Source organism: Pseudomonas sp. CFBP 13711 (assembly GCF_014842265.1).
Lineage (GTDB): Bacteria > Pseudomonadota > Gammaproteobacteria > Pseudomonadales > Pseudomonadaceae > Aquipseudomonas.
Map to the genome: position 1 here is coordinate 1 of NZ_JACYVI010000017.1, position 55602 is coordinate 55602.

At 59.8% G+C, this 55602-nt stretch carries 57 protein-coding genes (1 of these 57 only partly in view); 26 read left to right on the forward strand and 31 right to left on the reverse strand.

The window, feature by feature from the left end; genetic code table 11:
* Positions 1–823 precede the first annotated feature (823 nt).
* The 3 genes from IFT47_RS24250 (at position 824) to IFT47_RS24260 (ending at position 3907) form a co-directional block, all read left to right on the forward strand.
* The gene (locus tag IFT47_RS24250) at positions 824–2071 is read left to right on the forward strand and encodes a ribonucleotide-diphosphate reductase subunit beta (protein WP_037012114.1); all 1248 of its coding nucleotides are present in this window, start codon (positions 824–826) and stop codon (positions 2069–2071) included.
* A gap of 248 nt (positions 2072–2319) precedes the next feature.
* Positions 2320–2853, forward strand: a complete 534-nt coding sequence (locus IFT47_RS24255) for an REP-associated tyrosine transposase (RefSeq protein ID WP_192171489.1) — start codon at positions 2320–2322, stop codon at positions 2851–2853.
* A gap of 139 nt (positions 2854–2992) precedes the next feature.
* A complete protein-coding gene (locus tag IFT47_RS24260) occupies positions 2993–3907 on the forward strand; it encodes an HNH endonuclease (protein WP_192171490.1) in 915 nt (304 codons plus the stop codon).
* Between the two features lie 65 nt (positions 3908–3972).
* Here the strand turns inward: IFT47_RS24260 and IFT47_RS24265 are convergent, their stop codons facing one another.
* Positions 3973–4263 (reverse strand): hypothetical protein, encoded by a 291-nt coding sequence (locus IFT47_RS24265; RefSeq protein ID WP_192171491.1) that lies wholly within the window; start codon positions 4261–4263, stop codon positions 3973–3975.
* A gap of 363 nt (positions 4264–4626) precedes the next feature.
* On the opposite strand from IFT47_RS24265, the gene IFT47_RS24270 reads away from it, so the two are divergent.
* Positions 4627–5595 (forward strand): restriction endonuclease, encoded by a 969-nt coding sequence (locus IFT47_RS24270; RefSeq protein ID WP_192171492.1) that lies wholly within the window; start codon positions 4627–4629, stop codon positions 5593–5595.
* 389 nt (positions 5596–5984) lie between these two features.
* Here the strand turns inward: IFT47_RS24270 and IFT47_RS24275 are convergent, their stop codons facing one another.
* Both IFT47_RS24275 and IFT47_RS24280 read right to left on the reverse strand, forming a co-directional pair.
* On the reverse strand, positions 5985–7238 hold the full coding sequence (locus IFT47_RS24275) for a glycine hydroxymethyltransferase (RefSeq protein ID WP_192171493.1): 1254 nt from the start codon (positions 7236–7238) through the stop codon (positions 5985–5987).
* 25 nt (positions 7239–7263) lie between these two features.
* A complete protein-coding gene (locus IFT47_RS24280) occupies positions 7264–7989 on the reverse strand; it encodes a GntR family transcriptional regulator (protein ID WP_192171494.1) in 726 nt (241 codons plus the stop codon).
* A 164-nt stretch (positions 7990–8153) separates the two neighbouring features.
* Between IFT47_RS24280 and IFT47_RS24285 the strand changes: the two genes are divergently transcribed.
* The 3 genes from IFT47_RS24285 (at position 8154) to IFT47_RS24295 (ending at position 11622) form a co-directional block, all read left to right on the forward strand.
* Positions 8154–9365, forward strand: a complete 1212-nt coding sequence (locus tag IFT47_RS24285; protein ID WP_192171495.1) for a pyridoxal-phosphate-dependent aminotransferase family protein — start codon at positions 8154–8156, stop codon at positions 9363–9365.
* A 101-nt stretch (positions 9366–9466) separates the two neighbouring features.
* Positions 9467–10765, forward strand: coding sequence for an MFS transporter (locus IFT47_RS24290; protein WP_192171496.1), 1299 nt, complete (start codon positions 9467–9469; stop codon positions 10763–10765).
* 92 nt (positions 10766–10857) lie between these two features.
* Positions 10858–11622, forward strand: coding sequence for a 2-keto-4-pentenoate hydratase (locus tag IFT47_RS24295; protein WP_192171497.1), 765 nt, complete (start codon positions 10858–10860; stop codon positions 11620–11622).
* Between the two features lie 62 nt (positions 11623–11684).
* On the opposite strand, the gene IFT47_RS24300 is transcribed toward IFT47_RS24295, so the two are convergent.
* The gene (locus IFT47_RS24300; protein ID WP_192171498.1) at positions 11685–13361 is read right to left on the reverse strand and encodes an NAD-dependent malic enzyme; all 1677 of its coding nucleotides are present in this window, start codon (positions 13359–13361) and stop codon (positions 11685–11687) included.
* Positions 13362–13755: 394 nt separating this feature from the next.
* Here IFT47_RS24300 and IFT47_RS24305 point away from each other — a divergent pair, with 394 nt between their 5' ends.
* Positions 13756–14340, forward strand: a complete 585-nt coding sequence (locus IFT47_RS24305) for a polyribonucleotide nucleotidyltransferase (RefSeq protein WP_192171499.1) — start codon at positions 13756–13758, stop codon at positions 14338–14340.
* A gap of 78 nt (positions 14341–14418) precedes the next feature.
* Here the strand turns inward: IFT47_RS24305 and IFT47_RS24310 are convergent, their stop codons facing one another.
* Both IFT47_RS24310 and IFT47_RS24315 read right to left on the reverse strand, forming a co-directional pair.
* Positions 14419–15588 (reverse strand): RsiV family protein, encoded by a 1170-nt coding sequence (locus tag IFT47_RS24310; RefSeq protein ID WP_192171500.1) that lies wholly within the window; start codon positions 15586–15588, stop codon positions 14419–14421.
* 105 nt (positions 15589–15693) lie between these two features.
* The gene (locus IFT47_RS24315; protein ID WP_192171501.1) at positions 15694–16329 is read right to left on the reverse strand and encodes a LysE family translocator; all 636 of its coding nucleotides are present in this window, start codon (positions 16327–16329) and stop codon (positions 15694–15696) included.
* A 305-nt stretch (positions 16330–16634) separates the two neighbouring features.
* On the opposite strand from IFT47_RS24315, the gene IFT47_RS24320 reads away from it, so the two are divergent.
* Entirely contained in the window at positions 16635–17726 is a 1092-nt protein-coding gene (locus IFT47_RS24320; RefSeq protein ID WP_192171502.1) for a diguanylate cyclase, read from the forward strand.
* A gap of 19 nt (positions 17727–17745) precedes the next feature.
* Here the strand turns inward: IFT47_RS24320 and IFT47_RS24325 are convergent, their stop codons facing one another.
* From IFT47_RS24325 to IFT47_RS24350, 6 genes are all read right to left on the reverse strand, one after another.
* The gene (locus tag IFT47_RS24325; RefSeq protein ID WP_192171503.1) at positions 17746–18465 is read right to left on the reverse strand and encodes a hypothetical protein; all 720 of its coding nucleotides are present in this window, start codon (positions 18463–18465) and stop codon (positions 17746–17748) included.
* Positions 18466–18654: 189 nt separating this feature from the next.
* Positions 18655–18927, reverse strand: a complete 273-nt coding sequence (locus IFT47_RS24330; RefSeq protein ID WP_192171504.1) for a LuxR C-terminal-related transcriptional regulator — start codon at positions 18925–18927, stop codon at positions 18655–18657.
* Positions 18928–19320: 393 nt separating this feature from the next.
* Positions 19321–20640, reverse strand: coding sequence for an MFS transporter (locus tag IFT47_RS24335; RefSeq protein ID WP_192171505.1), 1320 nt, complete (start codon positions 20638–20640; stop codon positions 19321–19323).
* 115 nt (positions 20641–20755) lie between these two features.
* A complete protein-coding gene (locus IFT47_RS24340; RefSeq protein ID WP_192171506.1) occupies positions 20756–22927 on the reverse strand; it encodes a TonB-dependent siderophore receptor in 2172 nt (723 codons plus the stop codon).
* 538 nt (positions 22928–23465) lie between these two features.
* Positions 23466–24632, reverse strand: coding sequence for a PQQ-dependent sugar dehydrogenase (locus tag IFT47_RS24345; protein WP_192171507.1), 1167 nt, complete (start codon positions 24630–24632; stop codon positions 23466–23468).
* 40 nt (positions 24633–24672) lie between these two features.
* Positions 24673–25014 carry a hypothetical protein gene (locus IFT47_RS24350; RefSeq protein WP_192171882.1) on the reverse strand — a complete coding sequence of 114 codons (342 nt, stop codon included), beginning with the start codon at positions 25012–25014 and terminating at the stop codon, positions 24673–24675.
* A 260-nt stretch (positions 25015–25274) separates the two neighbouring features.
* Between IFT47_RS24350 and IFT47_RS24355 the strand changes: the two genes are divergently transcribed.
* From IFT47_RS24355 to IFT47_RS24365, 3 genes are all read left to right on the forward strand, one after another.
* A complete protein-coding gene (locus tag IFT47_RS24355) occupies positions 25275–26111 on the forward strand; it encodes an AraC family transcriptional regulator (RefSeq protein ID WP_192171508.1) in 837 nt (278 codons plus the stop codon).
* Positions 26112–26165: 54 nt separating this feature from the next.
* Positions 26166–26768, forward strand: coding sequence for a LysE family translocator (locus IFT47_RS24360; protein WP_192171509.1), 603 nt, complete (start codon positions 26166–26168; stop codon positions 26766–26768).
* 66 nt (positions 26769–26834) lie between these two features.
* Complete coding sequence (locus IFT47_RS24365) at positions 26835–27836, forward strand: diaminopimelate epimerase (RefSeq protein WP_192171510.1); 1002 nt, start codon at positions 26835–26837, stop codon at positions 27834–27836.
* Positions 27837–27842: 6 nt separating this feature from the next.
* Here IFT47_RS24365 and IFT47_RS24370 read toward each other — a convergent pair whose 3' ends face one another.
* The 7 genes from IFT47_RS24370 to IFT47_RS24400 form a co-directional block, all read right to left on the reverse strand.
* Positions 27843–28280, reverse strand: coding sequence for a nucleoside deaminase (locus IFT47_RS24370; protein ID WP_192171511.1), 438 nt, complete (start codon positions 28278–28280; stop codon positions 27843–27845).
* A gap of 61 nt (positions 28281–28341) precedes the next feature.
* Positions 28342–28836 carry a hypothetical protein gene (locus IFT47_RS24375; RefSeq protein ID WP_192171512.1) on the reverse strand — a complete coding sequence of 165 codons (495 nt, stop codon included), beginning with the start codon at positions 28834–28836 and terminating at the stop codon, positions 28342–28344.
* A gap of 288 nt (positions 28837–29124) precedes the next feature.
* On the reverse strand, positions 29125–29676 hold the full coding sequence (locus tag IFT47_RS24380; RefSeq protein ID WP_192171513.1) for a GNAT family N-acetyltransferase: 552 nt from the start codon (positions 29674–29676) through the stop codon (positions 29125–29127).
* Between the two features lie 80 nt (positions 29677–29756).
* Positions 29757–30770, reverse strand: a complete 1014-nt coding sequence (locus IFT47_RS24385; protein ID WP_192171514.1) for an ABC transporter substrate-binding protein — start codon at positions 30768–30770, stop codon at positions 29757–29759.
* Between the two features lie 73 nt (positions 30771–30843).
* Entirely contained in the window at positions 30844–31353 is a 510-nt protein-coding gene (locus IFT47_RS24390; RefSeq protein ID WP_192171515.1) for a sigma-70 family RNA polymerase sigma factor, read from the reverse strand.
* Positions 31354–31470: 117 nt separating this feature from the next.
* Positions 31471–32250 (reverse strand): phosphate/phosphite/phosphonate ABC transporter substrate-binding protein, encoded by a 780-nt coding sequence (locus IFT47_RS24395; RefSeq protein WP_192171516.1) that lies wholly within the window; start codon positions 32248–32250, stop codon positions 31471–31473.
* A gap of 15 nt (positions 32251–32265) precedes the next feature.
* Positions 32266–33207: a fatty acid desaturase gene (locus tag IFT47_RS24400; protein ID WP_192171517.1), complete on the reverse strand. Its 942-nt coding sequence runs from the start codon at positions 33205–33207 to the stop codon at positions 32266–32268.
* A gap of 122 nt (positions 33208–33329) precedes the next feature.
* Between IFT47_RS24400 and IFT47_RS24405 the strand changes: the two genes are divergently transcribed.
* Complete coding sequence (locus tag IFT47_RS24405; protein WP_192171518.1) at positions 33330–33746, forward strand: GNAT family N-acetyltransferase; 417 nt, start codon at positions 33330–33332, stop codon at positions 33744–33746.
* A gap of 111 nt (positions 33747–33857) precedes the next feature.
* Complete coding sequence (locus IFT47_RS24410) at positions 33858–34688, forward strand: class I SAM-dependent methyltransferase (protein WP_192171519.1); 831 nt, start codon at positions 33858–33860, stop codon at positions 34686–34688.
* A 230-nt stretch (positions 34689–34918) separates the two neighbouring features.
* On the opposite strand, the gene def is transcribed toward IFT47_RS24410, so the two are convergent.
* The 3 genes from def to IFT47_RS24425 all read right to left on the reverse strand — a co-directional run bounded on the left by def (position 34919) and on the right by IFT47_RS24425 (position 36976).
* On the reverse strand, positions 34919–35458 hold the full coding sequence (gene def / locus IFT47_RS24415) for a peptide deformylase (RefSeq protein WP_192171520.1): 540 nt from the start codon (positions 35456–35458) through the stop codon (positions 34919–34921).
* 60 nt (positions 35459–35518) lie between these two features.
* Entirely contained in the window at positions 35519–36517 is a 999-nt protein-coding gene (locus tag IFT47_RS24420; protein ID WP_192171521.1) for a YihY/virulence factor BrkB family protein, read from the reverse strand.
* Between the two features lie 267 nt (positions 36518–36784).
* Positions 36785–36976 carry a CsbD family protein gene (locus IFT47_RS24425; RefSeq protein WP_192171522.1) on the reverse strand — a complete coding sequence of 64 codons (192 nt, stop codon included), beginning with the start codon at positions 36974–36976 and terminating at the stop codon, positions 36785–36787.
* A gap of 477 nt (positions 36977–37453) precedes the next feature.
* On the opposite strand from IFT47_RS24425, the gene IFT47_RS24430 reads away from it, so the two are divergent.
* The gene (locus tag IFT47_RS24430; RefSeq protein WP_192171523.1) at positions 37454–37834 is read left to right on the forward strand and encodes a hypothetical protein; all 381 of its coding nucleotides are present in this window, start codon (positions 37454–37456) and stop codon (positions 37832–37834) included.
* Positions 37835–37896: 62 nt separating this feature from the next.
* Here the strand turns inward: IFT47_RS24430 and IFT47_RS24435 are convergent, their stop codons facing one another.
* Together IFT47_RS24435 and IFT47_RS24440 are read right to left on the reverse strand one after the other, a co-directional pair.
* Complete coding sequence (locus IFT47_RS24435; RefSeq protein WP_192171524.1) at positions 37897–38733, reverse strand: CvfB family protein; 837 nt, start codon at positions 38731–38733, stop codon at positions 37897–37899.
* A 105-nt stretch (positions 38734–38838) separates the two neighbouring features.
* Positions 38839–38976: a hypothetical protein gene (locus IFT47_RS24440; RefSeq protein WP_192171525.1), complete on the reverse strand. Its 138-nt coding sequence runs from the start codon at positions 38974–38976 to the stop codon at positions 38839–38841.
* Positions 38977–39116: 140 nt separating this feature from the next.
* On the opposite strand from IFT47_RS24440, the gene IFT47_RS24445 reads away from it, so the two are divergent.
* The 4 genes from IFT47_RS24445 to IFT47_RS24460 all read left to right on the forward strand — a co-directional run bounded on the left by IFT47_RS24445 (position 39117) and on the right by IFT47_RS24460 (position 41809).
* Positions 39117–39296 carry a hypothetical protein gene (locus IFT47_RS24445; protein ID WP_037012170.1) on the forward strand — a complete coding sequence of 60 codons (180 nt, stop codon included), beginning with the start codon at positions 39117–39119 and terminating at the stop codon, positions 39294–39296.
* A 186-nt stretch (positions 39297–39482) separates the two neighbouring features.
* Positions 39483–39968 (forward strand): hypothetical protein, encoded by a 486-nt coding sequence (locus IFT47_RS24450; RefSeq protein WP_192171526.1) that lies wholly within the window; start codon positions 39483–39485, stop codon positions 39966–39968.
* Between the two features lie 161 nt (positions 39969–40129).
* A complete protein-coding gene (locus tag IFT47_RS24455) occupies positions 40130–40873 on the forward strand; it encodes a TorF family putative porin (protein WP_192171527.1) in 744 nt (247 codons plus the stop codon).
* 63 nt (positions 40874–40936) lie between these two features.
* On the forward strand, positions 40937–41809 hold the full coding sequence (locus tag IFT47_RS24460; protein ID WP_192171528.1) for a DUF6279 family lipoprotein: 873 nt from the start codon (positions 40937–40939) through the stop codon (positions 41807–41809).
* 17 nt (positions 41810–41826) lie between these two features.
* On the opposite strand, the gene IFT47_RS24465 is transcribed toward IFT47_RS24460, so the two are convergent.
* Entirely contained in the window at positions 41827–42150 is a 324-nt protein-coding gene (locus IFT47_RS24465) for a transcriptional regulator (protein ID WP_192171529.1), read from the reverse strand.
* 125 nt (positions 42151–42275) lie between these two features.
* On the reverse strand, positions 42276–43628 hold the full coding sequence (locus tag IFT47_RS24470; protein ID WP_074891698.1) for a DEAD/DEAH box helicase: 1353 nt from the start codon (positions 43626–43628) through the stop codon (positions 42276–42278).
* Between the two features lie 180 nt (positions 43629–43808).
* Here IFT47_RS24470 and IFT47_RS24475 point away from each other — a divergent pair, with 180 nt between their 5' ends.
* Entirely contained in the window at positions 43809–45098 is a 1290-nt protein-coding gene (locus IFT47_RS24475) for a mechanosensitive ion channel family protein (protein ID WP_192171530.1), read from the forward strand.
* Positions 45099–45111: 13 nt separating this feature from the next.
* On the opposite strand, the gene IFT47_RS24480 is transcribed toward IFT47_RS24475, so the two are convergent.
* Complete coding sequence (locus IFT47_RS24480; protein ID WP_192171531.1) at positions 45112–45825, reverse strand: ArsR/SmtB family transcription factor; 714 nt, start codon at positions 45823–45825, stop codon at positions 45112–45114.
* Positions 45826–45900: 75 nt separating this feature from the next.
* Between IFT47_RS24480 and IFT47_RS24485 the strand changes: the two genes are divergently transcribed.
* Positions 45901–47058 carry a cytochrome P450 gene (locus IFT47_RS24485; RefSeq protein ID WP_192171532.1) on the forward strand — a complete coding sequence of 386 codons (1158 nt, stop codon included), beginning with the start codon at positions 45901–45903 and terminating at the stop codon, positions 47056–47058.
* The gene (locus IFT47_RS24490) at positions 47055–47399 is read left to right on the forward strand and encodes an antibiotic biosynthesis monooxygenase family protein (RefSeq protein WP_192171533.1); all 345 of its coding nucleotides are present in this window, start codon (positions 47055–47057) and stop codon (positions 47397–47399) included. The genes IFT47_RS24485 and IFT47_RS24490 overlap by 4 nt, the downstream gene beginning before the upstream one ends.
* A 71-nt stretch (positions 47400–47470) precedes the next feature.
* Here IFT47_RS24490 and IFT47_RS24495 read toward each other — a convergent pair whose 3' ends face one another.
* The 3 genes from IFT47_RS24495 to IFT47_RS24505 form a co-directional block, all read right to left on the reverse strand.
* Positions 47471–47707, reverse strand: coding sequence for a hypothetical protein (locus IFT47_RS24495; protein WP_192171534.1), 237 nt, complete (start codon positions 47705–47707; stop codon positions 47471–47473).
* A gap of 152 nt (positions 47708–47859) precedes the next feature.
* Positions 47860–48726 carry a carboxylate/amino acid/amine transporter gene (locus tag IFT47_RS24500; RefSeq protein ID WP_192171535.1) on the reverse strand — a complete coding sequence of 289 codons (867 nt, stop codon included), beginning with the start codon at positions 48724–48726 and terminating at the stop codon, positions 47860–47862.
* Positions 48727–49113: 387 nt separating this feature from the next.
* Complete coding sequence (locus tag IFT47_RS24505) at positions 49114–49428, reverse strand: 3-phosphoglycerate kinase (RefSeq protein WP_192171536.1); 315 nt, start codon at positions 49426–49428, stop codon at positions 49114–49116.
* Positions 49429–49478: 50 nt separating this feature from the next.
* Between IFT47_RS24505 and IFT47_RS24510 the strand changes: the two genes are divergently transcribed.
* The 3 genes from IFT47_RS24510 to IFT47_RS24520 all read left to right on the forward strand — a co-directional run bounded on the left by IFT47_RS24510 (position 49479) and on the right by IFT47_RS24520 (position 53218).
* A complete protein-coding gene (locus IFT47_RS24510; RefSeq protein WP_192171537.1) occupies positions 49479–50405 on the forward strand; it encodes a LysR family transcriptional regulator in 927 nt (308 codons plus the stop codon).
* A 234-nt stretch (positions 50406–50639) separates the two neighbouring features.
* Positions 50640–51197 carry a peptidylprolyl isomerase gene (locus tag IFT47_RS24515; protein WP_192171538.1) on the forward strand — a complete coding sequence of 186 codons (558 nt, stop codon included), beginning with the start codon at positions 50640–50642 and terminating at the stop codon, positions 51195–51197.
* A 188-nt stretch (positions 51198–51385) separates the two neighbouring features.
* Entirely contained in the window at positions 51386–53218 is a 1833-nt protein-coding gene (locus tag IFT47_RS24520; protein ID WP_192171539.1) for an ABC transporter ATP-binding protein, read from the forward strand.
* A 159-nt stretch (positions 53219–53377) separates the two neighbouring features.
* On the opposite strand, the gene IFT47_RS24525 is transcribed toward IFT47_RS24520, so the two are convergent.
* Complete coding sequence (locus tag IFT47_RS24525) at positions 53378–54502, reverse strand: GNAT family N-acetyltransferase (protein ID WP_192171540.1); 1125 nt, start codon at positions 54500–54502, stop codon at positions 53378–53380.
* A 292-nt stretch (positions 54503–54794) separates the two neighbouring features.
* Between IFT47_RS24525 and IFT47_RS24530 the strand changes: the two genes are divergently transcribed.
* Positions 54795–55602, forward strand: partial view of a putative porin gene (locus IFT47_RS24530; protein WP_192171541.1) — the 5' portion only. Its footprint extends 512 nt past the window's final position; the window shows 808 of its 1320 coding nt (coding positions 1–808); its start codon is at positions 54795–54797; its stop codon lies beyond the right edge, outside the window.

Here is a 55602-nt window from a genome sequence, read left to right on the forward strand (position 1 = left end):
CAACATGACGCCCAATCAGTACGAGCGGCAAGCGGTCTGACAATCACCGATTGAGGTGTCCGGAAAAAGTTGACCACTTCAAATGGATACGGGCGAATGTGGATGCGGTGGGGTGTGATTATGAGGGGATGGTGCGGGTGTTTGAGCGGTGTGTTGGGGGGACGATTGGCGCTTCGCCTGAATAAGCATCCCCCGTCTGCGGGGCGCAGATGCCGACACCATTTGTCAGGTCGGCGATGACTCCATTGAGCGCCTTATCGGAGGGTCTTCGGCCGAAGCTCACGTATCACGGGGCTCTCCAAGGTTGAGGTCGTTTGTCGCACACTGACCTGCGTCACGAACGCGCTCACATGTCGAAATACTCATTCCCTCCAATACCATATCGTGTGTATTCTTACGCCACAGACCACTAGATAGGCGATTCAGAAGCATCGAATCGTTGACAGGTCAAGAACAATCCAGCACTGATTCGCCAATCCGAACAGTCGCTGAAATGACAGACAAAAGGGTCGCAGCAAAGACGTACGGAGCAAATTTCCGTATACTCGCGCCCCCCAATCAAGGACAACGCCATGACCACCTGCGCACCCAAAGCCGACCGGATTCCTATGGTCACCGTGCGTTTGCCGCGTCAGCGTTTTGCTCCTCTCCCGGGTGACAGGCCTAGCGCCTGACAACGTCAACCGGAACACCGAATACCTAGATTTTCAGAGAGCCCTCTCTCGACCGCTGTATGGCGTGACCCGTGTCACAACGGCAGCAAACCGATTACTCAAATCCACAGGCCGCGTAAAACCGGTCCTCTAGCAGGAGCCTCCTCACCATGCTGAGCTGGGACGAATTCGACAAAGAAGACGCCGCTGAACCCGCCAAAGGCGCCAACGCCGGCCACGCTTCCGAAGCCGCGATGGACAAACTCGACAGCGCCGGTGGTGCTGCTGCGCTTGAAGCCCGTGCCGTCAGCGCAAACGACTCCGACGCCATTGCCCGCGCCAAAGCCGCGCTGGACAAACTGGACGTCGCTGAAGGTCTTGCCGAACTCGAAGGCTCCGCCGCCCGCGTCGCGGTCGACGAAAAACGCATGATCAACTGCCGCGCAGACCTCAACCAGCTCGTGCCCTTCAAGTACGACTGGGCCTGGCAGAAATACCTCGACGGCTGCGCCAACCACTGGATGCCGCAAGAGGTCAACATGACCACGGACATCGCCCTCTGGAAAGACCCGGAAGGCCTGACCGACGACGAGCGCCGCATCGTCCTGCGCAACCTGGGCTTCTTCTCCACCGCCGACTCCCTGGTTGCCAACAACCTCGTGCTGGCCGTGTATCGCCTCATCACCAACCCTGAATGCCGCCAGTACATCCTGCGCCAGGCCTTCGAGGAAGCGATCCACACCCACGCCTACCAGTACTGCATCGAATCGCTGGGCATGGACGAAGGCGAGATCTTCAACATGTACCACGAGATCCCGTCGGTCGCCAAAAAGGCAGCCTGGGGCCTCAAATACACCCGCTCGATCTCCGATCCGAAGTTTGAAACCGGCACCGTCGAAACCGACAAAGAACTGTTGCGCAACCTGATCGCCTACTACTGCGTTCTGGAAGGCATCTTCTTCTACTGCGGCTTCACCCAGATCCTCTCCATGGGTCGCCGCAACAAAATGACCGGCGTCGCAGAACAGTTCCAGTACATCCTGCGTGACGAGTCCATGCACCTGAACTTCGGCATCGACGTGATCAACCAGATCAAAATCGAAAACCCACACCTGTGGGACGCCGAAATGAAGGAAGAAGCAACCCAGATGATCCTGCAAGGGACCCAACTGGAAATCGAATACGCCCGCGACACCATGCCCCGCGGCGTACTCGGCATGAACGCAGCGATGATGGAGGACTACCTCAAGTTCATCGCGAACCGTCGTCTGTCGCAAATTGGTCTGAAGGAAGAGTATCCAGGGACCACGAACCCGTTCCCATGGATGAGCGAGATCATGGACTTGAAGAAAGAGAAGAACTTCTTTGAGACGCGGGTTATTGAGTATCAGACGGGTGGGGCTTTGAGCTGGGATTGATTTGATCTCGACTCAGTGAGCTGCACACGAAAGGGCTGCCAGAAATGGTGGCCCTTTTTATTGCGCTGCTGACTGCCTGATCGTTCCCACGCTCCGCGTGGGAATGCAGCCCTCGACGCTCCGCGTCCATCGCGCCGGAGCTAACTAACCAATCTGAAGCACCCAGCAACACCAACCCGGTTCTACCAACCGCTCGCCTCCACTAGCCTCCAACGCTCCGCCCCCATTTCAGGTTAAAGGATGAATCCATGGGCCGAAGCCGCTACACGATTACTGAAATCGACAAACCTCACTTCCTGACCTGCACAATCGTTGAATGGCTACCGCTCTTCACCCGCCCGGCCTTGGTCGATATCGTGCTCAACACGTGGCGCTTTCAACAAGCGAATCAAGGTCTACAGCTCTATGGGTATGTCGTTTTAGAAAATCACCTTCACTATCTCGCTCAGTCTCCAGACCTCGCAAAATCCGTGGCTGGCTTCAAGTCCTACACGGCGCGAAACATCATCGACTACCTCCAACTCGCGCATGCTGAAAGCACTCTTCAGCGACTTCGATTCGCTAAGCGCGCGCATAAGGTCGACCGTGTTTATCAGGTCTGGCAGGAAGGCGTTCATGCGGAAATGGTCTACAGCGAGAGTGTCATGCAGCAAAAGCTCGACTACATACATCAGAACCCGGTGAAGCGAGGGTATGTGGACTTGGGGGAGCAATGGCGATATTCGAGTGCGCGGGATTACCAAGGGGAGAAAGGGCTGATCGACGTGCAGCGTTGGTACTGATGGACGCGGAGCGTCCCGGGCTGCATTACCACGCGGAGCGTGGGAACGATCATGTTCACACTCGCTGGTAATTCCAGATGGTGTAAACCAGTTGTAACAAGACCCTTCATTGCCGCAACATTCCTTTCCTACAAAGGGCATGGAAAAGGACTACGTTGTGGCAAGAAAAAAACCGGCTGCGGTCTCCACCGGCGTCTATGCCTCGGAGCTTCTCCAAGAGGGGCACGTCTACACGCGAAATGACTTGCGAGACCTCTTCTCCATAACTGCCTCTAGTATCAACAACGGGATCTTCAAGCCTTCAGCGTTCGATTCAGTTTGGCTTTTCGTCACCGAGCAAAAAACGGCAGACCGTACTCAATATGATGATCTTCTTACTGGCGACATACTGCACATGGAAGGGCAGACGCAGGGAGGCACCGACCATCTTTTGGAAGAGCACGTCGAACGAGGGCTAGAACTACTCCTTTTTTATCGCAAGAATAAATTCGAGCACCCGGGTGCCGGCTTCACTTATAAAGGCAAATTTCTTTACCAAAGCCGGTCAGGGTCACTCCCTACGAGCTTCACCCTCATTCAAGCGAGCAGCCCAACGCTGACCAGCTCGTTTATCGAAGCGAAGTTACAAACGGCAGGCGAATTCAACCCTAAAAACATCGTCGATGCCCGTACGAAAGTGCTTGCATCCATAGTTCGTCGCAAAGGACAGAGTAAATTTCGATCAACTTTGCTCAGAGCTTACAACTACAGATGCGCAGTGACGGGGTGCGAAATAGAGGCCCTGCTGGAAGCTGCTCATATCGTCCCTTATCAGGGAGCTGACACGAACGTCGTCAGCAATGGCCTGCTACTCCGCGCTGACATTCACACCCTATTTGATCTTGGCTTGTGTTGGGTAGATCCGACCAAGCTGGTCGTCAAGCTAGCCGAAGGTTTAGAGGGCAGCGAGTACGAGGCATTGCGAGATCAGCCGATCAGTCTTCCTGAAGACGTATTCGACCGGCCCAATGCGGATGCGCTAAGGTGGCATTTCAACGCTCTAAAATCATATTGAGCGGGGTTTCAGGAAGTGACAAACAGCATTGAGAACATCCAGCTCAAGCTGCATTAACTAGCAATTCAACCCTTCATCCGCTGCCGATACTCCTGAACCATGCCCTTTGTTACATCTTCTTTGAAGCACAAAGGCGCATACCCTCCTGCACGGTTATAGGCGCTGCGTTTGCCGCAGCGGCTGCCGTTGCTAGCCGAGTTATAAGGGCATGGACAATTTTTGGGATAGGAAGAGATTGAGTCCTCAATGAGGATCTGCGCTATCGCGTCATCGGTGAGTCGGATTTCTTTGGCGGAGACGGTAAAAGCGGAGAGGAGCGCGAGCGCTGCAATGAAGCTGAGTCCTACATTTCTCATGGCCATTCCTTAGCTGTACGGACGAAGATTCCGTGCAGCCTTGTACCATGACATCATTGAGCCATCACAATGAGTTTTCTCTATGGATTTTCTGACTTTTCCGTAAACCGTTTACGGTAAGTTTCATAGACGACTTGCTTCATTCCGGTAGCCTCCTCCTGGGTGCATTTGCGAAACGCGAAGGGTGTGTGTGGAGCGCTCCAGATGTGAGGGATAGGCAAAAGGACCTAAGCCCTATTGCAACGAATCAACTCGCCGATACGCTGACATCTGCCACGCCGCATCGCGAGCAAGCTCACTCCTACAGGTTCAGCAGCGCTCACCAAACTTCCACCACAACGGACTCAAGAAAAGACCACGGATATGGCCAAGAAAACCTCCAATCTAGAAGCCCTCATTTTTCTCGCCAGCAAGCTCCCTTGGTGGATCAGTGCTGTTCTCGCCGTGGCGTCGGCAATGTGGCTGCACTCGGTGGCCATTGCTCCGCTCCCTACAAACCTAGATCCGCGCCATTTCGACAAGATGGTTTCCGCGTCGGCCTTTCGGGGCATGGCCACTTTCGGGCAATTCTTTGTTCCCCTGATACTCACCGCCGGCGCCATCGCCTCAATCATCGGCCGTCGCAAACGCCGCAATCTCCTCGAATCCGCCGCCACCGCCAAAGGCAACCCACTACTGAGCACCACCTGGCACGAGTTCGAATTACTGGTAGGTGAAGCCTTACGCCGGCGCGGCTACTCAGTACGAGAAACAGGCAAAAACGGACCAGACGGCGGCATTGATCTGATCGCGCGGAAGGACGGCGAGACGTACGTGGTGCAGTGCAAGCAATGGCGATCAGTGCAGGTCGGTGTGCCGGTGGTGCGGGAGTTGTATGGCGCGATGGCGGCTGAAGGCGCTGTCGGCGGTTTCGTGGTCACCAGCGGGACGTTCACCAAACCGGCGAGGGATTTTGCGGCGGGGCGCAATGTGCAACTGGTCGATGGATCGGTGTTGAAGCAGTGGATCGCCGAGGCGAAGAAGCCTGGTCCAGGGCCAACCGTCGAGGTGGTGGCTGAGCGTGTCGAGCCAGCAATCGTTGAGCCGGAGGTGGTGGTTACTCCAAGTCCCGCTCCAGCTCCGGTTCAAGCGCCAACTCCAACAGCGACGCAACCCGCCACACGAGAAGCCGAGCCTGAACCTGCTGCGCCCCTCTGCCCGCACTGCCGCAAAACCATGGTGATACGTGTCGCGAGAACCGGCGCCAACGCCGGCGGGAATTTCTGGGGCTGTGTGGCTTATCCAAAATGCCGTGGCATCCGGCCGATTTTCGCGCCGATGACGGTGAAGTAAAAACCGCAGAATAGGACGTCAGCCCAAGCCTGACGTCTTGCCCACAAAGTTTACGCCCACAGCCAACTCATCAACAACCAGCGCACCGCAGTACCGCCGCACCAACAAGAGACCAACGAATAACCCCGCCTGGCATACCCAAAAAGTTCCCGCCCCGCCCCCTCCCCGCACATAACAATTTCGCTAACAAATAGTTACCCGGGTTTCATTTGCCCCTGCCGCCCATCGTTCCTAAAGTGGCTTCACCCCATCGAACCCGCCCAGCGCGGGAACGATGGAAACCCACACCCAAGCCGGAGAACGTCAAACGCCTGATCAGCTTTTAGCATTTTGTTTCTGTCGTTTCGCTACGTCGTTGCTCCCGACGTGGTGCCTCCAAGCTCCAAACTTCAGCCGCTCCCCAGCGGCTTTTTTTTGCTCAGGATTTGCTGAATCCGATCTGCTATCTGCGCCGTATCAGCAACCGACCGAGCATGCAGCCGACCGCAAGCGCCAACGTGCAAAACATCACCCAGCAGTCGCGCCACATCCAGCATATCCAGCGCGTCCATGCCTTGCCGCGTGATGAATTGCGTGCCAAGCCGTAGCGCCTGATGCCCAGCGCGGGAAGGATCGACGCAGGTGCCGATGAGAATCCCCTGAGCTTGCAACGCATGCATCACAGCGCGCGGATCAGCATCAAGTGACAGCGGCAGTAGGAGTTGATGGGTGTGCACCTCGCCGTCATTCGCCCCTATGACAGGCAAACCCGCATCGACCAGCGCGCGATGCAGCGCCGCGCTGTTGCCTACAATACTGGCGGCATATTCGCGGCAAGTAGCCTGGGCTTCGGTGAGGGTGACCGCCAGGGAAGGCAGCCGACCGGCGTCGTAGTTGGCGATCATCCGGGTGTCGAGCAGTTCGCGCAGAGCGATTGCATCGTCCGGGTCGCGGCCAAGCACCAGCCCTTGCGTGCGGCCGGGCAGGGTTTTGTAGGTGGAGCTGCTGATGAGGTCGACACCGGCGTCAAAGGGGTTGGGGTACGTGCCGCCGGCAATCAGGCCCAGCACGTGGGAGGCGTCGAACAGTGTTTTGGCGCCGACCGCGCGGGCCGCGCTGACCACTGGGGCGATGTCGTCGGCCTTGATCATGACGCTGCGTCCGAGCACGACGAGCCTGGGCCGCGTTTGGGTAATCATTTCCGCCGCGCGCGCTGCGTCGAGCTGGCAGTTGCGGCGGTCGAACGGCAGTTCTTCAACCACCAGACCCGCCAATTCTGCAGTCCCGCCACGGCGTTGGCTCAGATGCCCACCGTGCTCGGCAGCGGGTGCCAGCACTTTGTCGCCCGGTCGGCAGTAGGCGTGGAAGATGGCCAGGTTGGCGAGGGTGCAACTGGCCAGGCGGACTTCGGCCCATGCCGCGCCGAACAGAGTCATGGCGGCTTGGCTTGTGAATGTTTCAAGCTCGCTGACCAGTTCGGTGTCTGGCTGTTCTTTGTGGCCGGTCGGGCCCATCGCCGGGTAGGCGCTGAGCGCGGGGTTGTACGCGGCGATGGCGCGGGCGCTGGGGAGGTTGGCGCCGGCATAGAGCATCAGGCGCTGGGTTTCCAGTTGCGGCAACCGGTCGGCGCAGGCGGCGAGCAAGGCATTGAGATCGCGGGGCATGGTCGGCAGCTTCCTTGATGATGAGTCAGCGGCGAATGGAGTCCGGGTGCTCGGACTCATCCCTGACCAGCAGCATCAGGGCATCGCGTTTTTCCAGCAGGTGGTGGCGCAGGATGCTGCTCAGGCGCTTGCCGTCCCGGGCTTGCAGGGCCTCGATCATCTCTTCGTGGTCGTGAAGTGCGCGGTCCCACTTCGGGGCCTGGTGATTGGACAGAAAGCGTAAGGCGTGGATGCGCCGGTTCAGCGACAGGTAGACCTGACGCAGCGCCGAGTTGCGCGCGGCCAGGTTGATCAGGTCGTGGATGGCGCGGTTGCGCTGGTAGTAACCCGGTAGATCGTTCTGGTTTTTGCTGACCACCATGGCGTAGTGCAGCGCCTTGATGTCGTCGATTTCCTGGGCAGTGATGCGCTCGCAGGCCAGCTCCCCGGCGAAGGCTTCGATGCCGCTCATCAGTTCGAAGGTTTCGCGGATCTCCAGCTCCGACATGCGGGCAACGCTGGCGCCCCGGTTCGGGTTGATTTCAATCAGCCCCTCCACGGCCAGCACTTTCAGCGCTTCGCGCAACGGCGTGCGGGAGATGCCGAGGGTTTCACACAGCTCGCGCTCGTTGAGCTTGGTGCCTGGGGCGAGCACGCCTTCGGTGATAAAGCCGCGCAGGTGATCGATGACGATGTCGTGCAGGCGCTGGCGTTCGACTTTAGGCATTGGCCGGGCGTCGGGCTGTGCGCTCATTTTTTCAGTATTTTGCATTCAATACATCCTTCCTGGACCCGCTCTGGCAAGGAGTCCTTATTCGAAAATGCTCCAGTTCGCTGGAAAGATTAGCGCAGTTAGGCCGTTTGACACAGCATCGCCCTGTGCTAGGTTAATTTTGAATTCAAAATACAAAATTATAAAAAGACAAGGAGACACCGATGCTGAAGCTCGATTTCCACCCCGCCGGTCGCCACTTCCTTCAGATTCCGGGGCCTAGCCCGGTGCCGGATCGCATCCTTCGCGCGATGAGTTACCCCACCATTGACCACCGCGGCCCGGAGTTCGGCGCGCTGGGGCTCAAGGTGCTGGAAGGCATCAAGAAGATTTTCAAGACCGTGCATCCGGTGGTGATTTATCCCGCGTCGGGCACCGGTGCCTGGGAAGCGGCGCTGTGCAACACCCTGAGTTCGGGCGACGAAGTGTTGATGTTCGAGACCGGCCACTTCGCGACGCTGTGGCAGAAGATGGCGTTGAGTCTCGGCCTCAAGCCGCAGTTCATTGGTCGGCCCGGCATTGAGGGCTGGCGCGGTGGCGTCGATGCGCAAATGATCGAAGACCACCTGCGCGCTGACGGCGGGCATCGCATCAAGGCGGTCTGCGTCGTGCACAACGAGACCAGCACCGGCGTGACTTCGGATATCGCTTCCGTGCGCAAGGCCATTGATGCGGCGGGCCACCCTGCCCTGCTGCTGGTCGACACCATCTCCGGCCTGGCGTCCGCCGACTATCGTCATGACGAGTGGGGCGTGGACGTGACCGTTTCCGGCTCGCAGAAGGGCCTGATGTTGCCGCCGGGCATCAGCTTCAACGCCCTGTCGCCCAAAGCCATCGAGGCCAGTAAAAGTGCCGGTCTGCCCTGCAGTTTCTGGGCGTGGGACGAGATCATCGAGATGAACAAGACCGGTTACTGGCCCTACACGCCGAACACCAACTTGTTGTACGGATTGTCCGAAGCGCTGGACATGATCCTCGGCGAAGGCCTGGACAACGTGTTCATCCGTCATAACCGCCTGGCGAAGGCCTGTCGCACCGCCGTGACCGCCTGGGGCCTGGAAATCCAGTGCGCCGACCCGAGCGTTTACAGCCCCGTGCTCACCGGCGTGATGACGCCTGAAGGCATCGACGCCGACCAGGTGCGCAAGACCATTTACGAGCGCTTCGACATGTCCCTGGGCACCGGCCTGGGCAAGATGAAAGGCCGCATGTTCCGCATCGGCCACTTGGGCGACTGCAACGACCTGATGCTGATGGCCACCCTGACCGGCTGCGAAATGGGCCTGCAGATGGCCGGCGTAAAACTTCAGTCCAGCGGCGTTCTGGCCGCCATGGATTACCTGGGAGGGCAATCGGTGCCGCTGCGACGCGACTAATGCCACACCCCGCTGCGGCACGCCCGCAGCGTTTTTGACACATCTCACTATCCCGAATCATCGCGTTGTCAGCGAACACAATAAGAAACTGGAGATAGCACATGAAGTTTTTACGTCTGCGCCCCACCACGGTGGTGCTGTTCATGCTGTGCGCCATGTATTTCATTACCTACCTGGACCGCGTCAACGTCAGCACCGCCGCGGTCGGTTTCGGTAAAGAGTTCAACCTGAGCAAAACCGAGATCGGCATCGTCTTCTCGGCCTTCGCGTACCCCTATCTGATCTTCCAAATCATCGGCGGCTGGGTCAGCGACCGATTCGGCGCCAAGCGAACGCTGGTGGTGTGCGGGCTGATCTGGGCCAGCGCCACGGTGCTGACCGGCCTGGCCGGCGGTTTCGTCTCGCTGATCGTCGCGCGGATACTCCTCGGCCTCGGTGAAGGCGCGACGTTCCCCGCAGCAACGGCGGCAATGTCCCGCTGGATCCCGAAGGAAAAACGCGGCTTCGCCCAAGGCATCACCCACGCCTTCGCCCGCCTCGGTAATGCACTGGCGCCAGCAGCAATGATCGCGGTGATGGCCACGTATGGCTGGCGCGAATCGTTTTATGTCTGCGCGGCCACCAGCTTCGTCTGGGTCATCCTGTGGATGGCGGTGTTCACCGAGCATCCGAAAGACCACCCGCACATCTCCAAGCAGGAACTGGGCACCCTGCCGCCGCCGAAAGTGAAATCCAGCGTCGTGCTGCCGTGGGGTCGCCTGTTCAAGCGTATGGCCCCAGTCACCATCGTTTACTTCTGCTACGGCTGGACGCTGTGGCTGCTGCTCAGTTGGGTGCCGATGTACTTCATGAACATGGGCCTGGATTTGAAGGGCACGGCGATTTTCGCGTCGACGGTGTTCTTCGGTGGCGTGGTCGGCGACACCTTGGGCGGCATCGTCAGCGACCGCATTTATACGCGGACCAAGGACCTGAACAAGGCGCGCAGCCTGATGGTCGCCGTGTGCCTTGGCCTGACGCTGCTGTCGCTGGTGCCGTTGATGTTCACCAAGGACATGCACATTTCCCTGGCCTGCCTGGCCATCGGGTTTTTCTTCTCGGAGATGACCATCGGCCCGATGTGGGCGATTCCGATGGACATCGCGCCGGACCATTGCGGCACCGCGAGCGGCATGATGAACACTGGATCGGCCATGGCCGCCATCGTCAGCCCGGTGGCCGCCGGTCTGTTGATCGACAAGTTTGGCAACTGGCAGCTGCCGTTTCTGGTCAGCATTGTTCTGCTGGCGATTGGCGTCGTGCTGTCGTTCCGCATGAAGCCGCAGAACCGGTTTGAATATGGGCAGCCGGCCGCGCCTCTGACACCGAGTGCGGAACCGGCGCCGGTGGTCAGTAAATAAAGCCACAACAGAAGCCGCCTTCGGGCGGCGATCTGATCCATGAAGCTTCAGCCCCGCACGCTGCAATCGAACCCCTTCACCGGAGAACCCTTTTGGACACTGACACCCAACCTTCGCGCCTGGCGCAGCTGATCGTCGATGCGCAGAACAAGCGCAGCCTGTTAGGCGAGCTGGAATTCGACCTGAACCCGACAGACCGCGACGCGGCGTACCTCACGCAACAGAAAATCCTGCGCTTGCGTGGCGTTGAAGCGGGCGGCTGGAAGATTGGTTCGAAGTCCACGGACGGGCCGATTCAGGGCTCGCCCCTGCCCCGCGACTGCCTGTTCCCGTCGACCGGCACACTGGACCGCAGCGTCTATCCGCCAGTGGGTCTGGAGCTGGAGATCGCCTTCCGCTTCAACCGCACCTTCAGCCCTCGGGATGAGGCGTACAGCGACGAGGAGGTCATGGCCGGCATTGGCGAGATGGCAGCGTCCATCGAGGTGGTCTCCAGCCGGTTCGCGGCGTGGCCGAAGATCGAGCCACTGACGCAACTCGCCGATCTGCTTAACCACGGCGCCTTGGTGGTGGGTGATTTCGTACCCTACGACGCGTCCTTTCCCTTCGTTGAACCGACGCTTTCATTCACGCTGAATGGCGAGAGCGTTGTGCCGTCGAAGGTCGCCAATCCTGCGGGCGACCCGCGCCGGTTGTTGCCGTGGCTGGTCAACCATCACACCCTGAACGGTCTGCCGTTGCCCGAGGATTTCGTCGTCACCACGGGTTCTTATACCGGCATGCATTTCGCCCAGGGCATGGCTGAGGTGCTGGGACAGATCGACGGGTTGCCACCGGTTTCATTGACGCTGGCCTGACGCTTTACCTCGCTGCCATAAAAAACCCGCCGAGCTGGCGGGTTCTTTTTGCTGTGAAGCTTTTAGTCAGGGCGGCGGGCATACGACCGGTAAACCGGCTGCCAGAAGTCCTTCTCGATGGCCGCTGACAATTCATCTTCCGATTGCGGCGGCGCCACACTGTCGCGCTGGGCCGCCATGCCGACGGCGAACGCGATGCGTTTGCTGACCGCTTGAACATCCCGCAACGGCGGCAGCATCTGCCCTGTCGCTGCGCATTCAGCCAGTGCCTGGGCCGACGCCATCAGCATGCCGTCGGTGACGCGGGTCGCCTTGCTCGCGATGGCGCCGAGGCCAATGCCGGGGAAGATGTAGGAGTTGTTGCACTGCGCGATAGGAAAGGTTTTGCCCAGCACCTCAATAGGCAGAAACGGGCTGCCCGTCGCCACCAGCGCCTGCCCGTCGGTCCATTGCAGAATGTCCTTGGGGTGCGCTTCGATCTGCGAGGTGGGGTTGGACAGCGGCATGATGATCGGCTGCGGGCAGTGGCTGTGCATCGTCTCGATGATCTGCTGGGTGAACAGTCCGGCCTTGCCCGACACGCCAATCAGCACCGTGGGTTTGGCGTTGCTGACCACCTCAAGCAGCGAGGGCCAGTCGGCGCTGAAATCCCAGTCGCTGAGTGAATCACTGGAGTGGGCCAGTCGCTGTTGGAAGTCGTAGAGGTCCGGCTGGCGATCGGTCAGCAGGCCTTTGCTGTTGAGCAGAAAGACCTGACTGCGGGCCTGGGCTTCGGACAAGCCTTCGAGCTGCATGGCGGCGATGATCTGCTCGGCGATCCCACAACCCGCTGACCCGGCGCCGACGAAGGCGACAGTCTGATCAGACAAGCGCTGGCCCTTCATCTTGCAGGCGGCCAGCAAGGTGCCGACGGTGACGGCGGCGGTGCCCTGAATGTCATCGTTGAAGCAGCAGAGTTGATCGCGAAAGCGCGCGAGCAACGGCATGGCATTGGTCAGCGCGAAGTCTTCGAACTGCAGAATGGCTTCCGGCCAACGACGCTGGACGCCTTCGACGAATGCCTGCACGAACGCGTCATATTCGGCGCCGCGAACACGCTCCTGGCCACGGCCGAAATACAGGGGATCCGCCAGCAGCGCCGGGTTGTTGGTGCCGACGTCGAGCACCACCGGCAGCGTGTAGGCCGGGCTGATGCCGCCGCACGCCGTGTACAGCGACAACTTGCCGATAGGGATGCCCATGCCGCCGACGCCCTGATCGCCGAGGCCGAGAATGCGCTCGCAATCACTGACGACGATGACTTTGACGTTGTCTTTGGTGACGTTGTTGAGGATCTCGTCGATGCGGTCCTTGTCGGCGATGCTGATGAACAAGCCGCGATGGCTGCGGTAGATGCGGGAAAATTCCTGGCAGACCTTGCCGACGGTGGGGGTGTAGATGATCGGCAGCATCTCGTCGAGGTGGTCGTCGACGACGCGGTAGAAGAGTGTTTCGTTGGAATCCTGGATCGAGCGCAGGAGGATGTGTTTGTCCAGATCGGTCGCGCAGGCCTGGTATTGGTGGTAGGCGCGGCTCGCCTGTTGCTCGATGGTTTCGACGCGTTCGGGGAGCAAACCCTGCAGGGCCAGCGCTTCACGCTCGTCGAGGCTGAACGCGGTGCCTTTGTTGAGAAGTGGGGTGCCCAACAACGTGGGACCGGCGAAAGGGACTTGCAAGGTGCGATCAGCGGCATGGGTCATGTCTGTCTCCTGTGCTTATTGTATTTTGAATTCAATGTACACCTTTGGCCTGGAAAGCCAATGCACGAATGGAAATCTGCGGTGCTTGAACTGGCGTCTTCCCGGCTGAAGCCGGTCCCACTAAACACCGCGTACACCCATTGAATTGGCTCATGCCGCACACCCTGTGGGACCGGCTTTAGCCGGGAAGGCGTCAGGCGTCACGCTGCACATCTTGTGTTGTACATCCCGGCCTCGTCCCGGCTGAAGCCGGTCCTACGTAGATACCCGTTCGCCCCATCGGACCGGCATTAACGATTGCCGCTGACACCCTTACCCTCACGACTATCAACCTGCCATCACCCTCAGGCAAAATGCCGGACCTATGTAGGAATCATCCCCAGGAGTGGTCGGAATGCGCTTGTTCAGTTTAAGAATCCTGCTGGTCTGCACCGCGTTGGCTTCATGCCTGGGCATGGTCGGCGCGCAGGCCGCGACCAAAGCCAAACCCGCGCCGAAACCTTCTGGGCAAAAAGTCGCGATGCTCGGCGGCAAATTTGCCTTCACCCTGCCGAAGGACTACGTCAAAGGCCCCATGGAAGAAATCGATGCCAAGGCCAGGGCTGCAGGCGTCACCGGCTCGCTCTACATGAACAAGCCAGCCAAGCGCGTGGTCATCATCACCGAAGCGCCGCTGCCCAATGACCAGAAGGTCGGCGCCAACGACAAGCCAACCCTCGACGGCATCATCGCCGACACGCTGCAACAGCAGCAGTCCAGCTACAAGGACTTCAAGAAGCTGGGCGAGAAGAAAATCGTACGAAAAGGCCTCGGCATGCGTCAGCTGGATATCTCAGGGAGCGTAGACGGCGGTCGGGTGCTGAGCACGACGATTACCGCGGCCTACGGCAAACGCACGGCGATGGTGAACGTGATCTCCCTGGCGAAGGATGCCAAGGCCCACGCCGAGGTGGTCAAGGGTGTGACCGGCGGGAAGTGAGAGTTGCTGCTTTTGCGGCAGCGGTTGCAGCCGAAAAAGCAGCGATGTCAGATCATCAATCTGATCACGTGGGCCTGATCATTCCGGCAACGTCAGTTTGGTCCCGCCCGGATGCGCCTTGATCACGCTGTAAGGCACGGTCGACCATTCGGGACTTTCACACGCGCGCATGACGCGAGCGAAAGAGGGGCCGAACACGATGCCTTTTTCAGTGAAATACCACGACGGAAACTCCCAGACCGACGGGTCTGTGTAGTCGCAGTCGTCTTCGGTAGCAGGCTTCACCATGTCTGCAGGGTGCGCCGCTTTTAACTGCTCAACGAGCCAGGGGGCGAAGGCTTTGCCGCGGTAGTCCGAATACGTGTCGAAACTGACACCACCTTCTTCATCACGTTCGTAATGAAACGGCGCGCCTTTGCCGACCCACACCACGTCTTCCAGCGTCAACTCTTTCCCCGTGCTGGCATCCAGATTCAGCGGCGAGTCGCCGAAGTCCGGGTGCGCGCCGCCGCAATCATAATCGGTGAAGACGCTTAGGCTCACGATGCCAGGCGTCAGCAAGCGCGGCGTGACCGTCTGCGCAAAATCACCACCGTTGCGACTGGCATTGAGCATGCACTGGTTGTAGCTGACAACCTCCTGCCACAAGCGCGAGCGCAGCTGCTGATTGATACGTGCGGCCCGCTCCGGCGCGTAACCCGACGTGATTTCAAACATCGAGACGCCCGACTCCGGCTCCACCCACCATTGCAGCCCGTGGCCCATGAACGTGGCTTTTTTGTCTGCCTTGAGCGGCAGGTGTGTGAGCCGCAGGTAGTCATAGGTCGACTGTTTGTAAATGTCCTGCCAACCCGGTTCGGCGGAAGCATCCGGTGCGGTGACGGCGCGCTCGGCCAGTTGCACCTTGTAGGACTTGCCCTTGCTGCTCCAATCCCCGGTCCAGGTCGCGTCCGGATTTTTATGAAGGACCAGCTTCGGCAACTTGGCTTCGTCGTCGTAGCTCAGGCCCTCGGTCAGCATCAGGTCATTGCCCTTCGAGGTGCCGGAAAGCGGCAGGTCCTTGTGGTACTTCTCGTAGAAATAGCGGCCCGTCACGTCTTCAGCGCTGGTGAGATCCAGCTCGACGACGATGGGCGATTTACCCAAGGTGCCTGTCAGCACATGGACCGCATTCTCGGCGTGCAGGGTAAATGGCGCGATCAGCGCGGCGAGGCAGGTGATACGCAAAACGGAGAGAGAAACAGGCATCAGACGTCCTTTGTGATGATGCTAACGAGTCGGGCCAGTAATCTCCTGAATCGCGGAGCGTCTGGCAAGGGCCAGCCGTGATTTCCTCGAAGCGTGACAGCGCGGTTACCGCCTGCCCTCCGCCGCCATCCGCACCGCAAACCCGAACAACACCGTGCCCATCAGCCAACGCTGCACGGTCGCCCAACCGGGCTTCTGGGTCAGAAAAACGGCGATGGAGCCCGCCGCCATGGCGACCGTCGCATTCACACTCAGGCTCACCAGAATCTGCGCGCTGCCCAAGATCAGCGACTGGCTGAGCACGCTGGTGCCGTTGTCGACGGTGATGAACTGCGGCAGCAGCGACAGGTAAAGCACCGCCACTTTGGGGTTGAACAGGTTGGTCATCAGGCCCATCAGGAACAGCTGTCGGTTACTGTCCTGAGGCAAATCCCTCACTTGAAACGACGAGCGACCGCCCGGTTTCACAGCCTGCCAGGCGAGGTAAAGCAAATACACGACACCCGCCATGCGCAGTGTGTCGTAGGCATACGGGACCGCCATGACCAGGCCGGTGATGCCAAAGGCCGCGCAGAGCATGTAGAAGATAAAGCCGACTGCCACGCCGCCGAGGGAGATCAGCCCCGCCTTGCGCCCTTGTGAGATGGATCGCGAAATGACGTAAATCATGTTCGGCCCTGGCGTCAGCACCATACCGAGGGCTATCAGGGAAAAAGCGATGAGGTTCGAGAGTTCGGGCATCGTGGGCTCCTGCCGGCGTGACGGAATATGCATCCGGACCGCGCCGAATTGCCGCCCCATTTCAGCCAACCTTTGTAGAACGGTCTATACACAGATGCCCGGAAAACACGCCATGACAGACGACACCCAACGCTGAGCCAAACGACACATGCATCACAGCACCCTGTGGCGACAGCCGGCGTGAATTATTTGCTCAATAGTGGCAAAGGGCTCTTCCCAGCGTCCCGTTGGCGAGGGACACTCGGAGTCGTTGGTCGTGACCGATGTGGCAGTCGGGATGCAGCGTCACAACCCGGTGAAGCGCTATGAACACTTCGGTCCCAAAAGGTCTCTCCTTCGCCAGACGCATGTACCTGCCGCGCAGTATCGGTCTGGGTATTGGGTTCTTCGCTGTGGCTGCAGCGCTGTACCCTTCCCATCCGCCGGCCTGGGTGTGGATCGCCATGATCGCCCACGGTTACGGCTGGCCGCACCTGGCTTACCTGCTCGCCAAGCGTTCACGTCACCCGTACGCCGCCGAACGCCGCAACATGATTTATGACTCGCTGGGCGGCGGCTTCTGGGCGGGGGCGATGGGGATCAGTCCGCTGCCCACCGTGACGGTGCTGTCAATGATGGCGATGAACAACATCGCGTCCGGTGGTTTGCGTCTGTTTGTATTGGGTTCGCTGGCGCAGGTAGCAGGCGCACTGGTGGCGTACAAGATATTCCTGCCGGCGTTGTTTCCGCATGTTACTCAGCTGCAAGTCTTCGCCTGCCTGCCCATGCTGGTGATCTACCCGATGGCCATCGGGCTGGTCTGTTATCGCGTGGCCGTGCAGCTGTCCAGAAGCAAGAAAGCGCTGGAAAAGCTCAGCACCACCGACAGCCTCACAGGCCTCATGAACCACGGCGCGTGGAAGGATCGACTGGCGCTGGAGTTCGATAAATGCCAGACGCTCAATCGCCAGCACAGCGTGGCACTGATCGACATCGACCACTTCAAGACCATCAACGACACCTACGGCCATATCACCGGCGACAACGTGCTCAAGCAACTGAGCAACGCGCTGTCCGCCAGCCTGCGGCAGACCGATCTGGCCGGCCGTTACGGCGGCGACGAGTTCTGCGTCATCCTGCCCGACACCACCCTGACCCAGGCGATCGAGATACTCGAACGCCTGCGCCGCACGGTCCATGAGCACGCCCACTCGGCCCTGCCCGATCTCAAGCTGAGCCTGAGTATCGGCGTCGCGGCGTACGGCGCGCACCAGACCGACGCCGGCATGTGGCTCCACGAAGCCGACATGGCGCTGTACGACGCAAAAAGCGCCGGGCGCAATCGGGTCACGCCAGCGCAGCCGTCCAGCAAAGCGGCTGCGCGCGAGGGTGCTGCGCTGGGTGAGTCAGCGACGTAATTGAGGTCCGAAAGATTCGCTATTCACTGCAGGCCATGGCATCGGTAGGTGCCTTAACCTGCTTGAGCAGCTCAAGCGGTGTCATGAGTGACAGCAAATTGTGCAGGCTGTCGCCCAATATCAGCGGCCCATACAGCCCTTCTTCCCGATCCAGATGCGTTTGCTGCACGTCGCGGTAGGCCTCGGGGTAGATGCTTTTTTCGATCGGCAGCAAGCGGTCGTAATGTTCGAGCAAGCCGCGAAAGACGATGCGCCGCTCGGTGACGCCGCGGGTGGTGGCGATGAGTTTGATGAAGAAATCCGAGTCGCTCTGACGCATGGCTTCGTACGCGGCGTATCGCTCCGCCAAGGTGTATGCGTCGGTCTCGTTGAACACCACGCAGCACAGGTCCTGACGCGAGCGTGAGCCGAACGGGTTGTTCACCGCGCGCCGGCGATTGCTCTGCGCCAGCGCGAAGGCCACCGCCCGTTCGGCCTCGTTCATACGCTCTGCGCTGCCAAGGCTGGAGAGATCATCCAGCGCAGGAGCCTGACGCCCCAGTCGCTCGACCTCTGCGCTGAAGGTGGCAAACACGCCATGGGGCCCGAGCCATCGCTTGTGCAGCTCGCTCAGTTGGTCTCGGGACAGCCGGCTTTGCTCATCGACCAATTGCTGAAACGCGGACGAGGCGTCCACATTAAAGTCTGCATCGATGCACGCTTGCTTCAAGGGCTCAGAGGTTGCGATTTGAAGGGTCATCGATTCCATCCTTATTATTGGTTGTTATTTTGGGTGCGCCATGGCGAGCACTTTTATTGAAAAAACAAAAAAGCACTGGCAGCGAAGTAGTAACGCAGAAAACCGCGCATCGCGAAATCAACTTCACCGTAGCAAATCACGCTGCCGACGGATTGGAAGTTTGGTTATCAAATTGGGTTAATTATGCACTTACCGTTCAACGGAACAATCCGTCAGATGTAGGGGTGGGAGTAGTTTTTTCTTTCGAGACGCCGTGATGTGCAGTGCAATGAGCTGTGCGCGGTTCTTCACCTCGTTCTTTCGCAGCAACGCTGAAACGTGGTCGCGGGCCGTGTAATCACTGATCCCCAGCCGCTGCGCGATGTCTTTGTTGGTATGCCCCTGCAGCAATAGAAGCAGGACTTCCTGCTCTCGGGGAGTGGCTTTGTTCAACCGTTTGCGCTTGCGTTCTTCTTCCAACATTGGCCCTCAACCGTCTCCGCGACTTGCCGGCCATGGCATTACATCTGCCAGGGCCGTGACATTGTTTTTATTGATATTCAGGTTTTTAGCGCTTTAATCATTTACACGGTCAAGCCCGGTTAATAACCGAACAATAACAAGTAAATTTTCCTACAGATATTTGCGAAGCATCCCTACTTAAACACGCAGACAAGGTATTCGAACACGCCCCAAATGCAGGCCGTGTGGATATATAAAAGCGGGTCAGTTGTATAGACGGGGACAATAAACGCTGCAAATGATAATTACAATCATCTGTTACAAATCAGCGGGTCAATCTGAGCTGTAATGGCACGGATTTGAAATCCGCATCATCGAGTCGACACGGGCGCCATTGCGACGCCCTTTGCCCTCTCAGTTTCCAGCCTGCACTACCCGCGGATCATCGACCTGCATGCCCTTGCGCAGGCCGAAGAACATGGCCGTCACCAGACCGACCGCGCCCATGATCACGCAATAGCCCACGCACACCCACGGACTCCACGGCATCAAGGCGATCAGCGCCAGCGGCGTGGTGCTTGCCCACAGCGCGTAGCTGATGTTGTAGGTCAGCGAGATGCCGGAGACGCGAATGTTCGCCGGGAACAGTCCGACCATGACCGAAGGGACGACGCCGACGATACCGCTGGCCAGGCCCGCCACCGCGTAAGCAAGGCTCAACGGCAGCCAGTGACTGACCAGACTGGCGTAGAGCACGCCAACACCGATGGGCAGCAACAGGCTGTACAGCACCACGCCGCGCCAGGCGCCAATGCGATCGACCAGCATGCCGGCCAACACGCAACCGATGTTGAGGAAGACGATGCCGACGCTGCTCAGGGCGAAGGTATCGCTAGGGCTCATGCCGAAGCGCTGCTGCATCACCGTAGGCGTGATGACCACCAGCGTTACGACGGCGGAGGTCAGCACGCAGGTCAGCAACGCAGCCGGCAACAGAGATTGCCGGTGCTGGCGTAGGACAGCGCGCAGCGGCAGTTCAGTCATGCCCTCGCGCTGGGCGTGCATCGCCATGAACACCGGCGTCTCGCTGAGCCAGCGTCGCAGCCACACACCGATGACGCCGAAGACGCCGCCCAGCAGAAACGGGATGCGCCAGGCGTAATCGAGGATTTCCGCGTGGCTGAACACTTTCGCCAGCCAGGTCGCCGTCAGCGCCCCGATCAGGTAACCGAAAGTCAGACCAGCTTGCAGAACACCCAGCGCATAACCGCGATGACCTTTCGGCGCGTGCTCGGCGACGAACACCCAGGCGCTCGGGACTTCGCCGCCAACGGCCGCGCCCTGAAGGATGCGCAGCGCCAGCAGGATCAGCGGTGCCCAGTAGCCGATTTCAGCGTACGTCGGCATCACGCCGATCAGCAGACAGGGCAGCGCCATCATCAGAATGCTGAGGCTGAACACGCGCTTGCGACCCAGTTTGTCGGCGAAGTGCGCCATCAGAATGCCGCCCAGCGGCCGCGCCAGGTAGCCGGTGACGAAGATGCCAAAGCTTTGCAGCAGGCGCAGCCACTCGGGCATTTCCGGCGGGAAGAACAGCTGACTGAGCGTCAGGGCGAAAAACACGAAGATGATGAAATCGTAGATTTCCAGCGCCCCGCCCAGTGCCGCCAGGCCAAGGGTTTTGTAGTCTCCCCGGCTGATGGGTTGTGGGCGTGGTCGAAGAATGGCTGTCATGAAAGACCCCAAATCACAGGTTGAAACGCACGCGGGTGCGACAAAGGCGCGCAGGATAACAAAGCTGACGGCTTGCGGGCGGATCGCTGACGGCTGACGCGTTTCAGCGGCTGATTTAAAAATTCACCGTCGCCGAAACCCGCGCCGTACGCGGTGCGCCGAGGAACAGGTAATCGTCCCCCAGGTATTCGCCCGCGTCGCGCCAGTAGCGCTTGTCGAACAGGTTGTCGACGGTCAGGCGCAAGACCGTGTCGTAGCCCTCGATTTTTGTCGTGTAGCGGCTGCCCGCGTTGAACACCGCGTAGTCATCGACTTTCACCGAGCCTTCGCGGTTGGCGAACTTGCTGGAGCTGTATTGCACGCCGCCCAGCAGCGCCAAGCCTTGAATCGGCAGTGCGTAATCCGCTGACACACTGCCGCGGAATTTGGGCACGTTGATCGCCTGATGATCTTCGTAAGCCGCTGTTCCGCTGTCTTCAACCCGCGCGCGAATGGCCGCGACGCTGGCCGACATCTGCAGCTGGGAGGTCACGTAGCCGTTGGCGCTCAGCTCGACGCCGGTGTTCTTCTGCTGGCCCTGCTGGACGAAAGTCAGGCTGCCGTCGTCCTGGGGTTTCGAATACTGATAGGCCTGACGGGTTTGAAACACCGCTGCGGTGAAGCTCATGCGGCGCCAGTCGTATTTGACCCCGGCTTCCAGTTGGCGAGAGATCGTCGGCGCGAGGATTTCCCCGACATTGCTGTCGAACACCGACGCCGTGCCGCCCAGGGACAACCCTTTGCTGTAGCTGGTGTACAGCGAAACGTTGTCAATCGGTTTGTAGATCAGCGCAGCCTGGGGCAGGAAGATCGAGCGCTCGGTGTGACGGTTCTCGCTGCCGTCCTCGTTGTAGGCTTTTTCGTCGAGCTTCACTTCACGCCCGCCGATCACCGTTTGCCAATGCTCGTTGAAGCTGATGCGATCGGTGGCGAAAAGCCCGTACTGCCGGCTGTCCAGGCGCCGTTCGGTGTGGCCCACGGACAGCTCCGACGGCGCGAAGGTTTCCGGCGTCTCGTGGATGTTGCCGGAGCCGACGTATTCGCTGAAATATGGCCGAGTGTCGACCGTGCGCCGGAACGCGCTGCTGCCGAAGGTCAGCTCATGCTTCAGCCAGCCGGTGTCGAACAGGCCGGTCATCGACGCTTCGACTTCATCGTTGCGCCGCGTGTCGTCCGGGCTGCGGAAATCGTAGATGTCGTAGCCGCCGCTCGGCGTAAAGTGCCCGGTCAGCGGCTCGGCAGGGCAGTCGCTCTGGTAATAGCAGCCGTAAGCGAAAGCGCTGTAGTCGTCGATGACCACGCGGCTGCGAGATGCGCTGAGGCTGGCTTTCCAGTCGTCGCTGAGGCGGTATTCGTAGCGGCCGGTCATGTTCAGCGAGTCGATGCCCACCGGATTCGAGCCGCTTTGATAGCCCAACAGTTTGCGCGGTGAGGCGTCGTGGGGCAGCTCGGTGCCGCCCAGCAGCTGATAGCCCGGCACCGAGCGCTGTTCTTTGGTCTGGTATTCGACGTCGAGCTGCAGGGTGGACTGGTCGTTGATGTTCCAGTCGAAGGCCAGCGAGGCGAAATCCCGTTGGCCATTGGCGTGCTCGACGTAAGAGCGAATGTCCTCGTGGGCGACGTTGGCGCGCAGGCCGAATTGTTTCTCGCTGCCGAACCAGCCGCCGACGTCCGTGGCGATGTAGCGCTCGCCGTGCTCGTTGGTCGAGACCGTCACCGAGCGCACGTCTTCCGGCCGCTTGGTCTTGTAATTGATCACACCCCCAGGCTCCGACACGCCACTCTGCAGGCCCGACAGCCCCTTGAGCAGCTCGACCTGTTCCTTGTTTTCCAGTGCCACGTTCTGCTCACCGGTGATGCTGCGCCCGTTGATGCGGTAGCTGTTGGCCGCATTGAGCGAGAAACCGCGCACGACGAAATTCTCGTAGTAACCCACCGGCGCATAGCTGTCGCCCACCGACGCGTCGTTGCGCAGGACATCGCTGAGCAGCTTGGCCTGCTGGTCCTTCAGCCGCTCGGCGGTGAACACCGATATCGAGGCCGGCGTATCGCGCAGCGGCGCTTCGCTGAACCCGCCAACCGACGCGCTGCTCGCCTGATAGATCGACTCCTGCTCCCCCGTCACCCGCAGCGCATCCAGCGTCACCGGCTCGGCTTCCTGAGCCGCCAGCCACGGCGAAGCGAAAGCGATACTCAGCGGCAACAGCCGACGGGTGAAACCGGCAGCGGGACGGGACGAGGTGATCATCGGCGGGTGAGTTCCTGGTGATGGACAGTCGGGCAGGGAGAAACGCAAGCCAGTTCGGCGGCGCCTCTTTTACGTTCTGCGCGGCGTTTTTACAACCGGGATTGACTTGGAATTCGGTGTGCAGGTGATTTTTGCAGGACCCGCTTCAGCCTGGAGGGCTGCGGTACTGATGAGAGAGATATGTCGAATGTACTGGCCCCTTCCCGGCTAAAGCCGGTCCCACAGTCCATTACTGGCTGGAATAGAGATGGTGAGCAGGACGAGCTTTTGTAGGACCGGCTTCAGCCGGGAAGACTGCGGCATTGGCGAAACAAATGCGTTGAATGTACCGGCCCCTTCCCGGCTAAAGCCGGTCCCACAGTCCACTTGTGGCCGACATCGCGATGTTGAAGAACGAGCTTTTGTAGGACCTGGTTCAGCCGGGAAGACTGCGGCATTGGCGGAAAAAATGCGTCGAATGTACTGGCCCCTTCCCGGCTTAAGGGGGTCCTACTAGATGCAGTTAATCAGGCGTTTGGGCGATAATTTCAAGGTAGGGCTATTGCTCTACCTTCAACCCCACCTTCAACAACTTCCCGTTGTCCTCGTCCGTCAGCACATACACATACCCGTCCGGCCCCTGCCGCACGTCGCGGATGCGGGACTTGAGCTCACCGAGCAAACGCTCTTCGTGCACCACCTTGTCGTCCTTGAGCTCCAGACGAATCAGCTCCTCGGACGCCAGCGCGCCAATGAAGACGTTGTGGTCCCACGCCTTGAACGTGCTTGAGTCGTAAAACGCCATGCCACTCACGCCCGGGGATTTCTCCCACACGTGGAAGGGATTTTTCACGCCCTCGACGGTCTTGCCTTTGGATTCGGAAATCGGCTCACCGCTGTAGTCGATGCCGAAGGTCGAGATCGGCCAGCCGTAATTGGCGGCTCGCTCGATGATGTTGATCTCGTCGCCGCCACGGGGGCCGTGCTCGTTGGTCCACAGCGTGCCGGTCCAGGGGTTGAGCGCGGCCCCCTGCTGGTTGCGATGGCCGTAGCTCCAGATTTCCGGACGCACGTTTTTCTGGCCGACAAAGGGGTTGTCCTTGGGCACGGTGCCGTCGGGGTACAGACGCACGACCTTGCCCTGAAGCTTGTCGAGATCCTGAGCCGTGGCTTTGTCGTTGTTTTCGCCCAGGGCGATGAACATGTAACCGTCGCGATCAAAGACGATGCGCGAACCGAAGTGGTTGCCCACGGACAGCTTTGGTTGCTGCTGGAAGATACGCGTGAAGCCTTCCAGTTGAGTCATGTCTTCCGAGAGTCTTGCGCGCCCCGCCGCCGTGCCGCCGGTTTTGCCATCGCTCGCGGCCTCGGAGTAGGTCAGGTACACCATGCGGTCCTTGGCGAAATCCGGCGATAGCTCGACGTCCAGCAGACCGCCCTGCCCCTGCACCCAGACCTTCGGCACGCCGGAGATCGGCGCCGACAGTTTGCCGTCAGGCGTTACGCGACGCAGGTTGCCCGTACGCTCGGTGACCAACATGCCCTGGGCGTTCGGCAAAAACGCCACGGCCCACGGATGCTGCAACCCGCCGACGACCTCATCGACGGTCAGCGTGCCAGTCTCGCTCTGGTAGGTCGCGGCTGTGGCCTGCACGGAGAGGCCCAACAATGCGGAGGCGCATAAGGTCGCTAGCAAGGTTTTGCGGAGAGTTGTGGTACGCAACATAGGCGATTCCTTCGAAATGGAAGAGATGCTGGCGGTGGTTTCAGTTGCTGCGGCGTTCGGTATCGCTGGAAGGTCGAGCAGGTTGTTGCCGGGTCGGATAACCGTTGCCGATGCCACCGTTTTCAAGGGTGGGCGGACGGGTTTGAGTGGGCCCTATATTAGGCCCACCGACACGTGGTGCGATGGATTCGGTGCCCTGACGGCTGTTGGGGTTGGCGCGGCGGACGGCGCCGTTGTCGGGAACATTGATCGAGCGGCTCGGATACCCTGCGGCCGCCAGAAGCGGCGGCGAGTGCGCGGTGTGATCATCAGCCTGCGCCAGGCCAGCGGATAACAGCCCGCCGAGCAAGACGACGGCGAGGCGTCGCGGAAAAGGGTTCATCATTTACCTTCTGTGGGATGGGTAACGATTCCGGTCTTTGATGGCGCTCGAGCGCGTAGGTTCGCGCTGTCACAGTGGATGAGCAACGTGTAGGACGATTCGCTTTGTAACAAGAATAGTCGCCGCCCTGCCGGAACCGTCCCATGCGCCGACACTTCGTCGCCCGCTGCACAATTCTTCCAGACCTGCCGTAAGCGGCGCGGTAACGTGTCCAAGAATGATTGAATGCCCTGACCAGCCACCCCTCCCGAGGCCCCGCAATGTCCGACCGCAACTGGATCGAGCTCAAGCAGGACGCCGCGTCCGGCATCGAGACAGTGCGCGCGCATTTCGAGGGCCATGCCTACGATCCGCACTGGCACGACAGTTATCTGGTGGGCATCACCGAACAGGGTCTGCAGCAATTCAATTGCCGTCGACAGCAGCACAACAGCACGCCGGGCAAGGTGTTCCTGCTCGAGCCGGGCGACATCCACGACGGCACAGCACCGGAAGCGGGCGGCTTCACTTACCGCACGTTGTACCTGGACCCGCGCTGGCTGGACCGGGAGTTGCGCGCGCAGTTTGAAGAAGCGCCGGACAACGCCCAACTGAGCTTCGCAGCGACGCTGGCAGAAGACCCGCGCCTCGCCATCGCCACCGCCGACGCCTTCGAAGCGATGCACCATGATGAACTGCGCATCGTTCGCCAGACCGCGCTGGATCACCTGCTCGCCAACCTGACCAGTCACTTGCGTTGGCGCACCCTGGTCGATCCCGATCCGCGTCTGCCACTAGTGGCCCAGCGAGCGCGTGATTATCTGCACAGCCACTTGCATCAGGACATCGGCCTGGACGATCTGGCGCAGGTGACAGGCGTTGACCGCTTCCGCCTGAGTCGCGCGTTCAAGGCCGCGTTCGGCCTGGCGCCCCACGCCTACCTGATCCAGCTGCGCCTGACCCGCGCCCGCCATCTGCTGGCGCGGGGCGAGGCGCCTGTCAGCGTCGCGGCTGCGTTGGGTTTCGCGGATCAAAGCCATCTGGGCCGCTGGTTCCAGCGCGCCTATCGCATGACCCCGGCCGACTACCGCCGACGCTGCTCAAACGTTCCAGACTGACCGCCGACTGCGCGCCGATCATTGCTCCACGATCAATGACCGCCGAGTGGCCTTATGCAAACCCTCCTGCCCTTTCTGCTGTTCGCCTTCGTCGCTTCCATCACGCCCGGCCCGACGAACATCCTCGTACTGACCAACAGCTCGCGCTACGGCCTGCTCCGCACGTTGCCGATTGTCCTCGGGGCCTGCGCCGGTGCGGCATTGCTGGTGCTGATGGTCGGCACTGGGCTGGGGGATGTGCTGGTCCGTCATCGACAGGTGCAAACGCTGATGTCATGGGTCGGCATTGGCTGGCTGACCTGGCTGGCGTGGCAGATTTTCACCGCGCCCGCCGAAGCAGTCGACACGACGCAAACCCGCAGCGGTCCGACTCTGGGCTTGTGGGGCGCGGCGAGCCTGCAACTGGTCAACCCGAAAACCTGGATGATGGCGCTGGCCGTGGTCAGCGTCTTTGCGGGCACCGACGCCGACCGCATGCTGCGGGTGATGTGGCTGTCGCTGGCGTTCTTCCTGGTGTCGATCCTGTGCATGAGCGCCTGGGCCTACCTGGGCGTCAGCGCCGCTAAATTCTGCCGCTCGGCGCAGAGCATGAAGCGCTTCAATCAAGTAATGGCGGTGTTGTTGCTGGTATCGGCGTGGTTGACGTTGGTGGTGTGAAGGGCGGGCAGCAACGCGCGGGTCGGCGTGATTTAATGCGCGCTGACTCCCTGATCCGGACTGACCATGGCTCGTTTCTACGACGCTCGCGGCAATATCTACGCGGTGATTGCTCCCGATGCCCTGCGCACCCTCGGAGTTCTCCTTCCTCACTCACCGACGGAAGCCGCCACTCGCCGCCACGCCTGGACGGCTCAAGCCGTCGCAGTGATCTGTGACTGGCCTGCTGGCCAGCGCCCACCCGGCAGCAAATCTCATCGCTCGGACGGTCTTCTGGTCGGCCCGTTTCAGGACGCGGCGCCGTTCGACCTGTTGATCGTCAACACCGACGGCACCCTCGCCGAACGCAGCGGCAACGGCCTGACCATCTTCGCCCAGTCACTGACCGACGCAGGCCTTATCACCGGCAGCGCGCCGTTCACCCTGCGCGTTCATCACGACAATGCTGACTCGCCCAGCCCCGTTGCAACCCAAGCTGTCCCGGCAACGGTCGAAGGCGTGAATGGCTTCTGGCTGGACATCGGCGCGCCCGGTTTCGGCCCGCAGGCAGTGGGCGCGACAGGAACCGGTGTCGGCAGAGCGATGCTCAATGAGCGGGAGGTCAACCGGGTCGAGCGCGTGGCGGAATTGCACCCGGCATGGCAGACCAGCGTGTTCGTCAGGGTGGGCAACCCGCATTGCGTCACGCTGGTGGCGGATGTGGATGATCTGCCCAGCTTCGAAAACCTTCACCAAACCGAGTTGAACGCTGCCCTGACCCGCATCGCTTTCGTCGCTGGGGAATCAGGAAGCGGCGATCCCTGCGCTGGCGGGGTCAATCTGCAATGGGCCGCGCGCCTGGGAGCGAATCGAATCGCAGCGCGCGTGTTCGAACGGGGCGAAGGCCCGACGGCGTCATCCGGCACCAGCGCCAGCGCGGTTGCATCGGCGGCGTGGCTCTGCGGTTGGGTTGAAGCAGGCCTGGTAGAAGTGGTGATGCCCGGCGGCACTGCGCCGTTGCGCCTGATCGAGCGCGACGGGCAGTTGCAGCAGGTGCAGTTGTTCGGGACGGCGCGAGTCAAAGCCTGACGCTGACTACTCGCCAATGTCCTCATTCCATAGTTCAGGCTTGTCGGCAATGAACTGCTTCATCAGTCCGACGCAGGTCTCGTCGTGCAGCACATTCACCTCCACGCCACGGGACTTGAGCAGCTCTTCTTCACCCATGAACGTCTCATGTTCGCCGACGATGATTTTGCGGATGCCGTACAGCAGGATCGCGCCGCTGCACATCGCGCAGGGCGACAGGGTGGTGTAGAGCGTGGCTTCGCGGTAAACGCGGGCGGGCTGGCGGCCGGCGTTTTCGAAGGCGTCCATTTCGCCGTGCTTGATGGCGCTGCCTTCCTGGACGCGACGATTGTGGCCACGGCCGATGATCTTGCCGTCGTGGACGATGACCGAGCCGATGGGAATACCACCTTCGTCCAGGCCCTTCTGCGCTTCATCAATGGCCGCTTGCATGAACGGGTCCATGGTCTCTCCTTTCCTTCGTGACGGGGGATGATCGAAAAAACGCTTTAGAACAAGCGCGCGCTCAAGGCTTGGCTTTTTTCAGCGCGTTGTCCAGCGCGGTGGACACGTAAACCTTGAGCAGCTCGCTGGAACGGTCCTTCATGTCAGCGCCAACGTCGCGCTGCTTGTTGCGGAATTTGTTGGCGACGTCTGGCGCGGGGTCTGCGGCGTCCAGTGCTTGCAGCTCTTCGGGGCTGAACGATGCGGCGTAGGCGGCCGCGAGGTTGCGGTCCCATTCCTGCTGATACTGCGGCTGCAGGCTTTGCAGTTCGTCCTGCACGATTTCCTGCGCCTTGGTGCGGCCGACGGTTTCGACGATCGTGGCGAAGGTCACCGTGTGGGACGCCACCTGGTAGCCGAGCCAGCCCAGACTTTCGCCCAGATGCTTATCCTGCACGAAGGTCAGCGCGGAATCCCCGGCCACGGGGGCAGGTGCGGTTTCGCCGGCCAGTGTCACGTTCTGCAGCGCCATCAGGCCCATCAACGTCAGGCCGAGTGACGCCTTCATCATCGTCATTGCTGTCGATCTGCAATACCCCATGTCCTCTCCCGGCGACTTTTTATCGGTGATCAACGCTTTGATTGTCAGCTGGACGCTAACAGTTGAGGGGCGAGATATCCATCCCGGCTGCGCAGGGAAACGTGTAGGACTGGCTTTAGCCGGGAAGGCGCCGGATGTCATGCCACACAATCAAGAGTGCCTGCGCTGGCCTCTTCCCGGCTAAAGCCGGTCCTACGGCGTGTTGAAAAAGCCGGTCCTACGGGGATCGCGTACTTTGTGGGACCGGCTTTAGCCGGGAAGGTCTCAAGCCAATTCTGCTGAGCAACCCAGCGCCCACTGCTGTGCGGTCATGCGGTAAACCCTCACGCCCTGGCGATGATACTGGCTGTGGACGAACCCACCGAACCCGAGTTTTTTGATCACATTGACCGATGCAAAATTAGTCGGCTGGACGATGGCGATCAGCGATGACAAGCGCAGTTGTTCAAAGCCATAAGCCAGAGCACCGCGCGCCGCTTCGGTGCCCAAACCCCTCCCCCAGAACCCGGTGGCGAGCCGGTAGCCAATCTCGATCTCGTGCTGCTCATCCACCAGCTCGGCGTTGAGACCGCAGAAACCCGCCAGGGTTGAGGTGGATTTCTCCACCACCGCCCAGGGACCAAAGCCACGTTCACGGTAGGAAAACCGACACCAGTCGATGAACTCGCCGGTGGCCTTTTCCGACAACGCGCCCGCCACCGAATGCCGCATCACCTCGGCATCGCCCAGGATTTGCGCCAGCGCCGGGGTGTCGTCAGGGGTGAGTTCGCGCAGGATCAGGCGGTCGGTGTGCAGAGGAATGAATGAGGGGTTCAAGAAGTGTCACTCGTGCATGGACGGGATTGCCTGTGGGACAAGCGGCGGCCCGCTTGTCCCACAGTTTGAAGAGAAAGCGCTTACAGGCCCGCCTTCACCTTGCTGGCAACCTCAGCCGGCACCCAGGCGGTCCAGACGTCCGGGTGATCCTTCAGGAAGCTTTTCGCCACAACGCTTGGCTCCAAGCGCTTCTCACTCATCTCGCCCAGGGTTTTGTTCAGCTGGTCGATGGGCAGGTCCACCTTCTCGAAGAAGCTCACCAGATCCGGGTACTGCTGACGGAACGGTTCAGACACGCCAATGGCCAAGTGCGCAGCGAGGGAGCTGGAGCCGATCGGGTTGGGATTGCTGGCGTCGGCGAGGGTTTTCCAGGCGGCTTCGTTGAACGGTGGCTCTTCCAGCTTGATCAGCTTGAAGCGACCCAGCAGCGGCGTCGGCGACCAGTAGTAGAACAACACCGGCTTACCACGGCGGATGGACGATGCGACTTCAGCATCCAGTGCCGCGCCCGAACCGGTGCGGAAGTTCACGTAGGTGTCGTTGAGCTTGTAGGCCTTGAGCTTCTGGGTGTTGACGATTTCCGAGGTCCAGCCGGTCGGGCTGTTGAGGAAGCGGCCCTTGTCCGGGGATTCTGGGTCCTTGAAGACGTCTTTGTATTTGGGCAGGTCCGACACCGATTTCAGGTCCGGCGCCAGCGGTTTGATGCCGCGTTCCGGGTCGCCCTTGATGACAAACTCCGGCACCCACCAGCCTTCGGTCGCGCCTTTGACGATGTTGCCCAGGCCGTGGACCTTGCCTTCAGCCTCCGCCTTGACCCACGCAGGGCTGCGTCCGGCCCACTCTTCGCCGATCACCTGAATGTCGTTCTTCGCCAGCGCCGCTTCCAGACTCACCGTGCTGCCGGGCAGTTTGTCGGTGGGATAGCCGTAGCCTTTTTCCACGATGGTGCGCAGGATTTCGGTGATCAGGCTGCCGCTCTCCCAGGTGATGTCACCGAAATGAATCGGCGCGGTTTTTTCTGCGCCGTACGCCGAGCCCGTCAGGGCAGCCAGTGCCAGCAGCGAGCCGCCCAGCAATTTTTTGATTGGTGTCATGGATGTCTCTCGTCGCTCGGGGATGGGAGGAGCTCAATCGGTTTGGCACAGTTGGCCGGGCACAGCACACGCTTTATTCCAGACAAGCGCGGAGGCAACAGGTTTCAGCCTTATCCATGTAGTCGCTCACCGAACGCTGCGAAATGCCCAGCCGCGCGGCGATTTCAGGATAGGTCAGACCGCTGCGGCGGGAGAGCACAAAGGTTGATTTGATCTTTGCCGGCAGGCGGTCAAGGCGGCGATCCAGACGGTCAAGGATTTGCAGCGTAGCGGCGTGGCTTTCGGCGGACGCAAAAGGAACAGCGTCTTCCAGGGCCAATCCCTCCAGATAATCGCGCTCCTGATCGCGCCGCCGCCAGCGCTCATACACCAGTCGCTGGGCGATGGTAGTCAGCAACGCCCGCGGGTCGCGAATCGGCACAACGTTGGGCGAGGCCAGCAATTGCAGGAAGGTTTCGGACGCGACGTCTTCGGCGCTCTGCTCGGAGTCGAGCAGCCGACGCAAGCGCAGGCACAGCCACGCGTGGTGCTGCACAAAGAGTTCGCTGAGGTAGTGGCGATGCATAACGTCGGCGCCAGCCATAAGACATCCCCTGCCCTGAAATTTTTATCATCGGGACTTTCCGAGAGGCCATGCTAGCAAGCGCGGTTATGCAGTAAAAATACTTAAAAGTGATTCTTATAGATCATAACGGAATAACTAAAGCAACGGCAAACCCAGGGATACAGCCTGCCGCTGGTAGTCGAGCAGCACCTGGTAATCGGGCTCGCTCGCCGGTAACACCTCGCTGATCGCCAACAGGTGGGCAACATCGGGGAGTTCCCTCAGCGCCTGATTCATGGCCGCGCGGATGGCATCAGCATCTGCGCCGAGCCGCGTGATGTAGGGCAAGCACGGCCCCTCCGCCGTACGCGCAATCACCGTTACCCCGGCGACCTCCTCGCTGGCGTCGCGGGCCAAGTAGTCGAAGGTCACGCTGTCGATGGCCGCCAGATCACCATTGCCCGCTTTGATCGCAGCAAGGCTGGCGCGATGACCGCCGGTGAGCGTGGTGTCGGCGAAGAACCTGCCATCCTGTTGAAGTGGGGCTAATGCGTGCCGGAACAGGTTCATGCCCGAATTGGAATCCCGCGAATTCAGCAGGCCATGACTGCCCCTGAACTCGACGAGAGCCTGACGCGGATCGTCCTCACGGGCGACCAACAGGCTGCAGTGATTGCCGTTGGCGCTGTGGGGCAATTGGTACACAGGACGCCCGACCACCTGAACCCTGCCCCGCAATTCAGTCATCAACGGATAACCGCAGGTTTGCGTCAGCAGCAAGTGCGGCGACAGCCACAGCGCTTTCAGATCCAGATCCGCAGCATCGAGACGCTCCACGCCAAGGATTTCCACTGTTCGTTTCAGCCACTGCCCCTGCGCCTGCTGAACGCGCGGCGGCGCGACGTACATCAACAGTTCGGCGAAGCCTTGGGGCATGTTCGATATTCCTGATCAGACGTAAGGATGTTGCGGGCTGTCGATAGGATTGAAGCTGTGCCGGCGAAAGAGTTCCGCGTAACCGGCCACCAGAAATCCGCCGCTGCGCGTCAGCCACGCCTCGCGCCGCGCCCGATACACGACGGGCATGTGATACCACGACAAGCCGGGCAAGTCGTGGTGCACAAGGTGCAGATTCAGATTCAGGAACAGCCAGGCCCACGGCCATGAGGCTTCGTTGATCACCGTGCGCTCCTGGGGTTGCTCGCCCGGACGGTGCTCGTAGTAGGAGCGAACCATCGACACCGCCAGCGCCGGGACGCTGCAGAAGAGCACGTAATGCAAGGCCGAGATCGCGCTGTAATGCTCGATGAACCAAAACATCAGCACCAGCAATCCACCATGGGTGGACCACATCGCCCAGGCCTGGCGCTCGCCACGCAGCAATCGCCGGGTTTCGCCAACGATCAGACTGCTCAGCGCCAACGGTACGCCAAACACCAGACGCCCCGGCGGGGTCTTGTCGAGCCAGCGCAAGAAACGCATCACTTTGCCAGTCTGCTTCCAGTGCAGCTGACTCAGGTAGCGGCTCTCCGGGTCGCGGCCGGGCACGGTCAGGTCTTCGTCGCAGTGGTGCTGCATATGGGTGTCGCGATACAGGGTGTACGGGTACCACACCGCAAATGGTGCGTAACCGAGCACCTTGTTCAATCGCAACGAACGGGTCGGATGGCCATGGAGCACCTCGTGTTGCACGGACATCCACAGCACCAGCAGCGGGATCATCAACAGCGTCGTCGGCCACACGCCCAAGTGCGGACTGGCAAGCAACAACGTCGGCCAGCCTGTGTACAGACCGATCAGCAGCAACCAGGTCGGCCACTCCGTGCGGCCCGTAAAGCTTGCGCGCAAACGCTTGATCTCTTCGCGCTGCGCGTCGTCCAGGTAGTGGGGCATTGCCGGTTCCTGCATTCGGGCTGATAACCGGTTGTGCAACGACGCAGGAAAAACTTGTAGATCGATTGGTTATGACGGTAGAACCATGCGCCCATCGATCCTTTATCCGACGCCCGCAGCCCATGCCCGACATCCAGTTTTTGCCCCTTCCCGACGTGCAGCGCCCGTTGCTGGAGAAGTTCTACCGCGCCCATCGCTCACCCATGCGCGCCAGGGGCGAGGCACAGATGTGGGTGGCGCGCAGGTCGGAGATTGTTAGCGGTATGTGCTTGACGCCTGTTGCGGGTGGGCACTGGTTGACCGGGCTGTTCGTTGCGCCCGCCGAGCGCGGGCGGGGTGTCGCGGCGGGGCTGATCGCCGCAGCGCTGACGTCGGTTGAAGGAAACGTCTGGTTGTTCTGTGAACCTGAGCTGAACGGCTTTTATCAGCGACTCGGTTTCGTAGAAACATTGCAGCTGCCCCAGGAACTGGCCTCGCGCCTGGAGCGTTATCACCAGACCAAGCGATTGGTGGCACTGGCTCATTTGACTGGCCCGTAACGCAATAGCGGCTTAGAACCTTTCCTGCGGTGGACCAAACCAAACGCGCCATCGAAGGCCTGGCGTCCCGTGCTAGCCTCGCCGATCATTTCTTGGTCAGGCAGGACGCACATGAAGCCGGCGCTTATGGTTTTCTCCCTCGCGGCACTTTCGGCAACGGGCTTGGCAGTGGCGGCGAGTGCTGCGCCCGAATCCACCGTCAGTCACGAGCAGTTCGCGACCCTGCTGGGTGGCGACTGGCGAGTGCCGCAAAATGCGGCCCGCGATCAATACCGTCACCCTGAGCAGACGCTAACGTTTTTTGGCCTGCGCCCTGATCAGACGGTCATCGAAATCACGCCGGGCAATGGCTGGTACAGCGAACTGTTGGCGCCGCTGCTTAGGGATAAAGGCCATTACGTGGCCGCCATCGTCGACCCCGCCATCAGCGATTACGCGAAGAAATCCGCCGACAGCCTGAAGCAGAAATACGCCGCTGACCCTGCCCATTACGGCAAGGTCGAGGTCGTGGCCTATGCGCCTCAGGCGCCGGTGTTCGGCACGCCAGGCTCGGCCGACACGGTGCTGACCTTCCGCAACGTGCACAACTGGGTCGACGCCGGCAACGAAGCGGCCACATTCAAGGCGTTTTACGAGGTATTGAAACCGGGCGGGACGCTGGGCGTGGTCGATCACCGGGCCAAACCCGGCACCACCGCCAAGGAGAACGAAAAGAACGGTTACCTGCCGACGGACTACGTCGTGAAACTGGCGCAGCAGGCGGGTTTCAAGCTGGCTGGCGAGAGCGAAATCAACGCCAACCTCAAAGACACCAAGGACTACCCCGACGGCGTCTGGACACTGCCGCCGGCGCTGGTCAAGGGTGAGCAGGACAAGGCGAATTATCTGGCAATCGGCGAGTCCGACCGCATGACCCTGCGGTTCATCAAGCCAGATAAATAATATGAGCTGCAGATAGTCCAGGCGGAATGTGTTCGCCCTTGATAACGCTGAAAAGCCTGTGGGAGCGAAGTTGTTTACGATGCCGCTGCAAAACTTGTGGGAGTGAGCTTGCTCACGAAAGCGGTGGCTCAGCCGCCGAATGTTTAGCGGATGTACCTGCCTCTTCGCGAGCAAGCTCACTCCCACAGGTTTACTCGTATGCCGACAAGTTTCGTTGCACAACGAAGCCGTTATTCGTCCGCGTTCGGGTCCATCCCCGGGAACAGCACTTCGATGAAGCCGAAGCGGCTGAAGTCGGTAATGCGTGACGGGTACAACCGGCCGATCAGGTGATCGCATTCATGCTGGACGACCCGCGCATGAAAACCGCGGGCTTCACGCTGGATAAGCTTGCCGTCCGGGTCGAAACCCTCGTAGCGGATGTGCTCGTAGCGATCAACCACACCGCGCAGGCCCGGCACGGACAGACAGCCTTCCCAGCCCTCTTCCAGGGTTTGCTCAAGCGGCGTAATCAACGGATTGAGCAGGATGGTCTGGGGAACGGCCTCCGCATCCGGATAACGATCGCTGCTCTCGAAACCGAAGATCACCAGTTGCAGATCAATGCCAATCTGCGGCGCAGCCAGGCCGACACCGCCGACGCTTTCCATGGTTTCGAACATGTCCTCGATAAGTGTCTTCAGCTCTTGCGAACCGAACATCGACTCGGGGACAGGCGGCGCGATGCGCAGCAAGCGCTCGTCGCCCATTTTCAGAATTTCGCGAATCATTGCGGACCCTCTGCAACGGGCAGAGGCCCCACAAGCGGGCGCCGTCTGCCTAGAGCGTGATCAGAATTTGTCGGTCTTCAGCACCGGCGGCGTTGGGGTGTAATCGTGGTCATGGCTGTGATCGCGGCCGAGACCCGAGACGTGCTGCTTGAGGTGCACCGTATTGAAATCGGCCGTGCCATCGCGCTCACCTTCTTCCTTCTCGCCTTTCTCTTTGCCCTCGGCTGACATGTGCTCGATCACCGCGTTCATCTCGGCGCCCAGCAACAACACCGCTGCCGAGATGTAGAAATACAGCAACAGCACGATGATCGCGCCGATGCTGCCGTACATCGCATTGTAGTCAGCGAAGGTTTTCACGTAGTAGGCAAAGCCCAGCGAAGCAACAATCCACACCACGACCGCAAGCACTGAGCCTGGGGTAATGAAGCGGAAGCTCTGTTTAACGTCGGGCATGACGTAGTACATGATCGCCACCGCCACCATGAGCAGGATGATGATCAGCGGCCAGCGCAGAACCGTCCACAAGGTGACGATGAAATCTTCCATGCCAATCTGCGCGGCGAGCCAGTTCATGACCACCGGGCCGGTGACCATCAGCGCGGCAACCGTTAACAGCATGCCAGCGATACCGATGGTGTAGAACACCGACAGCGGAATGCGTTTCCAGGCCGGGCGCGCTTCGACTACGTCGTACGCGGCGTTCATGGCGCTCATCATCAGGCGCACGCCAGCCGAGGCGGTCCAGAGTGCGATGACGATACCGATCGACAGCAAGCCGCCTTTGGATTGTTGCAACTGGTCAATGACCGGATTGACCTGGTCGAGGGCCTGGGGCGGCAGGACCAGTTCGGATTGCAGCCGCAACCAGCTGAAAAAGTCCGGCAGGTGCAGGAAGCCGATGAGGGCAATCAGGAAGAGCAGGAACGGGAACAGCGAAAACAGCATCTGGTAGGCCAGTGCCGAGGCATAGGTCGACATCTCGTCATCGAGAAACTCTTTGACCGTTCTGACCAACACTGTCTTGATGCTGAGCTGGCGCAAGTCCGGGAATATCATGGCGTCTCCTTCGCGACACAGATGTAGCCGAAGCACGGTTATTGATTCAGGCGTTTCTACAAGCGGTATGCATACGAGCGGGCAATTGCGTTGAAATTCCGTCAGTTGCCCGAACGGGCTGGCTTTTTACAGGGCGCCCGGGGTATTGGCTACATTTGATGTGTTTCAGGCGGTCGAGGGCGCAAACGATAACGGCCATCGAAGGATGGCCGTTACGGTGATGCAAATCAGGTCGCCGGGAGCATGGCAGCCCCGAGCGCAAGGGATTTAGACCTTGTCGACGCCTTTTTTCACAGCGTCTTTTGCGTCGCCAACGGTTTGTTGCGCTTCGCCTTTGATTTCCTGCGCTTTGCCTTCGGCACGCAGTTTGTCATTGTCGGTCACTTTGCCGACGCCCTGCTTGACGTTGCCTACCGCTTCGTTGGCCAAGCCTTTGACTTTATCGCCGGTGCTGCTCATAGGGTTAACTCCAGGGTGAGAATAGGTTGTCATTACCTCGACACTAGAACTGACCGGAGCGGTGAATCAGAGGTTCAATTATTTCGCGAATGGATTGAAATGGCGCCTTGAGTTTGGGTTTTCCATGCACCTGGAGGGATCGGAATCCATCCTAATAACCAGCGGTAGGCACATCAAAAGCTTCCCGGCTGAAGCCGGTCCTACGCGAGGCGCCTCCGGTCGCACTGACGGCACGCGGTGCTTTTTAGTGGGACCGGCTTTAGCCGGGAAGAGGCCAGTCCAGGCGCTGACATTTGATCGTTCCCACGCTCCGCGTGGAAATGCAGCCCGGGACGCTCCGCGTCCCCATGAAAGCCCGCGAATCGCGCCAGCCAATTTTGCCTTTATGTTTCCCCGAGAACCCCGGAGAATGCGCGACCGAACCGGCGGCGCTCAGGGCGTCGGGCCAGGTTGACGAGACCGTGATCCAGGAATGTTATGAAACTCGATAAGCAGCAGGCCATTGCGCGCCGTAATGAACAGCTCGGCGGCGCCGTGCTCGGCACCAATAACACGCACTTCGCCGTGCTCGACCCCAAGCGCAATATCTGGTGGTTTGATTTGCCCATGAGCCGTCTGGCGGTGGGTCAGTACGAGTGGCTGCATCTGCTGTTGCACACGCCGAGCACGGATGAGTTGATTCACCTGAAGGTGACCACCAAGTTCCTGCGCGATCAGAAAGACGCGGTGGTGGTTCGCAACGAAGGCAAGCGCAAGTCCACCGTGAGCCTGGAGCTCTCGGCTGACAAGGATTCGTACTTGAAGGACATGCGCCCGAACGGCGCAAACCTGAGCTTCGCCAGTTTCATACAGAAGTGATCTGGCAAGACTAATCAGACGACCGCAGCGCAGGCCATCCCGCGCTGCAGCCGAGTGTCACGTCAGACCAGTTCGATACGGTCGGCGTGGATGACGATCTGGCCCTGTTTGTACAGTGCGCCGATCGCTTTCTTGAAGTTGCCTTTGCTGACGCCGAACAGGTTGCTGATGACCTGCGGATCGCTCTTGTCGCTGACGGGCAATACGCCGTTGTTGTCACGCAACTTGCCGAGGATCTGCGCGTTGAGGCTGCTGGCAAGCTGCTCGCCCACCGGTTGCAGGCTCAGGCTGATGTTGCCGTCGCTGCGCACTTCCTTGATGAAGCCTTTTTCCTGTTTGCCCGAACGCAGGAACTTGAACACCTCGTTCTTGTGAATCAGGCCCCAGTGCTTGTTGTTGATGATCGCCTTGAAACCCATCGCGGTTTCTTCCGCCACCAGCAAGTCCACTTCCTGCCCGACGGTGTAGTTGGCCGGCACCTTGTCCAGATAACGATCCAGACGCGTGGTAGCAGTGATGCGGCGGGTGTGCTTGTCGAGGTAGACATGCACAACGCAGTAATCACCGGCCTTTAGCGGCTGCTTCTCTTCCGAGTACGGCAGCAGCAAATCCTTGGGCAGACCCCAATCCAGAAAGATGCCAATGCTGTTGACTTCAACCACTTTGAGGCTGGCAAATTCACCCACTTGAACCTTGGGTTTCTCGGTGGTGGCGATTAACTTGTCATCGCTGTCCAGATAAATAAAGACGTTGAGCCAGTCTTCATCTTCGCTGGGAATATCTTTGGGAATATATCGGTTGGGCAGCAAAATTTCGCCGTCTTGTGCCCCGTCCAGATATAAACCGAAGTTAGTGTGTTTAACCACTTGCAAACTGTTGTAGCGCCCGACTAAAGCCATGTGCAGATACCCTCGTTACGTGGGCGGCATTCTACCCGAATTCGGGCGGGCATTCCGGTGGCCATTTCGGATCGACATCTGCCGCCGGCATCGCCGCCCTGGAAATCAACGCCTTGATGAACCACGCAACGCAAGCGGTGCCGAGCTAAAGCCATTCGTCAGGTCGTCGAGCCGTTCGGCCGCCTTGAACGCCGGGCATAATCGACGGAACGCCAGATTAAACATCGCAATTAAAACAGTCATTTAGCCGCTGCTTTCGGAAAATAATTGCGCTCATCCTTGCGACCGTGACGCCTCCCCCCGTCCGATAATACCCAAGCAATTTCCGGTCAATTCCGATAGGATGGCCGGCCGTATTAAATTTATATAGGTCAATAGCAGCCATGCGTGTAAAAGCATCCAATTCGAAAGCCAAGCCAGCTCCTGCCGTTGAGACCAGCGATTCGATCAACGCACAAATTGCAGCTTTCCTGAAATCCGGTGGCGAGATCCAACAGATCGCCAAAGGTGTCAGCGGCCAGACCTTCGGCCCATCCAAACAGATCTCCCTCGGCAAAAAGTAAATTTTCTCCCGCCTCCGCGGTCGACATCCAGGCGCTTTGATCACAAAGCGCCAGGTCTATCGCTCCCTCGCTGTACAAAGCTCTGCTTTACTCTCGTCACATGACTGCTCCTCGATGCTGTTACCCATGGGTCATGGAAAAGAGCGGACGATGCCCTGATCTGCTGACGTCTCTGCGGAAACCGATATGAACAAACGGATGATCATTGGCGCCCTGCTCAGCCTCGGGCTCACCGGCTGTGTGACCCACGGATGTGACACCTCGATACCGGGCAGCGCCTGCCGTGCCGACTACCTGCTGTACCAGAACGACATGCTCCAGGCCAAGCTACTGACCAACGAACGTCGCGCCGAAAACGACGAACTCGCCAGCGCGCTTCTTGAACGGGCAGCACGCGAAGACACAACCGGCGAAGCCGAGTTTTACCAGGCCATACTGCTTCTGCGTCAGAACGCCGAGCCGAAGCTGATCGATGCCAGGCTCAATGATTCTGCAGATCGCAACTACCCGCTGGCCATCGCCCTGCTTGCGCAAAGGGCCGGAATGGACGATCAGGAAAAGGCACAGAAGTACCGCACCCAGTACGAAAAACTGGACGTAGCCACCAGCGGTTATCCGTCTTTTCCTCAAGCCTTGATCGTCGTCAATCAGCTGATTTCCCCCGCGAACTGATCGCAAAGTTCTGCGCATCTGCCTCGAATCGACCAATGGTCGTGAGATGGCGCCAATCGGCGGTATCCTTGCACCGCTCTAGCTCGCGGTTCTTGCCAGGCCATTCGGCTTTCGGATAGAAACCTTCGACCCACTCCTCTGAAACCTGAAAGGAGTGAAGCATGCCTTATGCTCGCTGTTTCAACCGTTGGACCGGTGCGGTGTTTACCTGCGCCGCCCTCATGCATCACGCCGCCAGCGCTCAAGTCATCGAGCGGGAACTGGGCGACTTCAGCCTGAAGCTCGGCACGACGCCCAGCCGCACCATGGCCCAGGGCCTGGTGACACCGAGCGGTGCCGATACCAAGTTCCACGGCGGACTCGATCTGACCCACGACAGCGGTTTCTACTTCGGGCAATGGTCCCCCAGCGCAGGGCTGACCCCCGACACCGCGCTGGAAGTCGACTCCTACATGGGCTTCAAGAAGCCCTTCGACAAAACCCTCGGTTACGAGCTTGGCGTCATTCGCTACAGCTACCCGAATACCGACCAGCTCGACAGCCACGAGCTTTATGCCGGTTTCCGCATCTTCGACAGCCGCATCGGCACTGCCTTCAGCACCGACGCCGGTCGCCAGGACAGCACCGTGTTTCTCGACCTGGGCAGCATGATTCCCCTGGGCCTGGACCTGCGCATGCAGTACGGCAACCACCAGCTCGATTCGCCCACGATCATCGACGGCGGCGGCGTGGTCAACGCCTACAGCGACTGGTCGTTCAACGTGTCGCGCCCTGTTCTGGGCATGGACATGAACCTGATGTACAGCGGCTCGAGCCTGACCGGCGCCGATTGCAGCGCCTACAGCGGCCACAACACCCAGTGCGAAAGCACCGTTACCCTTAAGGTCGTGCGCTCGTTTTTCTGATGGGTTGAACCGCCATGACCTGACTTGCTCTATAACGGTGAGACGAACCGGCAAGGAGCTGTCATGGGCATTGTGTTGAAGACCTTTATTTCGCTGTGGCTGAGCCTGACGCTGTTGGCGGGGTGCAGTCAGATTGGTCTGACGTATCGACATCTGGACTTCATCATTCCCTGGTCGCTCAACGACTACCTGGACATGAACGCTTCGCAGAAAGACTGGCTCGATGAGCGCTTGAAAGAGCACTTGAGCTGGCACTGCACCACTCAGATTCCCGGTTACCTCGACTGGCTGGACCGTCTGCAAGGGATGGTCGAAAACAACCAGGTCAATCAGGAGCAGCTCAAGGCACGCACCGCCGAAGCGCGGCAAGCCATCGCCACCCTCTCCAAAGAAATCACGCCCTCGGCGGTCGAGCTGCTTCGTCAGCTGGACGATCAGCAGGTGGCCGAGATGGAAGCCGCATTCGCCAAGGACCTGCGCAAGCATGAGGACGAGTACGTCGACCAGCCGCTGGACAAGCAGATCAGTGAACGCGCTCAACGGATGGAGAAACGTCTGACGCCCTGGATGGGCAAGCTGAATGCAGGCCAACAGGCTCGCGTGATGCAGTGGTCGACCTCGCTAGGCGAGCAGAACCGGCTGTGGATCGACAACCGCGCGCACTGGCAGTCGCTGCTGCTCGCGGCGGTCAAACAGCGCAAGGCCGGGGATTTTGATCAGAAGATTGCCAGTCTGTTGCAGGATCGCCAGACCTTCTGGACACCCGAGTATCGCGCCACCTACGACCATACCGAGCAGGCAGCGATTTCTTTGATTGCGGATCTGATGGCGCAGAGTACCCCTGATCAACGGCAGAAGTTGCTGGCGAAAATCGCCGATGTGCGCAAGGACTTCACAGACTTGAGTTGCTACAAGAGCATAAAAAAAGCGTCCTGATCAGGACGCTTTCAGCATCAGGCGATTTGCGCCTTTGAGGCCACCTCATCAAAGGTCGCCTTATCCAGCGCATCGGCCTGTTCATCCAGCACCTGACGCGGATGGTCGTTGCCTGGAATGCTGCTGTCGATCATCGCCAGCAAGCTCGCGCCTCGAGGCGTAAGGGTCGCGCCTTCGCCATTCCCGCCATCACCACTCGTGTGGGCGGCAATGAACCCACGTTCGAGCAACAACGCTCTCAATTCTGCGGCAGACGCTTCTGATGCATCGGCAATTGCGACGCTGTTTTGTACGTGGTGCAACAGACGCTCGATCAGGTCCCAGTCGTATCGTTTAGACATGTTTCATCCTCCAGTGGGCCAACAGGGCAATACCCGTGACGTCCGGTCATCGGGCTTGATGCTCAGTGGTTGTGACCCAGTGCAGGGCCAGCCGTTCAGCGGGCTGGCCGGGAGGCAGAATGGGGTTATTCAGCGACTGGCGGACGCGTGACGCGCTTTTTCAGCGGCGCCATCCCGTCCTGGCTGACCAAAGGCTCGGCCTTCGGACGATTTACCGATTTGCGCTTGGTCGGGCCCTTGGCGACGGCTTTCTTTTTGTCGCCCTTCTTGTCACCTTTGCCATCGGTTTTTTTCTTCTTCACTCCGACCGCCTTGCCCGACGCCTTGACCTTCTTCGGCCCGGTGTAGGTGCCTTTGACTTCCTTGATCGTGCGGCGCTCGAACTTCTGCTTCAGGTAGCGCTCGATGCTGGACATCAGGTTCCAGTCACCATGGGTGATCAGCGAGATCGCCAGACCTTCGCCGCCGGCACGGCCGGTGCGGCCAATGCGGTGAACGTAGTCGTCGCCCGTGCGCGGCATGTCGAAGTTGATGACCATGTCCAGGCCGTCGACGTCCAGACCACGGGCCGCGACATCGGTCGCCACCAGGATCTTCACGCCGCCCTGCTTCAGACGGTCGATCGCCAGCTTGCGATCCTTCTGGTCTTTATCGCCGTGCAGCACGAACGCCTTGTACTCGAGCGCCACAAGGCGACCGTAGATGCGGTCGGCCATGGCGCGCGTGTTGGTGAAGATGATTGCTTTCTGGTAGGTCTCGTTGGCCAGCAGCCAGTTGAGGACCTGCTCTTTGTGCACGTTGTGGTCGGCAGTGATGATCTGCTGACGGGTGCCCGGAGCCAGTTCGCTGACACTGTTGACCTGCAGGTGCTGCGGGTCTTTCAGGACTTTGCCGATCATTTCGCGCAGGCCCGAACCACCGGTGGTGGCCGAGAACAGCATGGTCTGCTGACGGTTGGCGCATTCGCCGGCCAGACGCTCGACGTCTTCGGCAAAACCCATGTCGAGCATGCGGTCGGCTTCGTCGAGGACCAACAGTTCAACCTGCTTGAGGTCGAGGTTGCCCGCGTTGAGTTGCTCCAGCAGACGGCCCGGCGTACCGATCAGGATGTCCGGCACTTTGCGCAGCATCGCGGCCTGGACCTTGAAGTCTTCGCCGCCGGTGATCAGCCCGGCCTTGATGAACGTGAACTGGGAGAAACGCTCCACTTCCTTGAGCGTCTGCTGGGCCAGCTCGCGGGTCGGCAGCAGGATCACCGCGCGGATGTCGACGCGAACCTTGGCCGGGCCCATCAGGCGATTGAGCATCGGTAACACGAACGCGGCAGTCTTGCCGCTGCCGGTCTGCGCCGTCACCCGTAGATCGTGTCCTTCCAGCGCCAGCGGAATGGCCGCTGTTTGCACAGGCGTAGGCTCGACGAAATTGAGTTCGGCCACGGCTTTTAGCAGGCGTTCGTGCAGGGCGAATTGGGAGAACACGGGTGTTACCTCGGCGTAATACAAAAAAACAGTCGCATAGGTTACCGGTTTAAGCCGGATTCGCCGAGCCTCTTTAGCTCAAAGGGCCTATTTTGTTACCGGATTTGGCCTACCCTGCCCTCGCTTCCCTATCAATGCTCTAATCGCGCCCCCCATTTTTGATCAGGAGATCCAGCGCCCATGGACACCCATTCGCTTTGGCTACGCGCCCAGGAAATCTGGACGCTGCTGGAAAACCAGCCAATGCTGCGCACGATCACCGGCTTGCTGTTACTGCTCATCGCCGCCTTCGTGCTCGGGCGGCTGGCGCGATGGATGATCCTCTACGCCATGAAAGCCCTGAGCCGCCAGCCGTCGCTGTTCTGGCTCAATGACTTTCTCCATAACAAAGTCTTCCACCGACTGGCCCAGGTCACGCCCTCGGTAGTGATCCAGTTCGGTCTCAATCTGGTCCCGAACCTCAGCAACGCTGCCAACCACGTACTCGGCAACATCGCGCTGGCGTTCACCATCCTCTTCCTCATGCTCACCGTCGGCGCGCTACTCAACGCGTTGCTGGATATCTACGCGCGCACCGAACACGCCCGCACCCGCTCGATCAAGGGCTACGTGCAGCTGACGAAAATGATCCTGTACGTGTTCGCCGGGATCATCATCGTCGCCACGCTGATTGATCGATCGCCGTTGCTGCTGCTTTCCGGACTCGGCGCGATGTCAGCGGTGATTCTGCTGGTCTACAAAGACACCCTGCTGTCCTTCGTCGCCAGCGTGCAACTGACCAGCAACGACATGCTGCGGGTCGGCGACTGGATCGAAATGCCACAGGTCGGCGCCGACGGCGACGTGGTGGACATCACCCTGCACACCGTCAAGGTGCAGAATTTCGACAAGACCATCGTCTCGATCCCGACTTGGCGCCTGATGTCCGAGTCGTTCAAGAACTGGCGCGGGATGCAGCAGTCCGGCGGGCGCAGGATCAAGCGCAGCCTGTTCATCGATGCCAGCGGCGTGCGGTTCGTCTCCGATGAAGAAGAACAGAAGCTGACCCAGGTCCGCCTGCTGACCGACTACATGGGCCGCAAGAAAGCCGAGCTCAAGGCATGGAATCAAGCCCAGGGCAACGTCGCCGAGATGTCGGCCAACCGCCGCCGCATCACCAACATCGGCACGTTCCGCGCCTACGCCCTGGCGTACCTGAAAAGCCACGCCGACATTCACCCGGACATGACCTGCATGGTCCGCCAGATGGAAGCCACGGCCCAGGGTGTTCCGCTGGAAATCTACTGCTTTACCCGCACGACCAGTTGGGGTGACTACGAGCGGATTCAGGGGGATATCTTCGATTATCTGCTCGCGGTGCTGCCGGAGTTCGGGCTGGGGGTTTATCAACAGCCGAGTGGGGCGGATTTACGGTTGGGGCTGGAGAAGATGTCGTCGAATCAAAGTCTGCAGCAACCGGGCGGCGTTTAACGACCAAGTGCAGCTATGGCGCATTGTTTTCAGTGCTGACCCCGAATCGAATGGAGAACTCTTTCGTTCCCTTGGGCGTCAACGCCAGCGCCCTACTGTCGAGGTCCTGAATAACCCATTTGCGGCTGGTCGCTATGTGCAGGAAGGCAGCACCCAGTGCTCCGGCGAGATGCGGGCGGCGCATGCTCCAATCCAGGCATGAGCAGGCGAAGCGACGTCGCTGCGCCCTGACTGTCCCTACATCGAGCCCCAAGTCGGCCATCGCTTTTTCGCCGCTGACAGTGAGTTGATAATTACCGTCGTCAGGGGCTGACATGGTCAGCCAGCCTGACTCGAGGAAACGATCGTGCAGTTTTACGGCCAATGAACCCGCCATGTGGTCATAACAGGTGCGTGCGATTTGGAGTCGACCCGGGGTATTCGGGACGAACCGGGCGTCTGGCTTCTGACTGATCACCATGAGGGCCTCAATCGCCCGGGCCACGTCTGCGTCCGCCAAACTGTAATACCGATGCCTGCCCTGCGTGTGCAGCTTCAGCAGCCCGTCCTCTTTGAGCCTCGCCAAATGCGCGCTTGCAGTAGAGGCACTTACGTCGCCGATGACAGCCATTTCTGTGCTGGTACGTGCATGCCCATCCATCAACGAACAGAGCATCTTCGTCCTGGCTGGTTCGGCGATTGCGCCGGCGACCCTTGAAATGGCGATGTCATTGCCTGGGGAGTCCATATTTCGTTCCTGAACGAATCGTTAACGTGCGCAGTGCCGGATATTAGCCGTTCCTTGTGAACAGGACTTTCAGAAATGACGCCGTTTGAAGCAGCCAGCCATGCCGACCCTTATATTTATTACGCTGGTTTAAGGCAACGAAAGGGGCTGTTGTTCGATGCAGATCTACGCATGTGGATCGCCAGTGATGCCAGTGCCATAGAGGCCATTCTGGAACATTCGGACTGTCGAGTCCGTCCTCTTGATGAGCCGGTTCCTCTCGCCATTGCACAGGGCGCCGCGGGACGTATTTTCGGTCGTCTTATGCGCATGAACGAAGGAGCTGAACACCAGTGTCCAAGAATGGCCATCGCGCCCGCTTTGGCTTCTGTGCATGACCAAAACATCGCAGAAATAGTGTCGCAGTTGTTCGAGTCCCTCCATGCCCCGGTTGACGACCTCAACGAATTGATGTGGACGTTGCCCGTATCCGTCACGGCAACCTTGATGGGCGTTCCTTTCACCCAGTTACGTGAAGTTGTGACCCTGACCCAGAATTTTGTGGGCTGCCTTTCCCCCATAAGCGACAAGACCAAGCTGGATGAGGCCGATGCCGGAGCGACTCGGTTGAGTCAACTGTTCGCAGAGTTGCTGCTTGGCGAGGATGAAAGAAGTCGCTTCATGAGCCACGTGTTGAGGGAATGTGACGTGACGGGCTGGAAAGATCGAGACGCATTGATCGCTAATCTGATCGGCCTGTTGTCACAGACCTGCGAAGCCACCGCAGGCTTGATCGGCAACACCCTCATAGCAATTCATCGTAACCCCGACCTGTTTGAACCCCCTCAACAACCGGCGCGTGTTGCAGAGTGGGTAGCCGAGGCGGCGCGCCACGACTCCCCCATACAAAACACCCGGCGGTTCGTTGCCGGGCAGTGTGTTATCGAAGGCAGCGTCCTGAAGGCCGGGGATACGGTTCTTTTGTTACTGGCTTCAGCGAACAGGGATCCTTGCGCAAACCCGGATCCCGACAACTTTTTGCTCACACGGCCACACCGTCGAATATTCAGCTTTGGCTCAGGCAGACACGAATGCCCAGGCCAGCAACTCGCTTTGCGTATTGCCTCTGAAGCGGTTTCAGAACTGTTGCGTAGACGGCCCAACGCCGCTGTCCGCGCTCATCAATGGCGCTACTTGCCCTCGCTTAATGCTCGGATTCCTTATTTCCATCGCAGCCGGGAGACTCAACAATGATCGCTGTTATTTTTGAAGCGTGGCCACATGAGGAGCAATACCAGCGGTATCTTGATCTTGCGGCTGAACTGAAGCCATTGCTGGAAGGTTTGGATGGGTTCATTTCAGTGGAGCGTTATCAGAGCCTCAGCGAGCCAGAAAAAGTTCTGTCGCTGTCATTTTGGCGTGATGAGGAAGCCATTAAACGATGGCGCGGCCTTGAGTTGCATCGTGCCGCGCAACTTACGGGGCGTAGGCAAGTATTCGGTGATTACCACTTGCGCATTGCTGACGTGGTGCGAGATTACAGTCTGGAGAATCGTGCTCAAGCCCCGCGCGATAGCCGACGCGCTCATGAATAAAAAGAAATTAAAACAACAAAAAGCCCGGCATCTGCCGGGCTTTTATTGTGGGTCTTGTTACACCCAGAGACTTACTGATAACGCTGATAGCTCGACCCGAACTCTTTGCGGTTTTCAGCAACGGTGACGGTGCCGGAGGTCTGAGTGGCGAAGGGCTTGACCGCCTCTCTGCTGGCGACTTTGCTGTCCAGAACGGTAGCGCTGGAAGCGTCGACGATGGCGCGTTGGTGGATGTGCTCAGGGCTGGCGAAGGCAGAACCGGCAGCCAGGATGGACAATGCGAAACCGAAGGCAATGGACTTTTTCATGATGTAGATCTCCGCGTAGTTGCTGGTAAGTGGGTTAAGTCGTTTCGTTGGGGCCAATCTATTCGCTTGATCCCAACATGAAAAACCACGCATGAAGATATCTAACATCACCCTCGCTGATGTCGGTGACGCGGGCGTCTAACCCGGCTGTTTCAGAGAATGGCCCGGCGTTGAACAAGACCGCGCCGACTGATCCACACCGAAGAAACAATCACCAGCCCGCCTAAAAACAGCTTGCCGAGGTCCTCGTTCTGTCCCCAGATCAACAGATTGATCAGCAGCCCCACCGGCACGTGCAGGTTATTCATCACCGCGAGTGTGGCGCCATTGACCAGGCACGCGCCCTTGTTCCACCAATACATGCCGAGGGCGGTGGAACACAGGCCGAGGAACAGCAGCACAACCCACTGTTGAGGCGCGTCCGGCAGATGCTGCGGATTCCCGAACAGCAGAAATGCTGGCAACGCCACGGCCAGGGCGCCGAGGTAGAAATAGCCGAAGCGACGGTAATGCGGGAGATCGCTGGGGTAACGGGCCACCAGGTGTTTGTAGAGCACCTGCCCTGCGGCGTAGGTGAAATTCGCCACCTGCAGCAGCAGGAAGCCGCCGAGGAAATTCGGATCAACCCGGTCGTAACGAATGATCACGGCGCCGAGCACCGCGACCATGGCCGCCAATAGGCCCCACGGATTGAAGCGCCGGTTAAGAGCGTCTTCGATCAGCGTGACGTGGAGCGGCGTGAGGATGGTAAACAGCAGCACTTCGGGGACCGTCAGCACGCGAAAGCTCAGGTACAGGCAGACGTAGGTGACGCCGAACTGAAGCGCGCCAATCAACAGCATGCCGCGCATGAATTGAGGCTCGACGCGACGCCAGCGCGTCAGCGGGATGAACACCAACCCAGCCAGCACGACGCGAAGCAGCACGGCAAAGTAGCTGTCGACGTGCCCGGCCAGATAGACGCCGATCAGGCTGAAGGAGAACGCCTGAATCAGCGTCACAAAAAGTAGATAGCCCATGGTTGCCCCTTTTTTGAAGGCGGCGACCTTAGCCGGTTGGCCATGCCCTGTCTATTAAGCAGTCGGCTCGCCACCGTTGGCGGCGACTCGGGACCCGGAAAGAAAAAACCCGATAGACCCGGCGCAATCCTGCGGGTCGATCGGGCAATGCACTCAGGAGCGAACGAGTGCCAATGGAGTGTCGATGAACGCGAGCATCTTCAAGGGGCGGGATTAACGGGCGATTAAGGCGTCCAGGCGGATGCCGCGCCAGCGTTCGGAGGGCAATCCCCTCGCCTACCGACGGCAGGCATATCGATCAAAGAAGCCAGCTTTCGACTCGAACCCATCCAAGAATTTGTTTTATCGACGAAGCCGACGTACGCTCCGTCGACGCTGATGCGTGGGTTACAGAGGCTCGCAGCTCAGGGAGACGCGCAGTTTGACGATGTCGCGGGTGAACTTCGCGGTGACTTCGGTGCTGCTTTTCGGCGCGACCTGAACCCGGCGCGTGCGCGGGGCTTCCGGCCCGTTGCGAAAGACCACGCTGCACTTGGCAGGAACATCGCCAAAGTTATTCAGGGTGATGTTGCCGATGTCGTAGGCAACGTCATGACTGTTGTAGTCCACCTGCACGCCCTTGATGTCTTTCTCGACGTCAATCGGGTAGGCAAACGCGCTCAGCGGCAGCATCGCCAGCAGCACACAACAGATTCTTTTCATGGGGCAGTCTCCATTCAGGGACCGCCAGCTTAGGACAACAGGAGCGAGAGATGAAAGCGCCCCGCGTGACCCTTGATCAATGGCGCACGCTGCAAGCCGTTGTCGACCATGGCGGCTTTGCTCAGGCCGCCGAAGCGCTGCACCGTTCGCAGTCCTCGGTCAGCTACACCGTCGCCAGGATGCAGGACCAGCTCGGCGTTCCGCTGTTGCGCATCGACGGCCGTAAAGCCGTGCTCACCGAGGCCGGTGAAGTCTTGTTGAGACGCTCGCGGCAACTGGTGAAGAACGCCAGTCAGTTGGAAGACCTTGCCCATCATATGGAACAGGGTTGGGAGGCCGAGGTGCGTCTGGTGGTCGATGCCGCTTACCCGAACGCCCGGCTGGTGCGAGCGCTGACAGCTTTTATGCCGCAAAGCCGCGGATGTCGGGTGCGACTGCGTGAGGAAGTGCTGTCGGGGGTGGAGGAAGTGTTGCTGGAAGGTGTTGCCGACCTCGCCATTAGCGGCTTCAGCATTCCCGGTTATCTGGGTAATGAGATGAGCAAGGTGGAGTTCGTCGCCGTGGCCCATCCCGGCCATGCCTTGCATCAACTGCAACGTGAGTTGAATTTCCAGGATCTGGAAAGCCAGTTGCAGGTGGTGATTCGTGACTCCGGGCGCAATCAGCCGCGCGACGTCGGCTGGCTCGGCGCCGAACAGCGCTGGACGGTGGGCAGCCTTGCGACGGCCGCTGCGTTTGTCAGCAGCGGGTTGGGCTTTGCCTGGTTGCCGCGCCACGTCATCGAGCGGGAGATCCAGGAGGGCGTGCTGAAAATTCTGCCTCTTGATAAAGGCGGCAGTCGGCATCCCACGTTCTATCTGTATTCCAGCAAGGACAAACCGCTCGGGCCAGCGACGCAGATCCTGATTGAGCTGATCCAGAGCTTCGACACCGCGCCGCTGGACGCGCCCTTCCCGGCGCCGCAGCAGATGCTGTAAACAACGCGTGCAGTCAGTGGGACCGGCTTTAGCCCGGAATGCGTCAGGGGTCACACCGCAACACTGAGGGTGATAAAGCAGGCCTCTTCCCGGCTGAAGCCGGTCCTACGAGAACGATGGGTGTGGTCCCACTGAAATCAGCGCGCGCCACACCCCCCACTGTCCAAATCCGCGCAAACGTGCTTCCCTTACGCCTGTTTTTTCGCAGTCGACATCAATTTCAGGACTCTGCCCATGCTGAAGAAAATCGCCCTCTCCGCCGCTGCCGTGTTGTTCGCCGGCAATCTGATGGCCGCTCCGGCGCCTCACGTTGTGCTGACCACCAGCTTCGGCGATGTGGAAATTGAGCTGAACCAGGACAAGGCGCCCGTCAGCACCCAGAACTTCCTCAAGTACGTCGACAGCAACTTCTACAACAACACCATTTTCCACCGCGTCATCCCGGGCTTCATGGTCCAGGGCGGCGGCTTCACCGCGCAGATGCAACAGAAATCCACCAACGACCCAATCAAGAACGAAGCCGATAACGGCCTGCACAACGTGCGCGGCACCGTCGCCATGGCGCGGACCTCGGACGTGAACTCGGCCACCAGCCAGTTCTTCATCAACGTCGTTGACAATGCCATGCTCGACCACGGCGCCCGTGACTACGGTTACGCCGTGTTCGGCAAGGTCGTGAAAGGCATGGACGTCGTTGACCAGATCGTCAACGTGCAGACCGGCAACAAAGGCGGGATGCAGAACGTGCCGGTTGACCCGATCCTGATCAAGACGGCCAAGCGCGTGAACTAAGCCTGCCGCAAGCGCAAAAGCCGGGCGTCTGCCCGGCTTTTGCATTTTCAGGCCCCGGCCCTTGAATCAGCGTGAGCAATCGCGTTTTCATGCGGTCTGAACCGAAGACTGTCATTGAGCTGCTCTCAAGCCGCTGTGTTCAATCCCCACCAAAAGGAGAGCCCGCTCAAGCGTGGGCGTCATTGCCAATGCTCTATCGCCGTTTTGAACAGCTGATCGATATCTTCCGCGACGCCCCCACCGCCGCCCCGCCCAACACTGTCACGTCGTTCTACGCGTATTACCTGCGTCAGGTCTGGCCCAGCTTTGCCGCATTGCTGGTAGTGGGACTGATCGGCGCGCTGATCGAGGTGTCGCTGTTCAGCTACCTGAGCCGCATCATCGATCTGGCCCAGGGCACGCCCAACCCGAATTTCTTCAGCGAACATGCGTTCGAGCTGACGTGGATGGTCGTCGTCGCGCTGGTGCTGCGGCCGATCTTCGTTGCGCTGCACGACCTGCTGGTGCATCAGACCATCAGCCCCGGCATGACCAGCATGATCAACTGGCAGAACCACAGTTACGTGCTCAAGCAGAGCCTGAATTTCTTCCAGAACGACTTCGCCGGGCGCATCGCCCAACGTATCGTCCAGACCGGTAATGCGCTGCGTGATTCCGCGGTGCAGTCGGTGGACGCGTTGTGGCACGTGCTGATCTATTCGATCAGCGCGCTGGTGCTGTTCGCCGAAGCCGACTGGCGCCTGATGATCCCACTGCTGAGCTGGATCATCGCGTTCGTCCTCGCCCTCCGGTACTTCGTGCCGCGGGTGAAAGCGCGCTCCGTTATCTCTTCCGATGCGCGCTCCAAACTGATGGGCCGCATCGTCGATGGCTACACCAACATCGCTACGCTCAAGCTGTTTGCCCACACCAATTCCGAGCAGCAGTACGCCCGCGAGGCCATCAGCGAACAGACCGAGAAGACTCAACTGGCCGGCCGCGTGATCACCGAAATGGACTCCGTGATCACCACCCTCAACGGCATCTTGATTGTCACCACCACGGGCCTGGCGTTGTGGCTGTGGACCCAGTCGCTGATCTCAGTGGGCGCGATTGCGCTGGCGACCGGTCTGGCGATCCGGATCGTCAACATGTCCGGCTGGATCATGTGGGTGGTCAACGGCATTTTCGAAAACATCGGCATGGTCCAGGACGGTCTGCAGAGCATCGCGCAGCCGGTGGGCATTACCGATCGCGACGCTGCGCCGAAGCTGACCGTCAGCCGTGGCGAAGTGAAATTCGAAGACCTCAACTTCCAGTACGGCAAGGGCAAGGGCGTGATTCACGGCCTGAACCTGGACATCAAGCCGGGCGAGAAAATTGGTTTGATCGGGCCGTCGGGCGCCGGTAAATCAACCCTGGTGAATCTGCTGCTGCGTTTGTATGACGTCCAGGGCGGGCGGATCCTGATCGACGATCAGGACATCTCCCACGTCGCTCAGGAAAGCCTGCGTTCGCACATCGGCATGATCACCCAGGACACGTCGCTGTTGCACCGCTCGATCCGCGACAACCTGCTTTACGGCAAACCGGACGCGACCGACGCTGAATTGTGGGAAGCCATGCGCAAGGCCCGCGCCGACGAGTTCATTCCGCTGCTGACCGATTCCGAAGGTCGTACCGGGCTGGACGCCCATGTGGGCGAGCGCGGCGTGAAGCTGTCCGGTGGCCAGCGTCAGCGCATCGCCATCACCCGCGTGCTGCTCAAGGACGCGCCGATCCTGATCATGGACGAAGCGACGTCAGCGCTGGATTCGGAGGTGGAAGCGGCGATTCAGGAGAGTCTGGAAACGCTGATGCAGGGCAAGACGGTGATTGCGATTGCTCACCGGCTGTCGACCATCGCACGCATGGACCGCCTGATCGTGCTGGAAAACGGCGTGATCGCTGAGAGCGGGACCCATGGCGAGCTGCTGGCGCACAAAGGGTTGTATGCCCGGCTGTGGGCGCATCAGACCGGTGGGTTTGTCGGGGTGGATTGACCCTTGAAGAAATAGGCGCGCGGCGGATGTCCTGGGAGGTTCCGATGCCGCCTTCGTGAGCACGCTCACTCCCACAAGGATTGAGCTTGCCACGAGACAGCGGTGTCAGGGCGAAGCCAACAAAGCTGTTCACGCTTGATCGGACCCAGACAGATCGAGCTACACCTGCCGATACGGCAAGGCCCCGCGCGCTTCTTCGGCGTACGCCAGAATCCCCGCCCGTTCCTGGGTCAGAAAATCCGCCACCGCTTCTCGCAGTCCCGGGTGCGCCAAGTAGTGCCATGAGTGGGTGATGACCGGCTCGAAACCGCGAATCAACTTGTGCTCCCCTTGGGCGCCAGCGTCGAAGCGCTTGAAGCCATTAGCGATCGCGTAATCCATGCCCTGATAGAAACACGTCTCGAAGTGCAGCCGGTCGAACTCGGCCAGGCAGCCCCAGTAGCGGCCGTAAAAGCTGTCGCCGCCGATCAGGCTGAACGCCATCGCCACCGGCCGCGAACCCTGTCGCGCCAGCACCACACGAATCGCGTCGGGCATGCGCTCGGCCACAAGGCTGAAGAATTCCCGCGTGAGGTACGGCGTTTGCCCACGCACTTCGTAGGTATTGGAATAGCAGGCGTAGACGAAATCCCAGTGCGCCTCGCTCAGCTCGTGCCCTTCCAGCCAGTCGAAATCAAAGCCCTGCCCCGCCACTTGCTCGCGCTCTTTGCGCATCTGCTTGCGCTTGCGTGAGCTCAAGGCATCGAGGAAATCCTGAAAATCCCGATAGCCGCGGTTCTGCCAGTGGTACTGGCAGCCGATGCGTTGCAGCCAGCCGGGCTGTTCGGCAAGCAATGCGTCGGCGACCGGGTCGGTGAAGTTGACGTGAACGCTGGACAGCTCCTCGCCCTGGGCATAGCCCGGCAGGCAGGCGAGCAGTTCGCGGCCATCTTCGGGGGTCTTTGCCAATAGGCGCGGCCCGCTGACCGGACTGAACGGCACCGCCACCAGCAGCTTGGGGTAATAGGCCAGACCGGCGCGCCGGCAGGCGTCCGCCCAGGCGTGATCGAAGACGTACTCGCCGTAAGAGTGCCACTTGCGGTACGCCGGCAGCGCAGCGATGAGTTGCTCGCCCTCGTAATGCAGCAAGTGCTCGGCGCGCCAGCCGGAACGGGGCCCGAGGCTGCCGCTGTCTTCCAGCGAACTGAGAAAGGCATGGCGCAGAAAGGGTGAGTCGCCAGGTATCAGGGCGTCCCACTGTTCAGGGGCAAGGTCCGACAATTTATCCAAACGGTGTAACGACATTTCGCCACTCCTGGTGCAGTCGTGTGGTCGCGCTAACGTCTGCGCAGTATCACTTATTCACAGGGTCTGCACGTGAATTTACTCGACAGAACGCTCTAGCCCGCAGGTCCAACGAAATTTTCACATGTCATCCACATGCCATCACCTTGCCACTCTTTCGTCATAAACGGCCGCAATACTGGCGCCTGTTTTTAGAGCATCAGGTTCTAAGCGCTCTGACCTTTCCCCGCCCGCCAATGGTCGGTTGATCCCTGGATGATTCGGTCATCCCTTCTCAGTTACGGAGATTGATATGCGTCTTGCTTCCACGAAAACTGCGGCAGCCCTGTGTGGTGGTGTGCTGCTGGCCATGAGCGTTCCGGCCAGCGCCGCAGTCGACGCGAAACTGCTCGACATGCTGAAGGCCAACGGCTCGATTTCACCTGCCCAATACGCCGAACTGCAAACCGAGCTGACCAAAGACCAGCTGGCTCAGCAACAGGCCCAGAAAGCGACCTCCGACCAGATCGCCGCTGCCACCGCTGCCAAGTCCTCCGAACTGTCTGCCTTCGAGCAGAAAGTGGCATGGGCAGCGAAGACTCAATTCAAGGGCGACGTTCGCGTTCGGCAAGAGACGGTCAAGATCGACGACCAGAACAACAGCCAGGACAAAAACCGTCAGCGCATCCGTGTGCGTCTCGGCGCCTACAGCGAGATCAACCCGCAAGTCAGCACCGGTATCCGTATCGCCACCGGCGGCGACAACAAGGCCAACTCCACCAACGTTGACCAGAACGACTACTTCACCAAGAAAGACCTGTGGCTGGATCAAGGCTTCATCGACTACCACCCGACCGCAATCCAGAACCTGCACGTCATCGGCGGCAAGATGGCTCAGCCATGGGTCAGCGAAGGCGACGTGATCTGGGACAACGACATCAACCCTGAAGGGCTGGCCGCGACTTACAGCCTGCCGATCAACAAGGGCTTCGAGCTGTTCGGCAGCGCCGGTACCTACACCCTCAAGGACAACATCAGCGGCGAAGGGACGCAGTTCAAGAACGACCTGCGCCTGAACGCCGCTCAGTTGGGTACGCGGATCGCCATCACCGACAACGTGA

Coding starts and splice junctions, on each gene's coding strand:
- IFT47_RS24355 (WP_192171508.1), top strand. CDS start 25,275: ATGTCCGACCGCAACTGGATCGAGCTCAAGCAGGACGCCGCGTCCGGC.
- IFT47_RS24480 (WP_192171531.1), bottom strand. CDS start 45,825: ATGGACTCCCCAGGCAATGACATCGCCATTTCAAGGGTCGCCGGCGCA.
- IFT47_RS24370 (WP_192171511.1), bottom strand. CDS start 28,280: ATGGACCCGTTCATGCAAGCGGCCATTGATGAAGCGCAGAAGGGCCTG.
- IFT47_RS24520 (WP_192171539.1), top strand. CDS start 51,386: ATGCTCTATCGCCGTTTTGAACAGCTGATCGATATCTTCCGCGACGCC.
- IFT47_RS24525 (WP_192171540.1), bottom strand. CDS start 54,502: ATGTCGTTACACCGTTTGGATAAATTGTCGGACCTTGCCCCTGAACAG.
- IFT47_RS24440 (WP_192171525.1), bottom strand. CDS start 38,976: ATGACTGTTTTAATTGCGATGTTTAATCTGGCGTTCCGTCGATTATGC.
- IFT47_RS24430 (WP_192171523.1), top strand. CDS start 37,454: ATGAAACTCGATAAGCAGCAGGCCATTGCGCGCCGTAATGAACAGCTC.
- IFT47_RS24275 (WP_192171493.1), bottom strand. CDS start 7,238: ATGCCCCGCGATCTCAATGCCTTGCTCGCCGCCTGCGCCGACCGGTTG.
- IFT47_RS24270 (WP_192171492.1), top strand. CDS start 4,627: ATGGCCAAGAAAACCTCCAATCTAGAAGCCCTCATTTTTCTCGCCAGC.
- IFT47_RS24255 (WP_192171489.1), top strand. CDS start 2,320: ATGGGCCGAAGCCGCTACACGATTACTGAAATCGACAAACCTCACTTC.
- IFT47_RS24515 (WP_192171538.1), top strand. CDS start 50,640: ATGCTGAAGAAAATCGCCCTCTCCGCCGCTGCCGTGTTGTTCGCCGGC.
- IFT47_RS24505 (WP_192171536.1), bottom strand. CDS start 49,428: ATGAAAAGAATCTGTTGTGTGCTGCTGGCGATGCTGCCGCTGAGCGCG.
- IFT47_RS24460 (WP_192171528.1), top strand. CDS start 40,937: ATGGGCATTGTGTTGAAGACCTTTATTTCGCTGTGGCTGAGCCTGACG.
- IFT47_RS24465 (WP_192171529.1), bottom strand. CDS start 42,150: ATGTCTAAACGATACGACTGGGACCTGATCGAGCGTCTGTTGCACCAC.
- IFT47_RS24335 (WP_192171505.1), bottom strand. CDS start 20,640: ATGACAGCCATTCTTCGACCACGCCCACAACCCATCAGCCGGGGAGAC.
- IFT47_RS24290 (WP_192171496.1), top strand. CDS start 9,467: ATGAAGTTTTTACGTCTGCGCCCCACCACGGTGGTGCTGTTCATGCTG.
- IFT47_RS24490 (WP_192171533.1), top strand. CDS start 47,055: ATGATCGCTGTTATTTTTGAAGCGTGGCCACATGAGGAGCAATACCAG.
- IFT47_RS24265 (WP_192171491.1), bottom strand. CDS start 4,263: ATGAGAAATGTAGGACTCAGCTTCATTGCAGCGCTCGCGCTCCTCTCC.
- IFT47_RS24395 (WP_192171516.1), bottom strand. CDS start 32,250: ATGCCCCAAGGCTTCGCCGAACTGTTGATGTACGTCGCGCCGCCGCGC.
- IFT47_RS24400 (WP_192171517.1), bottom strand. CDS start 33,207: ATGCCCCACTACCTGGACGACGCGCAGCGCGAAGAGATCAAGCGTTTG.
- IFT47_RS24435 (WP_192171524.1), bottom strand. CDS start 38,733: ATGGCTTTAGTCGGGCGCTACAACAGTTTGCAAGTGGTTAAACACACT.
- IFT47_RS24320 (WP_192171502.1), top strand. CDS start 16,635: ATGAACACTTCGGTCCCAAAAGGTCTCTCCTTCGCCAGACGCATGTAC.
- IFT47_RS24360 (WP_192171509.1), top strand. CDS start 26,166: ATGCAAACCCTCCTGCCCTTTCTGCTGTTCGCCTTCGTCGCTTCCATC.
- IFT47_RS24495 (WP_192171534.1), bottom strand. CDS start 47,707: ATGAAAAAGTCCATTGCCTTCGGTTTCGCATTGTCCATCCTGGCTGCC.
- IFT47_RS24445 (WP_037012170.1), top strand. CDS start 39,117: ATGCGTGTAAAAGCATCCAATTCGAAAGCCAAGCCAGCTCCTGCCGTT.
- IFT47_RS24340 (WP_192171506.1), bottom strand. CDS start 22,927: ATGATCACCTCGTCCCGTCCCGCTGCCGGTTTCACCCGTCGGCTGTTG.
- IFT47_RS24280 (WP_192171494.1), bottom strand. CDS start 7,989: ATGCAAAATACTGAAAAAATGAGCGCACAGCCCGACGCCCGGCCAATG.
- IFT47_RS24410 (WP_192171519.1), top strand. CDS start 33,858: ATGAAGCCGGCGCTTATGGTTTTCTCCCTCGCGGCACTTTCGGCAACG.
- IFT47_RS24405 (WP_192171518.1), top strand. CDS start 33,330: ATGCCCGACATCCAGTTTTTGCCCCTTCCCGACGTGCAGCGCCCGTTG.
- IFT47_RS24485 (WP_192171532.1), top strand. CDS start 45,901: ATGACGCCGTTTGAAGCAGCCAGCCATGCCGACCCTTATATTTATTAC.
- IFT47_RS24425 (WP_192171522.1), bottom strand. CDS start 36,976: ATGAGCAGCACCGGCGATAAAGTCAAAGGCTTGGCCAACGAAGCGGTA.
- IFT47_RS24250 (WP_037012114.1), top strand. CDS start 824: ATGCTGAGCTGGGACGAATTCGACAAAGAAGACGCCGCTGAACCCGCC.
- IFT47_RS24285 (WP_192171495.1), top strand. CDS start 8,154: ATGCTGAAGCTCGATTTCCACCCCGCCGGTCGCCACTTCCTTCAGATT.
- IFT47_RS24325 (WP_192171503.1), bottom strand. CDS start 18,465: ATGACCCTTCAAATCGCAACCTCTGAGCCCTTGAAGCAAGCGTGCATC.
- IFT47_RS24500 (WP_192171535.1), bottom strand. CDS start 48,726: ATGGGCTATCTACTTTTTGTGACGCTGATTCAGGCGTTCTCCTTCAGC.
- IFT47_RS24330 (WP_192171504.1), bottom strand. CDS start 18,927: ATGTTGGAAGAAGAACGCAAGCGCAAACGGTTGAACAAAGCCACTCCC.
- IFT47_RS24300 (WP_192171498.1), bottom strand. CDS start 13,361: ATGACCCATGCCGCTGATCGCACCTTGCAAGTCCCTTTCGCCGGTCCC.
- IFT47_RS24345 (WP_192171507.1), bottom strand. CDS start 24,632: ATGTTGCGTACCACAACTCTCCGCAAAACCTTGCTAGCGACCTTATGC.
- IFT47_RS24510 (WP_192171537.1), top strand. CDS start 49,479: ATGAAAGCGCCCCGCGTGACCCTTGATCAATGGCGCACGCTGCAAGCC.
- IFT47_RS24350 (WP_192171882.1), bottom strand. CDS start 25,014: ATGAACCCTTTTCCGCGACGCCTCGCCGTCGTCTTGCTCGGCGGGCTG.
- IFT47_RS24260 (WP_192171490.1), top strand. CDS start 2,993: ATGGAAAAGGACTACGTTGTGGCAAGAAAAAAACCGGCTGCGGTCTCC.
- IFT47_RS24475 (WP_192171530.1), top strand. CDS start 43,809: ATGGACACCCATTCGCTTTGGCTACGCGCCCAGGAAATCTGGACGCTG.
- IFT47_RS24375 (WP_192171512.1), bottom strand. CDS start 28,836: ATGACGATGATGAAGGCGTCACTCGGCCTGACGTTGATGGGCCTGATG.
- IFT47_RS24420 (WP_192171521.1), bottom strand. CDS start 36,517: ATGATATTCCCGGACTTGCGCCAGCTCAGCATCAAGACAGTGTTGGTC.
- IFT47_RS24305 (WP_192171499.1), top strand. CDS start 13,756: ATGCGCTTGTTCAGTTTAAGAATCCTGCTGGTCTGCACCGCGTTGGCT.
- IFT47_RS24315 (WP_192171501.1), bottom strand. CDS start 16,329: ATGCCCGAACTCTCGAACCTCATCGCTTTTTCCCTGATAGCCCTCGGT.
- IFT47_RS24385 (WP_192171514.1), bottom strand. CDS start 30,770: ATGACACCAATCAAAAAATTGCTGGGCGGCTCGCTGCTGGCACTGGCT.
- def (WP_192171520.1), bottom strand. CDS start 35,458: ATGATTCGCGAAATTCTGAAAATGGGCGACGAGCGCTTGCTGCGCATC.
- IFT47_RS24365 (WP_192171510.1), top strand. CDS start 26,835: ATGGCTCGTTTCTACGACGCTCGCGGCAATATCTACGCGGTGATTGCT.
- IFT47_RS24450 (WP_192171526.1), top strand. CDS start 39,483: ATGAACAAACGGATGATCATTGGCGCCCTGCTCAGCCTCGGGCTCACC.
- IFT47_RS24455 (WP_192171527.1), top strand. CDS start 40,130: ATGCCTTATGCTCGCTGTTTCAACCGTTGGACCGGTGCGGTGTTTACC.
- IFT47_RS24390 (WP_192171515.1), bottom strand. CDS start 31,353: ATGGCTGGCGCCGACGTTATGCATCGCCACTACCTCAGCGAACTCTTT.
- IFT47_RS24310 (WP_192171500.1), bottom strand. CDS start 15,588: ATGCCTGTTTCTCTCTCCGTTTTGCGTATCACCTGCCTCGCCGCGCTG.